Origin of the sequence: Chryseosolibacter histidinae (genome assembly GCF_018598225.1) — a bacterium.
Lineage (GTDB): Bacteria > Bacteroidota > Bacteroidia > Cytophagales > Cyclobacteriaceae > Chryseosolibacter > Chryseosolibacter histidini.
Map to the genome: position 1 here is coordinate 1 of NZ_JAHESF010000036.1, position 57671 is coordinate 57671.

At 50.4% G+C, this 57671-nt stretch carries 47 protein-coding genes and 1 pseudogene (1 of these 48 running past the window's edge); 32 read left to right on the plus strand and 16 right to left on the minus strand.

The features are described 5' to 3' along the window. The 4 genes from KK083_RS24960 to KK083_RS24975 form a co-directional block, all read right to left on the minus strand. The coding region (locus tag KK083_RS24960) for a DNA polymerase III subunit (protein WP_369074977.1) at positions 1 to 705 on the minus strand (705 nt) is incomplete at its 3' end. Continuing rightward, positions 702 to 1496 carry a hypothetical protein gene (locus tag KK083_RS24965; protein ID WP_254168548.1) on the minus strand — a complete coding sequence of 265 codons (795 nt, stop codon included), beginning with the start codon at positions 1494 to 1496 and terminating at the stop codon, positions 702 to 704. The genes KK083_RS24965 and KK083_RS24960, both read right to left, overlap by 4 nt. Positions 1497 to 1508: 12 nt before the next feature. Continuing rightward, complete coding sequence (locus KK083_RS24970) at positions 1509 to 2687, minus strand: GlmU family protein (protein WP_254168649.1); 1179 nt, start codon at positions 2685 to 2687, stop codon at positions 1509 to 1511. 231 nt (positions 2688 to 2918) lie between these two features. Beyond that, positions 2919 to 3167 (minus strand): type B 50S ribosomal protein L31, encoded by a 249-nt coding sequence (locus tag KK083_RS24975; RefSeq protein ID WP_254168550.1) that lies wholly within the window; start codon positions 3165 to 3167, stop codon positions 2919 to 2921. Positions 3168 to 3463: 296 nt separating this feature from the next. Here KK083_RS24975 and KK083_RS24980 point away from each other — a divergent pair, with 296 nt between their 5' ends. The 4 genes from KK083_RS24980 to KK083_RS24995 all read left to right on the plus strand — a co-directional run bounded on the left by KK083_RS24980 (position 3464) and on the right by KK083_RS24995 (position 8948). Next, a complete protein-coding gene (locus tag KK083_RS24980; protein WP_254168551.1) occupies positions 3464 to 5128 on the plus strand; it encodes a hypothetical protein in 1665 nt (554 codons plus the stop codon). Positions 5129 to 5135: 7 nt separating this feature from the next. Next, positions 5136 to 6968: an ABC transporter ATP-binding protein gene (locus KK083_RS24985; RefSeq protein WP_254168553.1), complete on the plus strand. Its 1833-nt coding sequence runs from the start codon at positions 5136 to 5138 to the stop codon at positions 6966 to 6968. Positions 6969 to 7042: 74 nt separating this feature from the next. Next, positions 7043 to 7375, plus strand: coding sequence for a hypothetical protein (locus tag KK083_RS24990; protein ID WP_254168555.1), 333 nt, complete (start codon positions 7043 to 7045; stop codon positions 7373 to 7375). Positions 7376 to 7409: 34 nt separating this feature from the next. Then, complete coding sequence (locus KK083_RS24995) at positions 7410 to 8948, plus strand: YifB family Mg chelatase-like AAA ATPase (RefSeq protein ID WP_254168557.1); 1539 nt, start codon at positions 7410 to 7412, stop codon at positions 8946 to 8948. On the opposite strand, the gene KK083_RS25000 is transcribed toward KK083_RS24995, so the two are convergent. Together KK083_RS25000 and KK083_RS25005 are read right to left on the minus strand one after the other, a co-directional pair. Continuing rightward, positions 8949 to 10589, minus strand: coding sequence for a Na+/H+ antiporter (locus tag KK083_RS25000; RefSeq protein WP_254168559.1), 1641 nt, complete (start codon positions 10587 to 10589; stop codon positions 8949 to 8951). Positions 10590 to 10613: 24 nt separating this feature from the next. Next, positions 10614 to 10949: an MmcQ/YjbR family DNA-binding protein gene (locus KK083_RS25005; protein ID WP_254168560.1), complete on the minus strand. Its 336-nt coding sequence runs from the start codon at positions 10947 to 10949 to the stop codon at positions 10614 to 10616. Positions 10950 to 11055: 106 nt separating this feature from the next. Here KK083_RS25005 and KK083_RS25010 point away from each other — a divergent pair, with 106 nt between their 5' ends. Both KK083_RS25010 and KK083_RS25015 read left to right on the plus strand, forming a co-directional pair. Continuing rightward, positions 11056 to 11487, plus strand: coding sequence for a response regulator transcription factor (locus KK083_RS25010; RefSeq protein ID WP_254168562.1), 432 nt, complete (start codon positions 11056 to 11058; stop codon positions 11485 to 11487). 169 nt (positions 11488 to 11656) lie between these two features. After that, on the plus strand, positions 11657 to 12190 hold the full coding sequence (locus tag KK083_RS25015) for a DUF4199 domain-containing protein (RefSeq protein ID WP_254168563.1): 534 nt from the start codon (positions 11657 to 11659) through the stop codon (positions 12188 to 12190). 153 nt (positions 12191 to 12343) lie between these two features. Here the strand turns inward: KK083_RS25015 and KK083_RS25020 are convergent, their stop codons facing one another. Next, positions 12344 to 14116, minus strand: a complete 1773-nt coding sequence (locus KK083_RS25020) for a hypothetical protein (protein ID WP_254168565.1) — start codon at positions 14114 to 14116, stop codon at positions 12344 to 12346. A 407-nt stretch (positions 14117 to 14523) separates the two neighbouring features. On the opposite strand from KK083_RS25020, the gene KK083_RS25025 reads away from it, so the two are divergent. Then, positions 14524 to 16923, plus strand: a complete 2400-nt coding sequence (locus KK083_RS25025) for an ABC transporter permease (RefSeq protein ID WP_254168567.1) — start codon at positions 14524 to 14526, stop codon at positions 16921 to 16923. A gap of 270 nt (positions 16924 to 17193) precedes the next feature. Here the strand turns inward: KK083_RS25025 and KK083_RS25030 are convergent, their stop codons facing one another. Next, a complete protein-coding gene (locus tag KK083_RS25030) occupies positions 17194 to 19149 on the minus strand; it encodes a PAS domain-containing protein (RefSeq protein ID WP_254168569.1) in 1956 nt (651 codons plus the stop codon). A 77-nt stretch (positions 19150 to 19226) separates the two neighbouring features. Next, positions 19227 to 20018, minus strand: coding sequence for a TrmH family RNA methyltransferase (locus KK083_RS25035; RefSeq protein WP_254168571.1), 792 nt, complete (start codon positions 20016 to 20018; stop codon positions 19227 to 19229). A gap of 214 nt (positions 20019 to 20232) precedes the next feature. Between KK083_RS25035 and KK083_RS25040 the strand changes: the two genes are divergently transcribed. The 6 genes from KK083_RS25040 to KK083_RS25065 all read left to right on the plus strand — a co-directional run bounded on the left by KK083_RS25040 (position 20233) and on the right by KK083_RS25065 (position 28885). Further along, positions 20233 to 21132, plus strand: a complete 900-nt coding sequence (locus KK083_RS25040) for a class I SAM-dependent methyltransferase (RefSeq protein ID WP_254168572.1) — start codon at positions 20233 to 20235, stop codon at positions 21130 to 21132. Positions 21133 to 21370: 238 nt separating this feature from the next. Beyond that, the gene (gene typA / locus KK083_RS25045; RefSeq protein ID WP_254168574.1) at positions 21371 to 23182 is read left to right on the plus strand and encodes a translational GTPase TypA; all 1812 of its coding nucleotides are present in this window, start codon (positions 21371 to 21373) and stop codon (positions 23180 to 23182) included. Positions 23183 to 23429: 247 nt separating this feature from the next. After that, positions 23430 to 24071: a hypothetical protein gene (locus KK083_RS25050; protein ID WP_254168576.1), complete on the plus strand. Its 642-nt coding sequence runs from the start codon at positions 23430 to 23432 to the stop codon at positions 24069 to 24071. A gap of 32 nt (positions 24072 to 24103) precedes the next feature. Continuing rightward, positions 24104 to 24808: a hypothetical protein gene (locus tag KK083_RS25055; RefSeq protein WP_254168578.1), complete on the plus strand. Its 705-nt coding sequence runs from the start codon at positions 24104 to 24106 to the stop codon at positions 24806 to 24808. Then, positions 24798 to 25790: a vWA domain-containing protein gene (locus KK083_RS25060; RefSeq protein WP_254168580.1), complete on the plus strand. Its 993-nt coding sequence runs from the start codon at positions 24798 to 24800 to the stop codon at positions 25788 to 25790. The genes KK083_RS25055 and KK083_RS25060 overlap by 11 nt, the downstream gene beginning before the upstream one ends. Further along, positions 25790 to 28885, plus strand: coding sequence for a caspase family protein (locus KK083_RS25065; RefSeq protein WP_254168582.1), 3096 nt, complete (start codon positions 25790 to 25792; stop codon positions 28883 to 28885). The genes KK083_RS25060 and KK083_RS25065 overlap by 1 nt, the downstream gene beginning before the upstream one ends. Before the next feature lie 84 nt (positions 28886 to 28969). On the opposite strand, the gene KK083_RS25070 is transcribed toward KK083_RS25065, so the two are convergent. Then, positions 28970 to 32407 carry a methylmalonyl-CoA mutase family protein gene (locus KK083_RS25070; protein ID WP_254168584.1) on the minus strand — a complete coding sequence of 1146 codons (3438 nt, stop codon included), beginning with the start codon at positions 32405 to 32407 and terminating at the stop codon, positions 28970 to 28972. Positions 32408 to 32712: 305 nt separating this feature from the next. Between KK083_RS25070 and KK083_RS25075 the strand changes: the two genes are divergently transcribed. The 7 genes and pseudogenes from KK083_RS25075 (at position 32713) to KK083_RS25105 (ending at position 39974) form a co-directional block, all read left to right on the plus strand. Next, positions 32713 to 34071, plus strand: coding sequence for a neutral/alkaline non-lysosomal ceramidase N-terminal domain-containing protein (locus KK083_RS25075; RefSeq protein WP_254168586.1), 1359 nt, complete (start codon positions 32713 to 32715; stop codon positions 34069 to 34071). Positions 34072 to 34381: 310 nt separating this feature from the next. Beyond that, positions 34382 to 35806, plus strand: a complete 1425-nt coding sequence (locus tag KK083_RS25080; protein ID WP_254168588.1) for a carboxylesterase family protein — start codon at positions 34382 to 34384, stop codon at positions 35804 to 35806. Between the two features lie 308 nt (positions 35807 to 36114). Beyond that, positions 36115 to 36924 carry a helix-turn-helix domain-containing protein gene (locus tag KK083_RS25085; RefSeq protein WP_254168590.1) on the plus strand — a complete coding sequence of 270 codons (810 nt, stop codon included), beginning with the start codon at positions 36115 to 36117 and terminating at the stop codon, positions 36922 to 36924. 78 nt (positions 36925 to 37002) lie between these two features. After that, entirely contained in the window at positions 37003 to 37389 is a 387-nt protein-coding gene (locus tag KK083_RS25090) for a VOC family protein (protein ID WP_254168592.1), read from the plus strand. Between the two features lie 520 nt (positions 37390 to 37909). Further along, a pseudogene (locus KK083_RS25095) lies at positions 37910 to 38290 on the plus strand (helix-turn-helix domain-containing protein); the annotation flags it as partial. Positions 38291 to 38694: 404 nt separating this feature from the next. Further along, positions 38695 to 39396, plus strand: a complete 702-nt coding sequence (locus KK083_RS25100) for a DUF1444 family protein (protein ID WP_254168596.1) — start codon at positions 38695 to 38697, stop codon at positions 39394 to 39396. Positions 39397 to 39452: 56 nt separating this feature from the next. Further along, the gene (locus tag KK083_RS25105) at positions 39453 to 39974 is read left to right on the plus strand and encodes a hypothetical protein (protein WP_254168598.1); all 522 of its coding nucleotides are present in this window, start codon (positions 39453 to 39455) and stop codon (positions 39972 to 39974) included. A 109-nt stretch (positions 39975 to 40083) separates the two neighbouring features. On the opposite strand, the gene KK083_RS25110 is transcribed toward KK083_RS25105, so the two are convergent. Then, the gene (locus tag KK083_RS25110; protein ID WP_254168600.1) at positions 40084 to 42483 is read right to left on the minus strand and encodes an ABC transporter permease; all 2400 of its coding nucleotides are present in this window, start codon (positions 42481 to 42483) and stop codon (positions 40084 to 40086) included. Positions 42484 to 42782: 299 nt separating this feature from the next. Here KK083_RS25110 and KK083_RS25115 point away from each other — a divergent pair, with 299 nt between their 5' ends. The 5 genes from KK083_RS25115 (at position 42783) to KK083_RS25135 (ending at position 49403) form a co-directional block, all read left to right on the plus strand. Beyond that, positions 42783 to 44159, plus strand: coding sequence for a glycosyl hydrolase (locus tag KK083_RS25115; protein ID WP_254168602.1), 1377 nt, complete (start codon positions 42783 to 42785; stop codon positions 44157 to 44159). A gap of 158 nt (positions 44160 to 44317) precedes the next feature. Next, positions 44318 to 45769 carry an oxidoreductase gene (locus KK083_RS25120; protein WP_254168604.1) on the plus strand — a complete coding sequence of 484 codons (1452 nt, stop codon included), beginning with the start codon at positions 44318 to 44320 and terminating at the stop codon, positions 45767 to 45769. A 1-nt stretch (position 45770) separates the two neighbouring features. Continuing rightward, on the plus strand, positions 45771 to 46544 hold the full coding sequence (locus KK083_RS25125) for a 3-ketoacyl-ACP reductase (RefSeq protein WP_254168606.1): 774 nt from the start codon (positions 45771 to 45773) through the stop codon (positions 46542 to 46544). Positions 46545 to 46791: 247 nt separating this feature from the next. Next, positions 46792 to 47262, plus strand: coding sequence for a (2Fe-2S)-binding protein (locus KK083_RS25130; protein ID WP_254168608.1), 471 nt, complete (start codon positions 46792 to 46794; stop codon positions 47260 to 47262). Next, on the plus strand, positions 47259 to 49403 hold the full coding sequence (locus KK083_RS25135) for a xanthine dehydrogenase family protein molybdopterin-binding subunit (protein WP_254168610.1): 2145 nt from the start codon (positions 47259 to 47261) through the stop codon (positions 49401 to 49403). The genes KK083_RS25130 and KK083_RS25135 overlap by 4 nt, the downstream gene beginning before the upstream one ends. A gap of 3 nt (positions 49404 to 49406) precedes the next feature. On the opposite strand, the gene KK083_RS25140 is transcribed toward KK083_RS25135, so the two are convergent. The 3 genes from KK083_RS25140 to KK083_RS25145 form a co-directional block, all read right to left on the minus strand. Beyond that, on the minus strand, positions 49407 to 49802 hold the full coding sequence (locus KK083_RS25140) for a hypothetical protein (protein ID WP_254168611.1): 396 nt from the start codon (positions 49800 to 49802) through the stop codon (positions 49407 to 49409). A 76-nt stretch (positions 49803 to 49878) separates the two neighbouring features. Beyond that, the gene (locus KK083_RS32790; RefSeq protein WP_369074978.1) at positions 49879 to 50217 is read right to left on the minus strand and encodes a SemiSWEET family sugar transporter; all 339 of its coding nucleotides are present in this window, start codon (positions 50215 to 50217) and stop codon (positions 49879 to 49881) included. 69 nt (positions 50218 to 50286) lie between these two features. Further along, the gene (locus tag KK083_RS25145) at positions 50287 to 50493 is read right to left on the minus strand and encodes a hypothetical protein (RefSeq protein WP_254168613.1); all 207 of its coding nucleotides are present in this window, start codon (positions 50491 to 50493) and stop codon (positions 50287 to 50289) included. 488 nt (positions 50494 to 50981) lie between these two features. Here KK083_RS25145 and KK083_RS25150 point away from each other — a divergent pair, with 488 nt between their 5' ends. The 5 genes from KK083_RS25150 (at position 50982) to KK083_RS25170 (ending at position 54789) form a co-directional block, all read left to right on the plus strand. Continuing rightward, complete coding sequence (locus tag KK083_RS25150) at positions 50982 to 52319, plus strand: AGE family epimerase/isomerase (protein ID WP_254168615.1); 1338 nt, start codon at positions 50982 to 50984, stop codon at positions 52317 to 52319. 244 nt (positions 52320 to 52563) lie between these two features. Then, positions 52564 to 53106, plus strand: coding sequence for a PIG-L deacetylase family protein (locus KK083_RS25155; protein ID WP_254168617.1), 543 nt, complete (start codon positions 52564 to 52566; stop codon positions 53104 to 53106). 69 nt (positions 53107 to 53175) lie between these two features. Then, on the plus strand, positions 53176 to 53448 hold the full coding sequence (locus KK083_RS25160) for a hypothetical protein (protein WP_254168619.1): 273 nt from the start codon (positions 53176 to 53178) through the stop codon (positions 53446 to 53448). Further along, positions 53445 to 54047, plus strand: a complete 603-nt coding sequence (locus KK083_RS25165; RefSeq protein ID WP_254168621.1) for a hypothetical protein — start codon at positions 53445 to 53447, stop codon at positions 54045 to 54047. The genes KK083_RS25160 and KK083_RS25165 overlap by 4 nt, the downstream gene beginning before the upstream one ends. Positions 54048 to 54195: 148 nt before the next feature. Further along, positions 54196 to 54789, plus strand: a complete 594-nt coding sequence (locus KK083_RS25170) for a porin family protein (RefSeq protein WP_254168623.1) — start codon at positions 54196 to 54198, stop codon at positions 54787 to 54789. Positions 54790 to 55121: 332 nt separating this feature from the next. Here KK083_RS25170 and KK083_RS25175 read toward each other — a convergent pair whose 3' ends face one another. Next, a complete protein-coding gene (locus KK083_RS25175) occupies positions 55122 to 55343 on the minus strand; it encodes a hypothetical protein (RefSeq protein ID WP_254168625.1) in 222 nt (73 codons plus the stop codon). 87 nt (positions 55344 to 55430) lie between these two features. On the opposite strand from KK083_RS25175, the gene KK083_RS25180 reads away from it, so the two are divergent. Next, entirely contained in the window at positions 55431 to 55904 is a 474-nt protein-coding gene (locus KK083_RS25180; RefSeq protein WP_254168627.1) for a hypothetical protein, read from the plus strand. A 145-nt stretch (positions 55905 to 56049) separates the two neighbouring features. Here KK083_RS25180 and KK083_RS25185 read toward each other — a convergent pair whose 3' ends face one another. Then, positions 56050 to 56328, minus strand: a complete 279-nt coding sequence (locus tag KK083_RS25185; RefSeq protein ID WP_254168628.1) for a hypothetical protein — start codon at positions 56326 to 56328, stop codon at positions 56050 to 56052. A 179-nt stretch (positions 56329 to 56507) separates the two neighbouring features. Between KK083_RS25185 and ligD the strand changes: the two genes are divergently transcribed. After that, positions 56508 to 57671, plus strand: partial view of a DNA ligase D gene (gene ligD / locus KK083_RS25190; protein WP_254168630.1) — the start only. It continues 1596 nt past the right edge of the window; 1164 of the gene's 2760 nt are visible here — the first part of the coding sequence; the start codon lies at positions 56508 to 56510; its stop codon lies beyond the right edge, outside the window.

Below are 57671 nucleotides of genomic sequence, written 5' to 3' on the forward strand. Positions count from 1 at the left end.
CGGCACTATCCTGCGCGCACGGTTCGAGTCTACCGCGCGATTGTGCGTTACCCAGGCCTCCACGGCTGCGTCGTGCCGCAGCGGCACCGTATCGCTCTGCGTGCGCGAGATGATGGTGGGCAGCAGCTTATCGGCCGCGTTGGTGACCAGGATAAAAAAAGTATGGGGTGCCGGCTCCTCCAGAATTTTGAGGATGCCATTCGCAGCAGAAGGGTGCATCAGCTCGGGTTGCCAGATGATCATCACCTTGTTCCTGCTTTCAAAAGGTTTGAGCGAAAGGGTTTTGATGATCTCGCGGCTTTCTTCTCTCGAAATGAGCGCGAGTTTGTCTTCGCCGCCGTAGAAGTTTGTCCAGTCGTCAAGTCCGCCGAAAGGCTGCTCTAACAAAAACGATCGCCACGATTTCAGAATATCGGCTTTGAAACGTTCTTCATCTTTATCGCCCTTCACGTTGCTCAGCGGAAATACGAAGTGTGTGTCAGGGTGAACGAACTTGGCATTCTTCGAGCAGGCGGAGCAGGTTCCGCACGCGTCGTCACCTTTGTTCTCGCAGTGCAGGTACGTGGCGTAGGCCAGGGCCATCGGCAGGTTCAGGGCTCCCTTGGCGCCTGCAAAAAGTTGCGCGTGGGCGCTGTGGTTGCTTTTAACCGCATCGATAAGAAGTGTTTTAACTTCTGCCAGGCCGGGTATATCCGAAAATCTCATTTCACAATAATGCTTTCAATCTTATTCAATGTTTCGTGCAATGACGAAAGCTCCGTTAGTTTACTTTCCTTTATCGCGTACAACGCTAAGAATTCTTTTCGGTGTTCTTCGGGTTCCTTCTCACGCCGCTGGAATTTGATAAGGATCCTGTTTTTATCCAGAAAATAGTAATGCGTGACATCTACGTTTGTAGTGATCTTTTTCAGGTTGGCCCCGTTAAGGTCAGACAGGTAAAGATCCCGATTGTCGGCTCCGTCAATGGCTCCGTCTTTATTTGAATCTTCAAAGGCGATCAGATAAGTGATGTGCCGTTGCAGCGTATCCTTTGCTTGCGATTGATAGGGAAGTGCGTCCTCATTGCCAGGGTACTGGAATGAATCGATGAATCCTTTCTTGTCAAGCAGGATGGTTTGAGGCTCCATTTGCCTGTTGAGGAATACGACATTGATAACGTTGCTATATTCTTGTGTGCTGCTGTAGTACGATCCGCTACCAAGGCTTAGGTCAAGCTTGCTGCTGCTCTGCCTGGGGTTCTCGTAGGTTCTGATTGAAACGGGAAGCAGGAAATGGTCGGTGTACATAATAGAGCGAGGCTGTTCATAGGTCAATCCCTGCAATATCAGGCCTTTTGCTTTTGCTTCCTCTAGCGCTTCGCCTACAATGACTTCCGGCGGCGATACATAACTAAAGCTGCTGATGTATGAAGCCAGCAAGGCAACACCACTGCCAAGTAAAAGAAGAAGGATCAGAATACCGTTAACGGACCAGACTACTTTGAGGAATTTATTCATTTCCATGGATACTTAATTCTTTTCCCAGGTTCTGTGCTGTGACGTCATTTCAAAAACTTTTGCCAGGATGTTCTTCTCCGTTTCATCCAGCGCCACATTCCTTCGCTCCATGGCGCGGAAGGCAGTTTCAAATGCTTTGTCTGGCCTGTACGTTGTAAATCCACCGGCGCCGCCCCAGGCAAAAGACGGAACGTAGTTGGCTGGAAATCCTTCGCCATAAACATTCGCCGATACATCCACCACCGTGCCCGTGTTGAACATGGTGTTGATGCCGCATTTACTGTGGTCGCCCATCATCAGGCCGCAGAATTGTAGCCCGGTGCTCTCGAACTTGCCGGCGAGGTGATTCCATAATTTCACCGGCTCGTAGTTGTTCTTCAGGTTCGAGGTGTTAGTGTCGGCCCCAAGGTTGCACCATTCACCCAATACTGAGCAGCCCAGGAAACCATCGTGCGCCTTGTTGCTGTATCCGAATATGACAGAAGCGCTTACTTCACCGCCTACTTTCGAATAAGGACCCACAGTAATATCGCCCCGCATCTTCGCGCCCATGTTCAGGTGAGAGCCTTCGCACAACGCGAACGCCCCCCGGATCATGGCGCCTTCCTGGATGATGCTGTTCTTGCCTAAGTATACAGGACCGTTCTCAGCATTGATGATGGCGGCCCGGATGCTTACGCCCTCTTCTACAAACAAATTCTCTTCTCCGTAAACTATGGTGTGTTTATCCTGGATGCCCGCAGACCGCCGTCCGCCTGTCACGAGCGGGAAATCGAGCCTAAGCTGTCGCCCATTCTCGTAAAAGATCTTCCACGTTTTATCGATCACCGTTACGTCATCCCCATATTCAATGGTATTGTTGCCGCTCATTTCCTGCTCCGGGCGGTTGGCCGCAATCAGCAACGTACCCTTGATCAGGTAATATCCGGGCTGCAACGACTTCACGTGGTCGGCCAGCTTTTGATCCGGGCACACAGCGCCATTCACCAGCAGGTTCTGGTCCGTTGACTTCACCGGGAATTTCTTTTGAAGATATTCCTCCGTTTTAAAAGAGGCGGTAGTACCCAGCCGCTTTTCCCATTTTTCGGCGATGGTAAGCATACCTACCCTGACCTTGGCGGTAGGGCGTGTGAAAGTAAATGGCAGGAGGTTGAGACGGATAATCGGATCGTCGAAGAGGATAAGATTCATTTTCAAATATAACCAGGATTAAGAGGATTTACAGGATGGACAGGATAAAGGCCAAACCACGATTTAGAGGATTGAAGGATTTAGAGGATAAATTCAGTATCAGGATAACGGCCGGTACCAGAAGTAGGTAGTCGCGGCAAAATCCTGTAAATCCTGCTAATCCCAAAAATCCTGGTCAATAAAAAAGGTCTTCAGAACGAAGACCTTTCACAGTGCTTATTTGAAGAAGTATTAAGCTTTCTTTTGGTATTTGTTTTTGAACTTCTCCACGCGGCCTGCTGTATCCACAAACAGTTTTTTACCTGTGAAGAAAGGGTGCGAAGCTGAGCTAACCTCAACTTTGATCACCGGGTACTCTTTGCCGTCTTCCCACTTAATGGTCTCTTTGGGAGACTGGGTAGAACGGGTTATAAACTTATGGTCGCTGGAAGTATCCCAGAAAACCACGTCTTTGTATTCAGGATGAATGCCTTTTTTCATATCAGAATCACTTTTTTCCTTAAAAGGGACTGCAAAGATAGGAGCGGACGATCAAAAAACAAGCTTCAACCCTAAACATTTTACCAGCCTTCTTTAGCGTAAGCCTATCGAAGTCTCAAAATGGGACCATGGACAAGCCTGGAACCAGCTTCAATATACTGAAAATTGAAAAATGGCCTGACCAAAAGCATTTTTAAACCTCCAAATCTTACGGTGAAGGAATTGCCCGTGATTAATTAGCGATATTGCGGCGTGTTTTGCTGCAGCTTTAACTACCCGAATCCATAACCAGGCAAATGAAACTGTTGTTCTTTCTTCTGTTATTGATCCCTTCCCTCATTTTTGCCCAAAGCAACTACGCTCCCCTCAATGAGGATTATTATCACTGGATAGACCGTTACGAGGTAAAGTCGGGCCAGATCATCCCGGAAATCTTCACGTCAGTGAAACCGTACCGGAGATCGGCCATTGTAGCCTTCATCGATACTGCCGCCAGTTACGAAGTTTTTCAGTCGGCTGCGGATGAGTTTAACCGTACGTACCTTCAAAATGACAATTGGGAGTGGTCCCGGGCAGCGAGCAGTGACAGCCGGCGGCCTGTGCTCAGGCATTTCTATAAAAAGAAGTCCGATTTCTTTCACGTCGATACCGAAGACTTTGACCTGCACATCAACCCGGTGCTCTATGTTGGCGCGGGCAATGACTCTCGCCGCAATGAAAGGTTGTTTGTGAATACCCGCGGCATTGAGGTGCGGGGTATGGTCGATAAAAAAGTGGGCTTCTACACTTACCTCACCGACAACCAGGCGCTGCTGCCATCATACGTTTCAGACTGGATGACGATCAATCCCGTAGTGCCGCATGAAGGCTTCTGGAAGAGCAACACCAATGGCGACGGTGTGGACTTTCTGCAGGCAAGGGGCTACATCACCTTCGAAGCCACACGCCATATCAATTTACAGTTAGGGCACGACCGCCTTTTCATCGGCAATGGTTATCGCTCGCTGATCTTCTCCGACTTTGCGCCGCCGGCATTTTTTCTGAAAGGCAACGTGAAGGTCTGGAAGCTGAACTACCTTTTTATGGTGAACCAGATGATAGCAGATAATAAGAATGTCAACAACAGCTATCCCAACAAGTTCAACGCGCTGCATCACCTGAGCATCAACATCGGAAAGAAGCTGAACCTCGGTATCTTCGAGTCGGTTGTGTTCAGTGCCGACGACTCCACCAGCGCCGATCACTTCAGGATGGAGTACCTCAATCCTATTATTTTTTACCGCGCCATCGAGCAGCAGAACGGCAGCACTGACAATGCGTTATTGGGATTTGACTTCAAGTGGAACGCGGTGAAAAAATTATCGTTCTATGGGCAGTTCGTGCTCGATGAGTTTGTGATCTCTCACATCCGCGCGCGCGACGGCTGGTGGGCCAACAAGTATGGCATCCAGGCAGGCGGCAAATACATAGACGCCTTCGGCGTCGCCAACCTCGATCTGCAGGGAGAGTTCAACATCGTGCGGCCTTATACGTATTCACATTTCACCAACTACGGCAGTTATTCCAGCTACCGGCAGCCGATAGCGCATCCGCTGGGTGCCAATTTCAAAGAGATCACGGGAATTTTGCGTTATCAGCCACTGCCCCGGCTCAACATCACCGGCAAACTTTCCATGATCGAGGCCGGTCGCGATGTGGTCGGCGTCAACTGGGGAGGCGACATCCTGAAAAACAACCAGTCACGGCAACAGGAGCTCAACAATTCAACAGGGCAGGGCATTTCCAACGATATCCTGTTCGGAAGCTTCACGGCCTCATGGCAATTCAAGCACAATCTTTTTGTGGATGCCTCCGTTACCATCAGGCAAAGTGAAAGCCCTGAGCCCATTTACAATAACAATACATCTGTAAGTTCATTAGCTTTGCGCTGGAATATTCCGCAACGGCTTTACGAGTTTTGATTTCTGAATGAAAGTTTATCTCCGCATTTTACGTTACGCACCCAACCTGGCGGGCCGTATGATCCAGTTTCTGATCTATTCAGTGCTGGGTATTATTTTTAGCGTTGCCAACATCGCACTGGTGATCCCCATGCTCAACATGTTGTTCGGCTACACCCAGAACAAAGCGCCGCAGGTGGCTGCTGCCATGCCCAGGTTTTCGCTTTCGCTGGATTTTGTGCTGGATGTCTTCGACTATTATTTTATGAAGGTAATCCGTGAGCATGGTCCCATGAATGCCCTGCTGTTCATCTGCGTTTCCATTATCATCAGTGTGGTGCTCACCAACCTGTTCCGGTACATGGAACGTATGGTTGCTTCGCGTCTCAAGGTTGATATTGTGAAGAATATCCGCATGCATATTTTCAGAAATGTATCGGAGCTGCACATCGGCTACTTCAACAACCAACGCAAGGGCGATCTGATCTCACGTTTTACAAACGACGTGGTTGAAGTGGAGAATGCCGTGGTCAACAGCCTGAAATTTGTGATGAAGGAACCGATCACCATCATTGTTTACTTTGGTGTGCTCTTCTTCATCTCTGTGAAGCTTACACTCTTTACGCTGCTATTGCTGCCCATTACCGGTGGCATACTGGCCGAGATCATCAAACGACTCAAGCGCAAGGCCAAACAAAGCCAGGAGTCGCAGGGAAGGATCGTGAATATTCTCGATGAGACGTTCTCAGGCATGCGGGTGATCCTGGCGTTCAATGCCCGGCCTTTCATCCTGAAGAAGATCGATGATGAGACCAGCTATCACCGTCGTACCAATCTTTCCATTGCCCGCAAGAACGAACTTGCATCACCTGTTTCAGAGACCCTTGGTGTGATCATCGTTTCCGGAATTATCTTTTTCGGAGGATCGCTCGTGTTGGGTGAGAACTCGACACTTACACCCGGTGAGTTCCTGGGTTTCCTCGGCATCTTTGCGCAGATCATTCAACCCGCCAAGAACTTCTCCAACGGTGTTACCTCTGTTCAGAAGGGAACGGTATCGGCACAACGCATTTTCGATGTGATCGACACCACACCGGTGATCCGTAACAAGCCCGACGCCAAGCCGCTTCCGGAGTTCAATCACGGCATTGAATTCAGGAACGTGAGCTTTGCCTATGATAAAGACCACGTGCTGCGCAACATCAACCTGAAGATCGAAAAAGGGAAGACCATTGCACTGGTAGGCCCTTCGGGTGGAGGAAAGTCGACACTGGCAGACCTCATTCCCCGCTTCTACGATCCCGCAGAGGGTGAAGTAACGCTGGACGGTGTTCCGCTGCCCGATTACGATATTGAATCGCTGCGAAAGCAGATGGGCGTAGTAACGCAGGAATCGATTCTGTTCAACGACACCATTTTTAATAACATCGCTTTCGGTATGGAGAACGTGAACGAAGAGGATGTGATCAGGGCCGCGAAAGTAGCCAACGCGCACGACTTCATCATGCAGACCCCGCAAGGCTATCAGACCCTGATCGGTGAGCGTGGCTCGAAGCTGTCAGGAGGCCAACGCCAGCGCCTCAGCATCGCCAGGGCCGTGTTGAAAAATCCGCCGATCCTGATCCTGGACGAAGCTACTTCGGCACTGGATTCAGAATCCGAAAGACTGGTGCAGGATGCGCTCAATAACCTGATGAAGAACAGAACGTCTATCGTCATCGCGCACCGCCTGAGCACCATCCAGCATGCGGATGAGATCATTGTGATCCAGAACGGTCAGATCATTGAACGCGGCCGGCACGATGCGCTGATTTTACAAAGCGGATTGTATCGGAAACTGAATGAAATCCAGAAAGTCTAGGCTATGCGGGCGTTTTGGAGTGTTTTTATTTTAATTACCTTTAGCAGCCGGTTATGCCGGATAATTTTAATTCCATGAAAAAAAACAGGCTTATCTTCTACGCGGTATTTGGCGCTTTTCACTTGTTCCTCGTAGTCTTCACCATCTTCATTGAATCCAACAAGAATGATTTTTCATTTCTGACACAAATGCTGAAGTGGATGTCGGTGATGAAATACGGTGCCTTTTTAGGCCTGGTGCTGCTGATCGCCGATCTCGTCTGGGCGCTGAAAATCAACCGCGACGAAAAGAAAGAAAAGGCTGTGCTGGCGCAGGAGAACAACACCCTGAAAGCGAAACTTTTCGATCTGCAGGAAGCCGCCAAACAAGCTTCACGTCCCTCCAATCCTAATATCAAATCATCTTAGCCACATGTAAATTTTCTAAAAGTACCCTCTCTCCATGCTTGCAAAAACTTTCGGTAGCGCCGTTCACGGGGTGAACGCGAAGACCATATCCATTGAAGTGGATGTCGCTCAGGGACTCAAGTTCTTCATGAGCGGCTTACCCGACAGTGCCGTCAAAGAAAGCCAGCACCGCGTTGGCTCCGCCCTGAAAAGCAGCGGCTTCTTCATGCCTCGTAAAAGAACGGTGGTGAACCTGGCGCCCGCCGACATCCGCAAAGAAGGATCCGCCTATGACCTCCCCATCGCCTTGTGTGTACTGCAGGCTTCCGGGCAGATCAATTCCGGAAAGCTCGATCAATACCTCATCATGGGGGAGCTTTCGCTGGATGGAAATCTCCGGCCGATCAAAGGCGCGCTTCCCATCGCCATCCAGGCACGCCAGGAAGGCTTCAAGGGATTTATCCTTCCCGCAGACAATGCCCGCGAAGCCGCCGTGGTGAAAGACCTCCCTGTACTGCCCGTCTCGAATTTAAAAGAAGCTGTAGATTTTCTGGAGGAGGCTTCCGTGATCGATCCCGTATGCGTTGATGCCCACGAGATGTTTGCCACGCGGCAGAATGATTACGACAGCGATTTTAAAGATGTTCAGGGCCAGGAGAACATCAAACGTGCACTGGAGATCGCGGCGGCGGGAGGTCACAATGTGATCATGATCGGCCCACCCGGCGCAGGCAAGACCATGCTGGCCAAACGTCTTTCCACCATCCTGCCACCCCTCACGCTGAACGAAGCGCTGGAGACCACCAAGATCCATTCGGTGGCCGGAAAGCTGATAAGAGATACGGCGCTGCTTACCACACGTCCTTTTCGCTCGCCACATCATACCATGTCTAATGTTGCCCTGGTCGGCGGCGGCAGCAATCCGCAGCCCGGTGAGATCTCGCTGTCGCACAACGGTGTGTTGTTCCTTGACGAGCTTCCGGAATTCAAACGTTCTGTGCTGGAGGTGATGCGTCAGCCCATGGAAGAGCGAAGGGTGACGATCTCACGCGCCAGGTTTTCCATCGACTATCCTTCCAACTTCATGCTCGTAGCCAGCATGAACCCGTGTCCCTGCGGATACTATAATCACCCTGAGAAAGAATGCGTCTGCGCCCCAGGCGTGGTGCAGCGTTACCTGAGCAAGATCAGTGGGCCACTGCTGGATCGTATAGACCTGCATGTGGAAGTTGTTCCCGTAAGCTTCGACGAAATGACCGCCAACAGAAAAGTGGAGACCAGCGAACAGATCCGTGAGCGTGTGGTGAAAGCGCGCGGCATCCAGTCGCACCGTTTTCAGGATCATGAGAGCGTCTACTGCAACGCCATGATGCCTTCCAACATGGTGAAGCAGCTCTGCGCCGTCGATGATGCTGGCAAGGCATTGCTGAAAACTGCCATGGAGCGACTGGGACTCTCCGCGCGGGCCTATGACCGGATCCTGAAAGTATCACGAACAGTGGCTGACCTTGCAGAGTCTGAACACATCAGAGCGGAGCATTTAGCGGAAGCGATCCAGTACAGGAGTCTCGATAGAGACGGATGGGCGGGGTGACTACTCAAACGCCTCAAACTTATGCTTCACCTTCTCTTCCTCTAAGTCAAGCTGGTTTTCGTGTTTGCGGATGATCTCATCTTCGAAACCTTCCTGGGTGCGGAATTTCATGAGCTCGCGGCGCTGCACCTTGATCAGCTCGGCGAAAACTTTCCGGAACTCGTCAACGGTTTCTTTTTCAGTTTCGGGTTCGGCCGTGCCGGAGTGGTTGGCGATGAGTCCTGATTCATTTTCATAACGCGTTTTGAGGTTTGCCACCAGCGCGTTGTCGACTGATTCGCCCGGATATTTTTTGATGAGCTTTTCGAGCGCAACTTTCAGCAGCTGAAGCTGGATCTGCTCGTCCTGTTTTTTGGCGGGCAGCACATGATCGGGATCCTGGTATTTGATCCAGCGGATGATGAGCGGGAACGACAACCCCTGCACTACCAGTGTGATGAAGATGACCACGAAGGTGATGAACAGGATCAGGTTCCGGTGCGGGAACGGATCGCCGTTGCTCATCAGTAAGGGAATAGAAAGCGCCGCGGCAAGCGACACCACCCCGCGCATGCCGGCCCACCCAATGATCAGCGGGCCTTGCCAGCCTGGTCTGTCGTCGGCTACCGTAATGAAGCGGCTGATGAATACCGTGAACATCGAAGCGAACAAGGCGAAACCTATACGGGTGATGATGATGGCTACCGCGATGATGAGGCTGTAACCGATAGCTTCCCCCAGGGAATAACCTTCCAATCCTTCCATGATGGTAGGCAGCTCAAGACCGATGAGCATGAACACAAGTCCATTCAGCACAAAAGTGGTGGTTGACCACATGCTGACGCTCTGCAGCCTGCTGGAGTGGCTGAACAGCTCGTGGCTGCGGTAGGAGATGAACAACCCTCCGCTTACCACGGCCATCACGCCGGAAACATGAAAATGTTCCGCAGTGAGATACATCAGGTAGGGGGCGGTAAACGACAATGCGGTATCGATGCTCGGTGTTGTGGGAAGCCAGCGTAATACGGCATACAGCACCAGCGCAATGACCAACCCTACTACAATACCCATAAAAGTCACCAGCGAAAAGTCGACGATGGCCTGGTGCCAAACAAAAGTTCCGGCAATGACCGCGACCAGCGCAAACCGGAACACGATCAAGCTCGATGCGTCGTTGATGAGGCTTTCACCTTCAAGGATCGCCACTACCCGTCTTGGAACCTTGATGCCTTTCAGTACGGAGGTAGCGGCCACCGCATCCGGCGGAGAGATGATACCTCCCAGCAAAAAGCCGAGCGAGAGTGTAAAGCCGGGAATAAGCGAGCTTGAAACAAACGCCACTACCACAGAGGTAACGATCACCAATCCAAAAGCCAGCACGCTGATCACCCTGCGCCATCGCCAGAAATCTTTCCAGGAAGTATTCCAGGCGGCGTCATATAAGAGTGGCGGCAGAAAAATGAGAAAGATCAATTCCGGGTTGATCTTGATGTTAGGGATGCCCGGGATAAAGCTGATGAGCAGGCCGCCCAGCACCAGGAAGATCGGGTAGGAGATGCGCAGTTTTTGGCCCAGCATCACCAGCAGCGAGACGGTGATGATCAGCGCGATACAAAGGAACAGGTAGCTGTGGATAGTAGGCGTATTGAGGGCGGATTCCATCGGCCAAAAATAATATTTTTAAGATCACTTCTTCTTTTTCCTGGCCCCCGACTGCAAGGCATCCTTGTAAGCCGTGTCAAGGGCATCGTGCATAAATCGCTTGGGGATCTTTTTCAATTCAAAAGTTGTCCAGCCCTGAAGACCCCATTTGTTGGGCACAGGATAAACAATTTTTTTATCGTATTCGCAGAACACAGACTGGTCTACCGCTGAGAGCTTCAGGTTGGCCGTGCCACTTTCTTCGTGCAGGGTAGCGAAGATCCTTTTGCCCGTGATCTTAAAGGCTGCCCTGTCGAAGTGAGGATTTTCTTCCGTGGCAGGGAATGACAGCGCCAGAGTCCTGAATTCTGTGATGGTCATAAACGATGATTGACACTCAATATAAAAATAACACGGAATTTATTCCATCGTGCTCATGAAGTGATCCAAATGCCGGAGAGTCTATATCTTTGGAGCCTATAAATCGATGAAGCGTACAATCCTTATATATGGAGCGGTGCTTGCCGTGCTCGTGTTCCTGTTAAAGTTTGTGGAGTACCGGTATATTGTCCGGGACCTTTCGCTTGAATTTTACATCGGGCTTGTCGCGATACTGTTCACTGTCATCGGCGTGTGGGCGGGACTGAAGATCACCCGGAAAAAGACCATCATGGTAATGCAGCCCGCGGCAGACTTCAAAGTAAACGAAGACCAGCTCCGGCAGCTGGGCATCAGCCGGCGGGAGTATGAAGTGCTGGAGCTGATGGCGCGTGGCCTGACCAACCAGGAAATTGGCGACCGGCTGTTTGTCTCTCTCAACACGGTAAAGACCCATTCATCCAATCTCTTTGTCAAGCTCGATGTCAGGCGGCGCACCCAGGCCATCCAAAAGGCCAAAGAGCTCCACCTCCTCCCTTAACTTTTGCATTTCATTCCTGTTAATCCTTAAATCTTATTAAATCCTGGTCAGACTTTTACATTTCAATCCTGTAAATCCTTAAATCTTGTTAAACCTGGTCAGAATCACACTTTCGGGTGAGGGTAGAACGGTGGAGAAAGCGCTGTTTTGACGGAAAAAATAAAACGTTATGAAAAAAGTAATCATCACCTACGGTCTCATCGGCGGCGTTATTGTATCGGCCATTATGTTAGGCAGCCATCCCCTGTTAGACAAGGGGATCATCAACTACGACAATGGTATGATCATCGGCTATGGTTCGATGGTCATTGCGCTATCCATGGTCTTTTTCGGAGTAAAAAGCTACCGCGATCAGCATTCGGGCGGAGCCATTTCTTTCTGGCAGGGCGTGAAGATCGGCATGCTGATCACCCTGCTGGCCTCGGTCATGTATGCGCTTACCTGGGAAGTATATTACAACACGGCGGCCAGCGATTTTACCGAAAAATACACCCGGTATCATGTCGATAAAATGGTCAGCGAGGGCGCCAGCCAGGCGGAGATCGATGAAACGCGTGCGGAAATGGAGAGCTTCAACGAACTGTATGATGAAAGTTTATTGATCCGCTTCGGCGTCACCCTCATGGAGATCCTGCCCGTAGGTGTGGTCATTACCTTCCTTAGTGCGGCGTTGTTGAGGAAGAGAGAAGTGCTACCGGCTTAAAATAAGTAGGCAGTAGACAAAGGGCAATAGGCAATGGGCAGGCTCCATACCTCACGTGGCTGTTTCAATTTGAATAGTAAATGACCTGGAATCATTCTCGGTCCTTGGCCTACTGTTCTCCGATCCATCGGTCCCGATAGCTATCGGGATTGCCTACTGCCTACTATTCACCACGCTGCTGTGGACTGTGGACCGTGGACTTTTTCCACCTCCCATGCAATAATCAATTTTCAAAATCTGCATCGCGCTGTCACATGGCAACTCGCTAAGTCGGCCAACCTTCACAAAACTCACCCTGTTAGCTTCCAGCTTCTTTTCATTGGGTGTGAAAATGTCGAAGTAGACGAAGACCGGCGTAGTGCTCCTTCTCAGCGTTTCAAAAACCTGGTTGGCAGACCGGGTGCTGGAATACACTGAATAAAAGTAGACCCCGGCTATGAGCGCCGTGTTGGCAATGAGCAGCAACACGGCTGTTTTGCTGATGAAGCGCAGTATGTTCTTGGTTTGCGCGAAGAGCAGAAAGACAAATACGATCACCGGCAGAAGCCAGAGCTGGGGTATGAACCTTGCCCACCATGAGGCCGGGTTGATGGCCACAGCACCTGCCACGCTGGCGACGAGGGCCAGCAGATAGATTCGATTTATACCTTTTAGCTGGATGAAGATGATCACCAGCAACACGAGGGTTACACAGAATATTCCGCTCCACAACGGCCCGAGGGCATTCAGGCGGATGCCTTCGCTTTGGAAGATCTTGAGCTCCTGCGCGGTGAATGTAAAGGGTACTTTGTAGGCTACGGCGCGATCGCTTGTTTCGCCAAAGTTGTCGCAACGCGAAAAATTACTGATCAGAAATTTCCCGAAGGTGTTATGTGCCTTCAGTGGTTTGGGCGTCATGTGAACAATGGCGTCAACCTTGTTCTCACCTGCCAGCGGATAAAAGGGATGGCCCGCACGAATCGTGTTTGTTACATAAGGATTAAAACCGGCAATAAACACAGCAATCAATCCTGAGACAGCGGCTGCTGCTACAAAATGCCCAAGCATCTTGAACTGCTTCAGATAAAGCACGAGGCCAAGAAACACCAGGCAGATCCAGGCATGGTAGATCAGTCCCGTGAATTTGAGGTTGATGAGAATGACGGAAGTAAAAAAAATGGAGATGTATGTAGGCCATCGCTCTTCCCGGCCGTCTCTGCGCATCAGCATGATCAGCTGGCACATCAGGATCAGGATCAGTGAGCCCAGCGCGCCATCGAGGTAATAGCTGAAGAGCTGGTTTATGGCTATCGGGTTAAAAGTGGCTGCAGCGGCTACCAGCAGGTTCCACCCCATGCCCAGCAGGTTTAGCCTGGTGAGCAGCCAGAACAATGAGCAGAAGGCAGACAATAACATCAGCACGTTGAACACTTTGCCGGATTCGATATTGCCGGTGAGGGTCATCATTACTGCGGAGAATGTTTCCAGCGCTTTGCCATAATGGTTGATCCACAGGTTGAGCACTATTTCGCGGTTGAAGTATTTGCTGTTCTGAGCCTCGTAGGGGAGCTGCTCGTAGAAGGGATTCCAGCCCCGCGACAGCTCAACGATGCCTATCTGGTGATAAGCCATGCCGTCCCAGCTTTTGTCATAGACCGCACCCATGGCCAGGGTCAAACCTGCGATGATAAGCACACTGGCGATGTTATAAACGGCCAGCCTGACCGCGCCAAGCCCGTGGAAAGTTTTGAACTCCCAGAAGAGCAATGGTATCACGGTGAACGATGCAATGAGCATCACCATGCTGTTGTTGTGGATCTCCAGGTTTGCCAGGAAGAATAATCCCGCTACAATGAGGACCATACCGGTGAAATAAAGGATGGCTTTGGAAAAGAACAGGATAAAGCATAAACGTGGGGAGATGGGTGATGAGCTCTTTGAGATCATAGGTGGTTTGGGTCAGTTTTTTGGTGTCATTGAACTTTCACAGGAAAAGCTCAGCGGGATGAAGTACAGGCGAAAAAAATCATCCCATAGCCTGTTGGCTGTTTACAGAGGATAAATTTCCACGAAGCAACAAGGCTTCCTCCAAACGCCCGGCCCCGGACACCGGAAACTAAAAAACGAACAATTCTTTAAGCCCGAACCCCAGTTATTAAACTTCCGGCAATTGGTACGGGAATTGCCAACCGTTTTGCAATTAGATTTTACGGGGTTCAACCATCAAAGACTCTTCATAGGTTTAGGTTTAGGTGGTTGAACCCTGCTTTTTTTGTGGCTACGACCATCATAAATGACGGGTACCATAAAACTTTATCTGCACACCAGGCATCATGCTGTAAACCAACATCCCTATGCTGAAAAACCTGTTGAAGATCGCCCTCCGCAATATCCTGAAGGATAAAACCTACAGTGCCATCAATATCCTCGGGCTCACCATCGGTATCACCTGCAGCATGTTCCTGCTTATGTATATCCTCGATGAGCTGAGCTACGATCGCTACCACAAAAATGCGGATAACATCTACCGGATCGTCTCCAACATTAAGGAGCCCGATAACGCCTTCACCTGGGCTGTTGCGCAAATTCCGCTGGGAGAAGAGCTGCGCGACAATTACCCTGAAGTCGAAAATGTGGTCCGCTTTTTCGGTACGGGGCGCACCCAGTATAAAAATGGCGACAAACAGTTTTACGAAGAAGATCTCTACCTGGTAGACTCCACAGTGTTCGATGTCTTCACCTATACGTTCATCGATGGCGATGCCGCTACGGCGCTGGACAACCCGTTTTCAATGGTGGTAACGGAGAAGATGGCAAAAAAATATTTCGGTGACATGCAGTCTGTTGTAGGGCAATCGTTGCAAAACCTGCAGGGCGAAGAGTTCAAGATCACCGGCCTGATCAAAGACGTTCCGCCCAATTCACACTTCAGGTTCGATGGGCTCATCTCGCGCAACACACGGCCGCAGTTTCAGGGCAGCTGGGGAAATTTTGGTGTATCCACCTACGTTCAGCTACCGGCTGGGTACGATCTCTCCAAAATGTATGCAAGCTTCGACAAGATCATCAAGGAGAAGGTCAATCCCATCTTCGAACAATACAACATCAAGATCCAGTATGAGCTTCAACGCATGACTGACATTCACCTCTATTCCAAAATACAGGATGAAGCCGAAGAGGGCGGAGACATCTCCTACATCTATGTTTTCGGAGCCATCGCCGTGTTCATGCTCATCATCGCCTGCATCAACTACATGAACCTTGCCACAGCACGTTCGGCCAACCGGGCCAAAGAAGTAGGAGTAAGAAAAGTGATGGGATCGCAGCGTTTACAGCTTGTTGCACAATTCATCACAGAATCGGTGGTGCTGGCACTGATCGCGTTGGTCACCAGCCTCGTGCTGATCTATGCGCTGCTGCCGGGTTTCAATAGCCTGGCCAACAAAGAGCTTCCGTTCACTTACATTCTGCAGTTACCCGTGTTGTTAAGCCTCGTGGGCATCATGCTGTTCGTTGGTGTGGTGGGTGGAAGTTATCCGGCGTTCTATCTCTCTGGCTTTAATCCGGTGAGCGTACTGAAGGGCAAGCTCGCGGCTAGAGGAGGTACCGTTGTGTTCCGGAAGATCCTGGTGGTTTTCCAGTTCGCCATTTCGGTCTTTATGCTCATCTCTACCCTTATCGTTTTTGATCAGCTTCAGTACCTCAGAAACAAGGACCTTGGTTTCGACAAGGAGCGTGTTGTTCGACTGAACCTCAGCGGAAAAGATATTCAGCAGAAAGGGCCGGTGCTGGCAGAGCGCCTGAAGCAATCGCCTGAAGTTGCGGGTGTAGGCATGGCCTCCAGCTCACCCGGACAAGGCATCGGCAAGTTGCTTTTTAAGGTTGAAGATAATGAGGGCAAAATGACCGACCGTGGTGTAGACCTGTTCAACGCAGATTTTGATTTTGTAAAGTCGATGGGCATGGAGATCGTGCAGGGACGTGACTTCTCACGCGATATTGTTTCTGACACCACCTTTGCCGTGCTGGTGAACGAGGCCATGGTTAAAAGAATGGCCTGGAGCAATCCACTCGGGAAAAAATTTGTGCTGGAGGGCGCAGGACCCAACAACACAAACATCGAAAAGCGGGTGGTGGGTGTGCTCAAGGATTATCACCAGAACTCATTGTATTCAGTGATCGAACCGCTCATGATCGTGCTCGACAAAAATGGCAGGCTGATGTTTGTAAGAACAGCAGAGGGCGACGTGAAAAAATCGCTGGCGGCAATTGAGAAAGCGTGGAAGGAGATCTTCCCTAACAACCCCTTCGAGTATAGTTTCCTCGATCAGGATTTCAACTCACAGTATAAAGCAGACGAAAAGCGAAGCCAGATCTTCACCATCTTTTCAGGCCTCACGGTTACCATCGCGTGCCTTGGCCTGCTGGGACTTGCTGCATTCACCACGGAGCAGCGCACTAAAGAGATCGGCGTTCGTAAAGTGATCGGTGCCAGCGTACGGGGACTGGTGGTGCTGGTGTCAAAAGAATTTTTCCTGCTGGTGGGCATCGGTATGGTGCTGGCATTTCCGGCAGCGTGGTTTGTCACCGACGACTGGTTGCAAAATTTTGCATACCGCATCCAGCTCAGCGGCGAATGGCTCACCTTCCTGGCATCAGCGTTGCTCGCATTTGTGATCACCCTGGCCACCGTCGGCTACCATGTGATCCGCGCAGCATCTGCTAATCCGGTGAAGTCATTGAGAGACGAATAATGCAGTTTACGTGGAATGCAGTTTCACGCAAAGACCGCAGAGGTTTTTTGTTTTTCGCCGTCATCCTGAATGGCGATTTGAGCGTTGGCATGTGCGAATGAAGGATCCCCATTTGAACAACGTGCTTACGAAAGTGTCACACGCTCGAATTAAGTACGCAGCAAGCGATCCGGGAATCCTTTGCTCACACAAGCCAACACAATTGCATTTGTAGGATGATGTGTTCGATAGAGTCTTTGCGCTTCTTAGCGTCTTTGCGTGAACCTGTATTTACCCGAACTGGATAATAAACGTAGTGCCTTTGCCAACCTGGCTTTCGGCGGTGATAGAGCCACCCATGGATTCTATCTGTGTTTTGATGAGGAACAGTCCTACGCCGCGGGCTTCGTCGTGGTTGTGAAAGGTGCGGTGCAGGCCGAACAGCTTGTCCCCGAATTTTTTCAGGTCTATACCCTGGCCGTTGTCTGTTACACGAAGCTCCACTGCCTCGTTGCGTACATTGGTCTCGAAGTGGATCTTGGCTTTGCGGTTAGGAGCTCTGTACTTGATGGCATTGCTGAGCAGGTTCTGGAAGATACTCTCCAGGTATGCCTTCGGATACCGGATGCTGTGTGCCCGTTCGAAGTTGTGGGTTACACTGGCTTCTGCCAGGATCATCTCACCTTCCAGTGATTGTCTTACTTTGTCCAGCAGATCCTTGAAATGAACTTCCACACGCTCAACATCGGTTTGGGTTTTCACCTTGAGTGTATCCATCAGGTCGTTCATGGTTCCACCCAGGTTTTTAGCCACATTCTTGAGCTTGTCGAAGATCAGTCTGTATTCGCGGATGTCGCTGTTCTCATCCAGCAGGTTGATAAGTGCCTGGATATTTCCTACCGGCGATCGCAGGTTGTGTGAAATGATGTGCGCGAACTCGTCGAGCTGGCGGTTGCGTTCCTGCAGCTTGACAGCAATGGCTTCGATATTCTTTTTGGAGTTCAGCAGCTCTTCTTCTGATTTTTTACGCTCCGTGATGTCGATGGCCGAAGCATAAACTACCTGGTGATTCTGGTCGCAGGCGGAGCTCCACAGCAGCCACCGGTATGAGCCGTCCCTGCAGCGGTAACGGTTCTCGAACGTGAACATGTTGTCTCCGTTCTTGATGGCGGCAAAGGCCTCGTGCGTTGCTTCGATATCTTCGTGGTGAACAAAATCGAAAAACGGTCGTGACAGCAGCTCGATCTCGCTCCAGCCTGTGATGGTGGTCCATGAAAGGCTTACGCGTTTAAAGTAGCCGTCGAAACCGCAGATCACGTTGAGGTTTACGGCGTTGTTGAATACACGGAGGTTCTCTTCAACGATCTTGTGAAGTTTCTCCTCGGCGGTCTTTTGCGCGGTGATGTCGCTGAGAAAACCCTCTAGCATGCTCAGCTTTCCGTCAACAAAAACACCGATACCGACTTCGTCTACCCAGCGCCATTCACCTGAACGGTGGCGCAGCCTGTACCGCAGGTGGAACCGCTTTCTATCCTGTACCGCCTTGTTCACCCGGGAGTTGATCATTTCCGCATCCTCGGGATGAAAGAGGTGTGAGAAGCTGACCTTGCCCGTGAGAAAATCGTTCGCAGGATAACCTGTGATGCGTTCGATATGATCGTTGATGTAGATGACGGAATAGTTCTTGTCGTGGTGGCAGAGGTAGATGGCTCCGGGAATATTTTCCGCCAGCACGCGGAATTTTTCTTCACTTTCCCGGACGCGGTCATCGAAGACCTTCATGTAGCTGAGGTCTGTGATGATGCCCACATAACCGGTGATCACATCCTGGTCATCGCGCAAAGCGGAAACCGAAAGCAACGCCGGAAAACGACTGCCATCCTTGCGGATGAAGGTCCAGTCTTCGCGGTTGGGCGTTTTTTGGATGCGTGCCTTGATGGTAAATACATCGAATACAGGCTCGATCACCATGTTGAGCGCTTCCGATAACAGTTGCGCACGTTTGATCACCTCATCGAGGTCGTGGAAGATCAGGGAGCTGGTTTTGCCGATCACTTCTTCGCCGGAGTATCCCAGCAGGTGTTCTGCAGCCCTGTTGAAACTTGAAATGATCCCCTCCGGCGTAACCGAAAGAATAGCCAGCTCAGTAGTACTGAGAATAGCCTCCTGAAGCCGGAAAGCTTCTGCTAAGGCATTGAGAAATTTTTCGTCCTGGATATTTTTTTTGGATAATGAACGCTTCTCCATGGGGAAGGACCAAGTTCAACACACTAAGGTAAGAAAAATTTATACAGACTTCTCATTGTTTACAGAAATCAAAATTTTTATTTGAATCCCCGCTGGCGCCGGGCTTCAAACACCACAACTGCTGCGGCAGTGGAAACGTTCATTGAATCGATAACTCCCTGCATGGGAATAATGATATTGGCGTCAGAGGCCCGTACCCAGGTATCGGAAAGGCCCGTGGATTCAGTGCCCATAACGATCGCGGCCGGCTTCCGGAAGTCGATCAGGTGATAGGGTTGGGACGCTTTCAGGTAGGTGCAGTAAATGCTGATGTTCCTTTTCCTGAGCCAGGCAATGGTGTCTTCTGAAGATGCAGACGCCGTACGGGTTGTGAAGATGCACCCGATGCTGGAGCGGATCACGTTGGGGTTGTAAAAATCGGTTTGCGTATCACAAATGATCACGGCATCAACCCCCGATGCATCTGCCGTTCTGAGTATAGCGCCCAGGTTCCCCGGCTTTTCAACAGACTCCAAGATCAGCAGCAGCGGATTGGCAGAGAGCGTTACTTCCTCCAGCCTGTGCGTTTTCTGCTCCGCCACCGCCAGCACACCACCGGAATTCTCCCTTACGGCGATTTTGTCGAATACTTCTTTTGATACCGGAACGAGCAGCTTGTCTGATGTGCCCAGCGCTTCGAGCTCCTGTCGCGAGATCAGCTCCTCGCAAAAGAAAAGGTTGCCTATTTTATAACCAGCCTGCAGTGCCATGCCGATCTCCTTTTTGCCTTCGATCACAAACAGGCATTGCTTTCTCCGCTCCCGTGGTTTTTCAAGCGCTAGCAGGTTTTTGATCTTCGGATTCTGGGTGCTGGTAATAGTGAAATGCATCTTTCAGTGCCGCGATAAACATGCCGGCAGGTGCCGGAACCGTGCGCTAAGGTGCAAATTTTTGAGTTAAGCATCATTAAAATCTGCACATTTGCACTGCCTGTCCGGGCCTGTTTGCAAAGTCTTGTTGGTGTTCTTCACCAACCAGGCTTTGCGAACATCAACAAGGGCTCCCGGTAACAGACCGACAGGCGAATTGACCAACAGACCATTCATGAAACTTGTATATCCTTCGTCCTGGAAAGACTATGAGCTCATTGACTCAGGCGATTTTGAGAAGCTCGAGCGATTCGGAAAATTTATTCTCGTGCGCCCCGAGCCACAGGCCATCTGGAGAAGAGTGCTGGACGACGACCAGTGGAAACAAATGGCGCACGCCAAGTTTGTGCGCGAGCAGACAGACAAATTCAGGTTCACTGACGATGTAAAAGGCGGCTGGTCAAAAGACCGCAGCATGCCTGAAACGTGGCAGGTGCAATACCAGTACAACAACCTTAGCCTTACCCTGCGGCTGGCGCTTACCGGCTTCGGACACGTGGGCATCTTCCCTGAGCAGGGCAACAATTGGAACTTCATCTATGATACCATCACGGGCTGGCGTGGCGCACAACCACAACCCAGGGTGCTCAACCTCTTTGCCTACACCGGCGCAGCATCGGTGGTGGCGCGGGCAGCAGGCGCTGAGGTGGTTCACTGTGACGCCTCACGGCCCGGGCTCAACTGGGCCAACCAGAACATGCAGCTCAACAACCTCGACAATATCCGGTGGGTGTACGAAGACGCTTTCAAGTTTGTAAAACGTGAAGTGAAACGGGGCAACAAATACAACGGCATTATCATGGACCCGCCACCCTATGGAAGAGGCCCGGAAGGAGAGAAGTGGACCTTACAGGAGCAGCTCGACGAGCTCATATATATGAGCAGCCAGCTGCTGGAGAAGAAGAACTGCTTTTTTATCCTGAGCATGTATGCCATAGGCCTTTCGGCAGTGGTGGGCATGAATGTGGCGAAAACGTATTTCGATCTGAAGAATGCCGAGTTCGGCGAGTTCTATCTGAAGTCTAAAAACAACCGCGACCTGCCCATGGGAACATTTCTCCGGTTTTCTGCCTGAGGAAGAGATCGCCCAATAAACAGGCTTACTATCATTCCTGGACCGAACAACCTGCCGGCCTGGATGAACATAATGTTATTTTATGTTGCCGTGCTTTTGCTACAACGTTTGAAATGCGGGAGAGCGGGTATCAGATTCTGATCGATTGTGGCAATTTTCGAAAGGGCTGGCTGCAAATCGCCAAATTAACCGTATCTTTGCGCCTCGATTATTGAAATTACGAGGATTTTGAGGATTTATGGACAATAACAAGATCAGGAACATCGCTATTATCGCTCACGTTGACCACGGTAAAACCACCCTGGTTGACAAACTGCTTATGGCCGGTAAACTTTTTAAAGACCATGAGAACCCCGGTGAGCTGATCATGGATAGCAACGACCTGGAACGCGAAAGGGGTATTACCATCCTGGCAAAGAACGTTTCCGTTCGGTATAAAGATTATAAGATCAACGTTATAGATACCCCTGGTCACAGCGACTTTGGTGGTGAAGTTGAGCGTGTGTTGAACATGGCCGACGGTTGTCTGCTGCTGGTGGATGCCTTTGAAGGTCCCATGCCGCAAACCCGCTTCGTGCTGCAGAAAGCGCTGCAATTGGGCCTGAAGCCTATTGTGGTGATCAATAAGGTTGACAAGAAGAACTGTACACCTGACGAAGTGCACGAGCAGGTATTCGACCTGATGTTTCAGCTCGATGCTACGGAAGACCAGCTCGACTTCCCGGCATTCTATGGCTCAGCCAAACAAGGATGGATGAGCACCGACTGGAAAAATCCTACAACAGACATTACACCGCTGCTGGATGGTATCATTCAGCATATCCCCGCACCCAAGATCGCCGAAGGTGCAACGCAGATGCTGATCACATCGCTGGAATACTCTTCTTATATCGGACGGGTAGCCATCGGCCGTGTGCACAGGGGCTCCATCAAAGCCGGACAGAACCTGGCGCTGGTGAAACGCGATTCCAAAGCAGTGGTGAAAGCAAAGCTCAAAGACCTCTATGTATTCGAGGGATTTGAAAAACAAAAACTTGAAGAAGTAAAAGCTGGCGAGATCTGCGCGCTGGTAGGACTCGAAGGTTTCGAGATCGGTGATACCGTTACCGATCCTGAGAAGCCCGAAGCGATGAAGTCCATCGCCATCGATGAGCCTACTATGAGCATGATGTTCACCATCAACAACTCGCCTTTCTATGGTAAAGAAGGTAAGTTCGTTACGTCACGCCACATCAAGGAAAGGCTCGACAAAGAGCTCGAGAAGAACCTGGCGTTGCGCGTAGGCGATACCGGTTCTGCCGATTCGTTTATGGTGTTTGGCCGTGGTGTACTGCACTTGTCAGTATTGATCGAGACCATGCGCCGGGAAGGATACGAGCTTCAGATCGGTCAGCCTCAGGTGATCTTTAAGGAAATTGACGGCGTGAAATCAGAGCCTATCGAAGAGCTCACCATCGACCTTCCGGAGACCGACGCCGGAAAGGCCATCGAAACCGTTTCACAGCGCAAAGGTGAGATGCTGAACATGGAACCCAAAGGAGATCGTATGATCCTGAAGTTCCACATCCCTTCACGCGGTATCATTGGTTTGAGAAACTACCTGCTGAATGTAACTGCCGGTGAAGCGATCGTAACACACCGCTTCAAGGAATATCAGCCTTACAAAGGTGAGATACCCGGACGTATCAACGGTTCGCTCATTGTGATGGAACAGGGCGAAGCCATTGCCTACAGCTTGCACAACCTGCAGGATCGTGGTAAGTTCTTCATCGATCCAGGTGAGCCTGTATACGAAGGTCAGGTGATCGGCGAGCACAGCCGCAGCGGCGACCTGGTGATCAACGTTACCAAAACGAAGAAGCTCACCAACATGCGCGCTACCGGAGCTGACGAAAAGATGCGCATCGCTCCTCCGATCAAGTTTTCGCTCGAAGAAGCGCTGGAATACATCCAGTCTGACGAATACGTGGAAGTGACCCCCAAGTCGATCCGCCTCCGCAAGATCTACCTCAACGAGAACGACAGGAAGCGGTTTTCAAAGAACAACTGATATCTCTATAACATGAGTATACAAAGAGCCGGGTAACACCGGCTTTTTTGTTTTTGAAGAGTCCATGGTCCATAGTCGATAGTCCATGGCCCGGATAGTGTTTAATCGAGTACGCTACCCACTTTGACTTAGTACTCCTCACTGATTCATGTGGTGCTCTGCCATGGACTATGGACCATCGACTATGGACTTATTCTCAGAATTTTTTCTTAACTTACATAAGCAGTCTTTTTAACCATCCCCCCACATGGAGAAAAAGTGCCGTCAAAGGTTGGCTTACTTCGGCGTTCAGCGATCTCCCATCTGCTACCTTATTTTCTTTTTTTCGATTTGCATCACATCTTTATCGGCACAGCAAAAAACGCACGACGGCCAGACTTACACCTTATATAAGCCGGGTCACTTCAAACCCGGGCATGGACTGGTATATTCCATATTTGTGTCACCAGTGCTCACCGTCGACCCGATGGGTTTTGGCGGCAAAAGCACCTATGCCCTTGGCGGAGGCGCAAGGATCAACCTGTGGGAATCAAAATCACCCGACAATCTCTTGCAGGGCCTGAAAATAAAAGGACTGTACACGGCATTCGGCTACGAGTATTATCCCCAGCAATACGATAAGCTTTACGCGAGTCTGTGGCTGCGCATCAAAACCTTTATGCCCATCGCCGCAAGGGTAGACAAGGTGCTCGACATCGGTGAAACGGTTACGGGCTCATCATTGCGCGTCTGCTTCGGATTCGAAGTGAAAAGCGTGACCGTCTTCTTGTGTGGCGTCACCGGCTTCAGCCTGCATCATCCTGACAACATTGAAACACACTATGCGAACTCCGGTGCCGTGATGGTGATCGTCCCTGTTTACAACCATTCAACCCGAAAGAACCAATGACGTATGCTCAGCGATCTTTTTTAGGTTTTTGCTTGCTGTTACTGTCCTCACATGCAAACGCGCAGAAGCTCAATGTGGGCATCACGTTCCAGTACCACGTGCTCAAACAGGTGAAGGTTGACAGTGACATCATCAAAGGAGCCTATTCCTACAGTCAGTACTATGTGAAAGACAATCGCTGGAAGTTTTTTTCAGCGGGGCAGTCCATCGTGATTGGTACTGTGCTGCAGCTGGACTACAAACGCTTCTATGCAACCATCGAACCTTCTTACAATCTCAATACTTACAATTATGTTGTAGAATATCCAGTGGAGCCGGACAGGAATGAGCGGATCAACTTTCAGCCATTGCTTTTCCAGGTCGATGTGCCGTTCTACCTCGGATTTCAGTTCAAGTCATCCACCTTTGTGCGATACTCTTTCTTCGCGGGCGGTGTTGCTGTCATTCCCTACTTCATCAGCTACCAGCTCCGCTCACGGCTCGCGGATAATCCGCAGTACGATTATTTCCACTCGGGTGATATGCGGAATATCTTGTACGACACCGAACCCTATTTCAATACGTTGCTCGGCTTCGGCCTCCACTTCGCAAGCCTGGGCAAGATCGACCTGCGTTACCAGCATCGCATTGGGTCGCCAGGCGATGTGTATGCTGTCACCTTCAATACGGTGGGTGCTGCCGTCACGTATTATCTGCCATTGGATCTGAAAAGGAAAAAGATCTACTATGAAGACTAAAGCGCTCATCGCCTTGCTGCTGTTGATGTTTGCCAGCGCGTGTGAAGTGATCTTTGACAGCGACATGCGTTACCTGCCGGTGCGCGATCCCACGGCAGTGGTGCTGAAGAACCGGCTGGTAAGTTATACCAGCACCGAGCTGGTGTATGAGACTGATGTGTTGTTGCTGGAGATCTACGACGGATGGGACAATACATTCCTGGAAAAAGAGGATTTTGTGTTTGGCGGAAGTTTCAAAACCACAGTGCTTGATTTTCAGCGCGTGTCTTCCGGCAACACCGGTGCTTCGTCTTCATTGTTGCTCCTGGATGCCAGTGGATCTTACAAGACAACAGATCCTTACAACGCAAGGTCGCAGGCCATCAACAAGTTCTTTCACGATCATTCGCCACCCGAGGACTTTTTATTGGGTGCATTTTCAAAGAACGGATCGCTGACAGGCGATGGTGTTGAATTCTACAGTGAGCACTTCAGCTCCGATCATGAGCAGCCTACCCGGTATCTGTTCGATCTTGCCAAACGTACGGGAGGCAGCAGCTCGCTTTATGATGCGTTGTATAAAAGCATTGATAAGTTCGATGCCGGGAATCATCGCAAGGAGCTGGTCTCGCTCGTGCATGCCCCTGATAACGCAAGCAGTGTTCCGTGGCCGGATGTTGTACAAAAAGCAAAGGCAAACGGCGTACGCATGCACATGATCGGCCTGGGAAGTGAGGTGTCGCTTTCATCGTTGGCCGCCATCGCCCAGGAGACAGGTGGTTTCTTTGCCGCTTGCCGCGATGAAAAGGAAATGGTATGTGTGTTCAATCAGCTCCACCGGTTATTGAATAGCAACATGGAGGCCTATCGCATCCGGGTGAAAGTAGAGCCACCCGCCGGCACGATCGCGTCGGGCCTGGAGTGGATGCAGGCAATCTACATCACTGACCCACAGTTCGCTTACGAGTATAATCCGGCCTATGTTTATCTAAAGATACCGTGATGAGAACCCCGTTATTTTTTGTACTCATGCTGCTATGCCTGCGCTCGTATGCGCAGCAGATCGAAGTTGCTGCACAGAAGGGACATTCCGGCGACATCATTGCATGCTCGTTCAATCATGACGGAAGACTGTTGGCCAGCGCAGGTGCCGATAACCTGATCAAGCTGTGGCATATCCCCACCGGCAAAGAAATGGCCAGCTTCATCAGCGCTTCAACAACACCGGTGAAAGCGCTTCAATTCAGTAGTGAAGATGATTTCCTGCTGGTGAAATACGCCGATGGCAGTGTGCACTCCTGGGATATTGTAAGCTCCGGTCTTCGGTCATCTACGGAGCCGTCGCGTGTTGTTACCAAAGACCCGTTGAACTATTACACTCGTGACTCATTGTTCCAGGTCTTTGTTGACCGTTTCTACCTGCGCAAAAAAGACCGGCGCACCGGCAGGATCACGTTTTCAAAAGTGCCCGTAGATATTTCCAAAAACTTCAGGGCCGTGGCTGTGTCAGAAGAACATCGCACCATCGTGGCTGCGAATGAAGACGGCAAAGCTTATGTCTATGATCTCGACAAAGGCAGGAGCGTGACGGTGCTCGATGGCCATTACGCTGCCGTGAACAGTGTTTGTTTTGCGCCTGACGGAAAAATGTTTGCTACGGCCGGCGCAGACCGCTCGATCATTATCTGGAACACGCAGGGCTTTCAGCAGGTGCGGAGATTGTTTGGTCGCTCGTTCCGCTTCGAAGCGTTGGCTTTCAACCATGCCGGTACGCAGCTGGCAGTGGGCGATGAGCTGGGGCGTGGTAGGCTCATTGACCTCGAGTCGAGTCGTGTAAGGGTATCGGTTGCACCGTGGCATGAGCAGAAGGTGTCCGCCCTTGCCTTTGCTGCGAACGATAGTGTCATCTTCAGCGGTGGTTATGACAACAGGCTTGTGTCTTTTGACGTGCGCAGTGGAAAAATCATTCACAAAGAGGTATATAAGCATTATGTGAGTACCGGCGATCTCGTGTTGAAAAAATTGAAAGCTTACCGCGAGCCGTATGCATGGATCAATACTGTTGCCGTAAGCCCTGGCGGCACCTGGACTGCCTGCGGTGGTGGCTGGCGCGAATCGGAGGTACGGGAGCAACCCCAGGCATTGCAGGTGAGAAATTTAATAAATGGTGAGTCATATAAACTTTTAGCGCATCAGGGCGCCGTCAACGACATCTGCTTTTTGAATGACCTTCAGTTTCTCAGTGCCGGCGCGGATGGCCTGTTACAGTGGCATTACGATGCAGCTTTGCATCAATTCTATTTCAGAAAGAAACCAACGGTATTGGCAGGTATTGAAAAAATACTTCCAGGCAAAGGTGATACGGTGCTGCTTCAGCGTGGCAATGCCCTTGTGCTGTATGACCTGCGCAAAGAACAGATGCTCGATTCCATTCACGCACCCGCGGCCATCGCGTCTGTAAGTTTCGAAAGGAACACAGGCAGGCTGATCTATGCCGTGTTCAACAAACTCGTGTTCACAGACATTTCCGGCTGGCACAACGCGCGGCCTGTTAACAAAGAAGCGCATACGGACAAGATCACGGGCATCGCATTCAATGCTGCAAAAAGAATGATCGCCACCTCCAGCTGGGACGCCACCGTAAAACTCTGGAATGCCGACAGTGGAGAGCTGCTTGCCACCATCATTTCCATCGGCAGCGACGATCACCTCATCATCACACCGGATAATTATTACTATGGTACCCGAAACTCGCTGCGTGGCATCGGGTTCAAGTATGGAAAACAGTTTATCTCGCCGGAACAGTACGACCTGCGATTCAACCGCCCTGATATTGTGCTGGCGCGGCTGGGATTTGTGCCTAAGGAAGTGGTGCGTTCATTTCATCGCGCTTATCAGAAACGACTTCAGAAAATGAACTTCACAGAGCAGATGTTAGGTGAAGAGATCCATTTGCCGGAGACCAGGGCCAACACAGACAAGCTGCCGTTGCATACTGCGGAGGCGCAGGTGGCTTTTGATGTGGTTGCGTCCGATTCGAAATATGACCTTGACAGGATCAATGTGTTTGTTAACAACATTCCCCTTTATGGCATCCAGGGCATTGACCTGAGAGGGAAAGGCATGAAGCAGATCACGCAATCCGTGAGTGTTGCGCTGTCGGCAGGCAAGAACAAGATCCAGGTCTCGTGCCTGAATGAGAAGGGTGTAGAGTCGCTGCTGCAAACTTTTGAAATTGATCACAGACCAGCAAAAGTTACACGTCCCCGTTTGCACGTGGCGGTTGTTTCTGTATCAAATTACGCCAACGCTACCATGAATTTGAAATACGCCCGCAAAGACGGCCAGGACCTGGTGAACATGTTCAGGCGCTCGGGGTGGTTCGACAAGATCACCGTCGATACGTTATTCGATGCCCGTGCTACCCGCGACAACATCCTGAAGCTTCGTGAAAAATTCATGCAAACGGGTGTAGACGACCAGGTGATCTTTTTCGTCTCCGGTCACGGCCTGCTGGACGATAACCTCGACTTTTATTTCGCCACGCACAATGTGGATTTCAAGAACCCCGCTTCCGGTGGACTGCGTTACGAAGAGCTTGAAGGTTTGCTCGACGGCATTCCTGCACGAAAAAAACTATTGCTGATGGATGCCTGCCATTCGGGCGAAGTGGATAAGTCGCGCATTACCGTATCGCAGTCGTCAACGGTGCTGAGTAAAAACCAGAAAGGCACCATTACCGAATACACTTACCCCGCAGACATTCAGCAGGAGCACTATGAAATAGGCATCACCACTTCGTTCGAGCTTATGCAGGAGCTGTTCTCCAATCTCAGCAAAGGTTCAGGTGCGGTGGTGATCTCCGCGGCAGCCGGCAACAGCTTCGCCCTGGAGTCTGACGAGTGGCGCAACGGCGTGTTTACCTATGCGTTGATCAACGGCGTGAAAAGCCGCAGCGCCGACCAGAACAGAAACGGCGAGATCACCGTCAGCGAGCTGAAAGATTTCATCAGCGAAGAAGTACAGAAGCTCACCAACGGTGCCCAGAAACCTACCTCACGAAGAGAGAACCTGGAGTTCGATTTCAGGGTGTGGTGAAAATGTCCCGCAGATTTCGCAGATGAACGCAGATTAAATTCTGTATTATCTGCGCTAATCAGCGTGATCTGCGGGACATGCATTTTACATATTCCTCCTGTACTGTCCCCCCACTTCAAACAACGCCTTGGTGATCTGCCCCAGGGAGCAAACTTTAGTGGCTTCCATCAGCTCGGCGAAGATGTTCTTGTTCTGGACGGCGGCCTGCTGGATGCGTTCGAGCATTGCTCCGGCCTTGTCGCGCTGGAAGGTTTGAAGGTGACGCAGCATCTTGATCTGGTATTCCTTTTCTTCTGTGGTGGCGCGGATCACTTCTTGTGGTATGATCGTGGGCGATCCCTTCGAGCTCAGGAAAGTATTTACACCAATGATCGGGTATTCACCTGTGTGTTTTAGTGTTTCGTAGTAGAGGCTTTCTTCCTGGATTTTGCCACGCTGATACATCGTTTCCATGGCACCGAGCACGCCGCCACGTTCGGTGATGCGGTCAAACTCGGCAAGCACTGCTTCTTCTACGAGGTCTGTAAGCTCTTCGATGATGAACGATCCCTGCGTGGGGTTTTCATTCTTCGCCAGCCCAAGCTCTTTGTTGATGATCAGCTGAATGGCCATGGCCCGCCGCACCGATTCCTCTGTAGGCGTTGTGATGGCCTCATCGTAAGCGTTAGTGTGAAGCGAGTTGCAGTTGTCATAAATAGCATACAACGCCTGCAGTGTGGTGCGGATGTCGTTGAAGTCTATCTCCTGCGCGTGCAGTGAGCGGCCCGAAGTCTGGATGTGGTATTTCAGCATCTGGCTGCGGGCATTGGCGCCGTATTTATTCTTCATGGCCTTGGCCCACAATCTTCTCGCCACTCGTCCTATCACAGCATACTCAGGGTCTATTCCGTTGCTGAAGAAGAATGAAAGGTTCGGCGCAAAGTCGTTAATGTCCATGCCGCGGCTCAGGTAATATTCCACGTAAGTGAAGCCGTTGGCCAGTGTGAAGGCCAGCTGCGTGATGGGGTTGGCGCCCGCTTCGGCAATGTGATAACCCGAGATGGATACAGAATAGAAATTTCTAATGTCCTTGTCGATAAAGTACTGCTGCACATCACCCATCAGGCGCAGCGCGAATTCCGTGGAGAAGATGCAGGTGTTCTGAGCCTGGTCTTCTTTGAGAATGTCGGCCTGCACGGTGCCGCGTACTTGTGATAGTGTTTCAGTTTTGATCTTTTCATAAACATCCTTCGGCAGCACCTGGTCGCCGGTAACACCCAGAAGCATCAGGCCAAGGCCATCGTTACCTTTTGGCAAATTGCCCTGGTAGGAGGGATGCTCGCCTTCATGGTCTTTGTAGATCTCGGCGATCTTTTTCTTTACTTCCGCTTCGAGGCCGTTCTTCTTGATGTAGAGCTCGCATTGCTGATCGATGGCCGCGTTCATGAAGTATCCCAGCAGCATGGGCGCAGGGCCGTTGATGGTCATGGATACAGAAGTTTTCGGGTCGGCCAGGTTGAAGCCGCTGTACAACTTCTTGGCATCGTCGAGGCAGCAGATGCTCACACCCGAGTTGCCGATCTTGCCATAGATATCCGGGCGATAATCAGGATCGTTGCCGTATAACGTTACCGAATCGAAAGCGGTAGACAATCGTTTGGCCGGCATGGCCAGGCTCACATAATGGAAACGCCTGTTGGTTCTTTCAGGACCACCTTCACCCGCAAACATACGGGTAGGGTCTTCGCCTTCACGTTTAAAGGGATAGATTCCTGCCGTGTATGGGAACTCGCCGGGCACATTCTCTTGCAGACTCCACTGCAGCAGGTCACCCCACGCTTCGTATTTCGGAAGCGCTACTTTGGGTATCTGGAGGTGCGAGAGTGACTCCGTATGTGTTTTGATGCCGATCTCCTTATCGCGTACCTTGAATTTGAATAATGGTTCCTTGTATTTCTTTACTGTCAACACCCATTCTTCTATCAGCTTCCAGTTTTTCGGGTCGAGGTTGAGCTTCACTTTTTCGTATTGTTCTTGCAGGCCTTTGATAAGCCGGTCCTTGTCTTCAATCGAAGAGGCTTTCAATGAAGCGATCGATTTTTCTAGGGCATAAAGCTGCTGCGCTATCTCTTTCTGCTCGGTTGTCCAGGTGTCATATTTTCTGTTGTTCTCCGAGATCTCGCTCAGGTAGCGGGTGCGGTGTGGAGGGATCACAAAAATTTTCTCCGACATCTCGCGCGTGATCTCGAAGGTCGAGCGCAGGTTGGCGCCAGTCTTCTCTGCAACTTTGTCGATCACCTGCTTGTAGAGCTGGTTGGTGCCGGGGTCGTTGAACTGCGAGGCAATGGTTCCAAATACCGGCATATCTTCAACCTTGCTGGTCCAGAGCTGGTGGTTGCGCTGAAATTGTTTTTTTACATCACGCAGGGCATCGAGGGCGCCTCGCTTGTCGAACTTGTTCAGCGCTATCACGTCGGCAAAGTCGAGCATGTCGATCTTTTCCAGTTGCGTGGCGGCGCCATATTCCGGGGTCATCACATACAGCGATACGTTGCTGTGGTCCAGGATCTCGGTGTCGCTCTGTCCGATGCCCGAGGTTTCCAGTATGATGAGGTCGAAGCCTGCAGCCTTCAGGATCATCACCGCTTCTTTCACATAGGCCGACAGCGCCAGGTTGCTTTGTCTGGTGGCCAGTGAACGCATGTACACCCTGGGATTGTTAATGGCATTCATCCGGATGCGGTCACCCAGCAATGCGCCACCCGTTTTGCGTTTGGAAGGATCAACGGAGATGATGCCGATCTTTTTGTCTTTGAAGTCAATGAGAAAACGTCTCACCATCTCATCCACAATAGAAGATTTTCCTGCGCCACCTGTACCTGTAATACCCAGCACAGGTGTTTGAGAGGCTTCCGCTTTTTTCTTTACAGCTTCGAAGATCTTTTGATGTTTGTCGTAATAGTTCTCTGCTGCGGAGATCAGCTGTGCAATGGCCAGGGGATTGTCAGTGGTCAGCGCATTGATGTCAGCAATCACTTCTTCGCCGGTAGGCACATCACTTTTTTCTACCAGGTCGTTGATCATACCCTGCAGACCCAAGGCCCTGCCATCGTCAGGCGAGTAAATGCGGGTGATGCCGTAGTCCATCAGCTCTCTGATCTCTTCAGGCAATATCACACCGCCACCGCCGCCAAAGATCTTGATGTGGCCTGCGCCTTTCTCCTGCAGCAGGTCATACATATATTTAAAGTACTCGTTATGCCCGCCCTGGTAGCTGGTCATGGCAATGGCTTGCGCATCTTCCTGGATGGCCGTGTTCACCACCTCTTCCACGCTGCGGTCATGCCCCAGGTGTATCACCTCGCAGCCGGTAGCCTGGATGATCCTTCGCATGATGTTGATCGCTGCATCGTGCCCATCAAAAAGGCTGGCGGCCGTCACGATCCGCACCTTGTTTTTCGGCTTATAGGGTGCCGGAGCCTTATGCCCACTCAGGTCAGGCTGTTTTTCCTTCTTTTCTGCGCTAACGGTCTGTGTACTCATATTTTGATCTTAAAAACCCATCCATTTTATGGACGAAAGCCCAAAATTACTCATCCGAAACCGATTAAGCTAACACTTATTAGGATGAATGTGTCCATCGCTCCCATTACCATTCCCTTCCCACTCCTGCGCGCAAGTCCACAGTCCACGGTCCACAGTCCACTGCCGTGCAGCGTGGTGCAACTAATCGTACTTCGTATCCCGACAACCCTCCCGACGTACCTCGTACTTCGTACCCCGTACCTTTACACTTCTCCCTTCGCCCGCCGTAGCTTTAGCGAAGGAGGGTTCTTATCTTGCTCCCCATGTTCCTTAAAAAACTCGCCCGCTTTATTCTCATCACCCTCGTGGCATTGATTGCAACGCTTGTCATCTTCCTCGCTTTCTCGCTCGCGCCTGTTGACCGCACTCCGGCCCAGGAAGAGGAATATTATCGTGTAATGAAGCAGGACCTTGATTCACTTCGTAATGTGGTGATACCAAAAGCCACTGAAGGTTTTTCAGTAGGTTATGCCAAAGTGAACCTGACCCCTTCGTCGCCGGTGCCGCTGGCGGGTTACGGAAACCGGAGGGGCAAGCCGTTCACCGAAGTGCATGATTCCATTTATGTACGCGCCATGGTCATCGGCAATGGCGCACAGCGCGTAGCCGTTGTCAGCGCTGACCTGCTGCTGATCCCGCCCGCGGTAAATGAACAATTGAAGAACAGACTCGCCGTGGTAGGTTTCAGTCCCGATCAGGTTTACCTCGGTGCCACGCATACGCACAACAGCATCGGCAGCTGGGGCAAGGGAGCAGCGCGTTTTATCTATGGACCTTACCAGGATGAGATTGTCAATTTTATCACCGATAAGATCGTGGCCTGTGTTGAGAAGGCATCAGAAAATATAGTGGCGGCATCGTTACGCACAGGGGCAATACCCGTAGCCCAGGCGGTGAGCAATCGCCTGCTGAAGGGCGGTCCAGAAGATTCATTGCTCCGGGTGATGGAAGTACGCCGCAACGATAGCAGCAAACTTCTGCTCATGAGCTACACAGCACACGCCACATGCCTGTACTCGAAAGACCTCGCGCTCTCCCGCGATTACCCCGGCCCGCTGGTAGATACCCTCGAAGCGCAGGGTTACGACTTCGCTATGTTCATGGCCGGCGCGGTGGGAAGTCACAAGTGTACACCACCCGAGTACGGATGGAATTGTATGGACTGGATGGCCGGTGAGCTGTCGCAGGCATTTCTGTCGCAGCGCCATCAGCTGAAAGCGGTACACGATTCAACCCTTTTCATGCTGCGTGTACCCTTGCTGTTGAGCGATCCGCAAGTGAAGATCACACCCGATTGGAAGATCCGCCCGTGGTTATTCCGCGCTGCCCTCGGAGAATATCCTGTGTCGCTCACCGCCCTTCGCATCGGCGACATCATGATGCTGGGCACACCCTGCGATTTTTCCGGTGAGTTCAACTTTGCGCTGGACCCCATCGCCTCCAAAAGAGGTTTACAGATCATGGTGACAAGTTTCAACGGAGGTTATATTGGTTATGTCACGCCCGGCAAATACTATGACCGTAAATATTTCGAAACGCAGCTGATGAACTGGTACGCTCCGGGTACGGGAGAGTATATGGAAGAGTGTATGGAGCAATTGGTGGAGATTGTCGATAAATAAGAATGGAATGATGGCGTTGCCTCGTGCCTCGGCCGGGCTATCCGCTGCAAGGGAATCACGTGCGGGACGCGAGGGGCTCACACCCCACGCTAATGTATTCCGCCCTTCCAGGGCTGCGCTTGGTTTATGATCCAGTACATAATCGTAGCTCCTCGCCCCAACTAGTGCGGAAGTTTCTTCCGGCGCTTTTTAAAAATCTATTTCGTAGTATGACCTCTCCGGGAACTTAGTTCCCCGACCGTTTTCACGTAAATTCACTACCTTCATCTCGTCTGAGATCATCTTGACCCCACTCAAAAAAAAAGGCCCCATGAACCGGAACTTCTATCGCTTAAGCATCTTCGTTACCGCGCTCTACATTGCCATCACTTTTTTTCAGGCCATCATTCAATCGCGGCAAGGCCTGAAAATGTTATACCTCAAGGCATTTGTGCCGTGGTTCTTTCTAGCGGTCATTATGAATTTTGCTGGCTCGGTCATTCTTGCGCGCTATTACCAGCACAAAAAATACAAAGCTGCTTTTTCAACGGTGGTGGCTGTAGCCATCATATCCATTTTTTATTTTATCGTTGCATATCATGTAGTCACTGGCAATGCGCTGGCCGCCCATTATACTGCAGCCTACCAGTTGATGCTGCTCGCGGCCATGGCCCATGCGATAGTTCTTGTATTTTCAAAGGCCAGGGAAAGAATCTGGTTAAAAGCAGCCGGTATGTTCGGGCTTATTCTCGCAGTGACCCAACTTTCATTTTTTTGGGCCATTATGAGCTCGCAATCGTTTCAGCTTAGGCATACGTTGGGAGAAGTGCAACAATGGGTAGCGGTGGTGGGTAGTTTGGGCCTGGTGCTATACATCAAGAATTTCCGGGACGAACTCAATGCCATGGAAACGGAAAAAAGCGAGGTTACCCCGTACCTGCTTTCCAACACGGTAACGGTCTTCACCATGATGGTGGTTTTTGCAGCAACCCTTTTTCTTAGCTTCAATCTGGCAACCGATAAGCGCAAGGCCAGGCTGGCGCAGAACAGGCCTGCCTCTCCCGAAGCCGAGCGGTTAGCGCTACGGTTTGAAGCCAGGGTCTATGTAAATGCCCAGGGCGATACATTACCTTACCGGCTGATGAAGCCATTGAATTATGATCCCCTGCAAAAATATCCGCTCATGGTGTGCCTGCATCACGGTGGAGCACATGGAACAGATAATGTCATCCAGGTCGAAGGCGGCGGCTATGCGCAGGTATTGTCAGACGACGCATACAGAGCAAAGTATCCCGCATTTATATTTGTTCCGCAATGCCCGGTAGGCTCCTCGTGGGGTGGTATAACCCAGCTTCCGGAAATAATGCCGTTGGTAATTGAAGCCATGGCAACGCTGGAGAAAGAATTTTCCATCGATGAAAAACGGCGTTATGTTGCGGGCATTTCCGGTGGTGGTTTCGGATCATGGCATTTTATCGCAAAGCACCCTGAGATGTTTGCCGCGGCCATACCTATCTGCGGTGGTGCTGATCCTTCACTTGCCAAAAATGTTGTTAACGTGCCGGTGTGGGCATTTCACGGTGACCAGGATCAAAATGTGCCGGTAGGGTTTTCACGTGATATGATCAATGCAATGAGGGATGCCGGCGGCAATCCAAAATACACGGAATTTCCAGGCGAAGGTCATAACATATGGGAAAGCGTCATCCAAACACCAGGTGTACTGGACTGGCTTTTTGAGCAGAAGCGTAAGTAACAGAGCCATCAAATACGGCGCCTCAACTAGCGCGGAAGTTCCCTAGCGCGGGAGTTTCTTCCGGCGCTTTTAAAAACTACTCGGCAGCATGACCTCTCCGGGAACTTAGTTTCCCCACACGCCGCTTCTACATGTAAAGCATGCATTTTTCTTATATTTATTGACTCCGCAACTAGCGCGGAAGTTTCTTCCGGGCGCTTAAAAAAAACTAATTCGTAGCATAACCTCGCCGGGGAACTTAGTTCCCTCACACAAAGCTTCTACCTGCGCGTGTGTTTTTCTTATATTTATTGACCCATAGCAATGCCATGAAATACTTCACCATCAAACCACCCGAACACCTCGCAGCCTATGTGCGATTTTTCTGGGTGCTTGAAGGTGAAGCGTCTTTTGCGCAGCCCTACATCCACCGTTCTATGGCCGACGGTTGTGCCGAGCTCATTTTTCACTACACAGGAATTTTTGACGAGCTGGTAGATGAACGCTCTACTGAAAGATCTTTTTCATCAGGACTTGCCGGACAGTCGCAGCAATTCAGGCGGTTCCTCATCAAACAAAACTTCGGCATCTTTGGCGTCTACTTGTACCCGTTTGCTGTTTCACAACTTTTTTCTGTCCCGGGGGTGGAAGCAAAAAACCAGATGATCGACCTGAAGACATTACTGGGAACTGGCGCAAACGAGCTCGAAGAAAAAATGATGCTGGCCATCGACAACAAGCTGCGCATAAAAATTATAACTGAGTTCCTGACGCGGAGATTGTTCAGGGTAAAGAAACAACCGCCCGGAGTTTTTGAAGCGATCAAATACATCATTCAGACCAACGGAACCACGCGGGTTGAAGATCTTGCAAACCAGAACTTTCAATCTACAAGACAGTTCGAAAGAAACTTCAAGCAGTTCTCAGGCTTCAGTCCGAAGTTGTTCTCGAGAATCATTCGTTTTCAAACGGCGCTGGGTGAATACAATAACAAAGGTAAATCGCTGACCGAGATTGCCTACGCATGCGGGTATTACGATCAGTCACATTTCATACAGGATTTTAAAGAATTCTCTGGTCTCAACCCTAAAGCCTATTTTTCAGGAAAGACCGAAGGCACCGAATGGCGCGACAGTTAAAGATGTCGGGTTTTTCCAATTTTCTGATTTCGTCGCATTACACTTTTGTGCATCGTTAACATTTAACTCCAAAGAAAGATGAAACTGCCAAAAGCACATCAAGTAGTAATGCCGTATCTCATGCTCAACGGTGCATTGAAATTTATCGACTTTGTAAAAACCGTGTTCAATGCCGAGCTCACCACCAACATGCACAGGCTGCGTGAAGATGGCGCAACTGTAATGCACTCGGAAGTGACTATCGGCGGAAGCACCATCATGTTCTCCGATGCCTCAGCGCAATGGCCCGAGCAGACCGCTAACCTGTTTGTATATGTTGAGAGTGCCGACGACACCTATAAAAAAGCGATCGCTTCCGGCGCCATCACCACCATGGAGCTGAGCAACCAGAGCTACGGACGCACCTGTGGTGTAACCGATCCGTTTGGAAATGTGTGGTGGATCACGTCGATCAACAAAGCATAGTGACACAACACAAATGCCTGGGCGTTGCCTCGTGCCTCGGCCGGGCTATCCGCTGCAAGTCCTCCCCCGCGCACAACCCCCGCGGTCCGGGCTTTCCGCTGCTATCCCTAACGCTGGGGGCTTCGATTTGCGACGAACCACCCTTTGAGGGTTTAAAACCCTCAAAGGGTTGAGATGCGTAGGGTGGACCTTGGAACTGTACACCTTTTTTAAAATTTTCATTTTTGGTGTACAAACTATTGCGAAATCCCCGGTCTCATTTGGGGAATAATACCGGTATTAATGCTTCATAATACTGACAATACAGCTACGATACAGCTACCATATACCTACTGGCAGAAAAATCAGGTGTGCCGTAAATTTGTCAGCGGCAAAACGAGGCCGTTTTCGCATATTTTATTTCAGGGCAAGACCGCTTCTCAACTCCAGAAAGGAGAATTGCCAAATTAGATAATCAACCCTTTGAGGGGTTCTAAACCCTCAAAGGGTTGTTGAGAACTCCGACACAAAACGCTTCCGCGGGATGATGGGCATCAAACAGGAAGCCCTCGCCGAGCTGCTGGGTGAAGGCTGGTCGCAGAAGAAGATCTCAACCATAGAAACACGCGAAGTGATAGAACCCGAGCTGCTCGAAGAGCTTGCCCACGCCCTCAAAGTACCCGCCGAAGCCATTAAGAACTTTGATGAGGATAAGGCGATCTATAATATTCAGAATAACTACGAAGGCTCGAATAACCAGGGAGCCAATAACGGAATCAATCACTATCAGTGTACCTTCAATCCCCTCGATGAAATCAAACGGCTGAATGATGAGAACCGGAAGTTGTATGAGGCGCTGCTGAAAGAGAAGGATGAGAAGATAGCGTTGATGCAAAGGATGTTGGAGGGGAAGGGCGCTTAGTTTTCTTTATTCGAAGTCATCTCCACGAGGTTCCGTCACTCAGAGCGGGCATGTGTGTCGGGTTGTGGGTAGCGAAGAATCCCCGGCTAACGGAGTGCATAACAAGATAACAGGCTTTCAAATAACTTACGCAGTAATCCCCCCAACCAGCGCGGAAGTTTCTTCCGGCGCTTTCTAAAAACTAATTCGATAGCAGATCCTCTCCGGGAACTTAGTTCCCAAACTCACTGCAATGCCATTTCCTACACTTTCACAATCTCACCAGAATTTCTATATTGATTCGCATTCAAGTAAAGTAATACTCCTTTGTGACTAAGGCCCCGATCTCCATGAACCCAACAGCCTCTTTGGTGCACTTAGTCTGTCAAACCGCATCCCACAAAAAAAAATAACAATTAGATAAAATGAGTTTCCTCAGCAAGCTATTTGGTAAAAGCCAGCCTGACAATAAAGGCCTGGATACCTCCATGGAAGAAGTTAAAAAAAGCAGGGAAGGTTACGTCAATGTCGGGCAGAGCATTTTTCCTGTCATTAAATCCGAAGACGATCCCAGGATCAAGTTGTCGATGGCTAACAATCCCGTCATGACAGAGAAAATTTCGGATGGAATTGTTTTGTGTTATTTACTCGATATGGGCAATAACTACGAGATGATCTCGAAGAAGCACCTGACGGAATTTGGGTTGACCATTGAAGACATCAAGAAAGTTGCTATCCGTAACCTGGTTAACAAGGTCAACGCCAACTGCAAGATCCAGGTGATGGACTTTTCTGAACAGAACCCCGCGATCAAACCCTTCTATAGTATCCAGATGGATAATAACCTCAATCCGTCCATGATGCTGCTGGATGAGTTCTGGGAGACCAATGCGAAGAACATCGTAAAATCAGATACCATTGCCGTGTCCATACCTGCCAAGAACATCATCTTCTTTTCAGACATGAAGCTGATGGAAAGTTTCAGAACCATGCGGCCCGTTGCCAGTCAGATGTACGACGCGTCGGTTCCTGACGGGATCCAGCTCACCAAGAATACCTACATCAGGAAGAACGGCAAATGGATCCTGTTCCTGGATACCCCTGAGCAGATGGAAGAGCTGTGGTAGCATCGCAATCCTAAACCCTCAAAGGGTTTGGTGCATTATCAAGTATATTTGACGTGATGAAGAAAAGTTTAGTCGTTCCATATTTTCCGGTCGTACTGGTGTTTCTTTCACCATGCCTCCTGATCTTTGGCGTTTACCTGATCTTTAGCGCAATTATATTATGGGGATTCGTTGTGATCCTGGCGGGAAGCATTTTTTTGACAACCAGGTATGTCACCGAAATAAACCTGCGCAATAAAACTATTAAGGAGTACTTCGCTTTTTTGGGTTTTGCTTTTGGAGTTAAAGTAAGGCGATTTAAAATGATCGACAGGATTGTCATCACCAAGGACCGTAGTGAATATGTTTCGCGGCGCGGCCCCGCCACGCTTCCTGGCGGTATACCACACAGATATGGATTGTGGGATTTTACGGCTAACCTGGTTTATGATGAAAATATTGAGTTGGAATTGATGACAAACAGAAATAAAAGAAAGCTTATAAGGGGCGTAAAAGAATTGGCTCTTTTTTTAAGAATCAAAATAGAGGATCAATCCGTGACACAACCTTACATACTAGATCCTGTTGATGTGCTCTAGTAAACAGTTAAACCCTCCAACTAGCGCGGAAGTTTCTTCCGGCGCTTCTAAAAAAACTGGTTCGGTAGCAAAGCCTCCACCGGGAACTTAGTTCCCTAACCACCTTCCATCATTCGTACCGCAACGCCTTCACCGGGTTCGCCCGCGCAGATCTCAGTGTATGATAACTGATCGTCACCAACGCTATGATCAACGCCACAACACCACCCAGTAAAAAGAGTAGCGGATTGATCTCCACCCGGTAAGCAAAGCTCTCCAGCCATTGCGTTAGCAGCAAATAAGTCAAGGGACTCGCCAACACAAATGACACCACAATCAGCATTGTAAAATTCTTCGACAGCAACACCGTGATCTGTGTCTCGCTTGCACCCAGCACTTTGCGGATGCCGATCTCTTTCGTTTTGCGTTCGGTGGTGATGGCGGCGAGGCCGAACAATCCCATACAGGAGATGAGAATCGCCAGGGCTGCCATGATCGTTACCACGGAGCTCATTTGCTGGTCGGAGCGATACAATACTTCAAAATGTTCGTCAAGGAACGAATGATTGAAGGGAAAACTGGTTACCTGTTGTTCCCAGATCTTCTTCACGTCAGCTACGGCTTCCTGAACGTTGGCGCCGTCGATCTTTACCGAAAGCTCGTCGTAGCCCCAATCGGGGTGCACTACCATGCTCAGCGTGTTGATCTTGTGGTGAAGCGAGTTGAAATTGAAGTCTTCCGTTACGCCAATGATGGTGCCGAGTGAATCGTTGTGATACCATGCATGACCTGCGCGTGTGCCTACGGTCTCTTTCATACCCAGTTCTTTGGCAAGCGATTCGTTAATGACGAAAGCGAAGCCATTATCGGTAACGTTGTCTTTCGAAAAACCACGGCCCTCCTTCACTTTGATGCCATACACTTTCAGGTAATCGTAATCAACATTCACGTTGCTGGGGGTGATGTTCATCACACCGGTGTCAGCCTTTACCTTGAAGCCCCACTGGTGAAAATTATTTCCGAGGCGCTGGCCCGAGGCGGTGACACCGAGCACATGCCTGCTTTTTAGCAATTCATTCTTTAGCGTTTCAAACTTTTGGTTGGCTTCCTGGTTCATATCTACCAGCAACATCTGATCTTTGTCGAAGCCGATGTCTTTGTTCTTCATGTATGAAAGCTGCTGCACCACAATGAACGTGCTCACGATCATGGCCAGCGCCAGCCCGAACTGCACCACCACGAGGCTGCTCCGGAAGATGGACCTTCCTTCGCCCTTACCGCCTCCTTTCAGTACACGCGCCATGTTAAAGGATGTCATATACAACGAAGGATAGATCCCCGTAAGGAAACCAAGGCCTGCTGTGATCAGCAGCATGAGGCCGATGTTAGCCGGAGCGGAGAATAACCCCATCATCGAAAGCTGGCGACCGATCAGTCCGTTGAGCAACGGAACGAAGAGCAGGTCCAGCACAACGGCCAGCACCAGCGCAAACAACGCCAGCAGTGTTGACTCGAAGATGAACTGTATGAACAGCTGCAGTTTTTTAGCACCCACAGATTTCCTTACGCCGATCTCCTTCCAGCGATGGGAGGCGCGGGCGGTGGTCAGGTTCATAAAGTTCACGGCCGCGATCAGCAGGATGAAGATTCCTACAACAGTAAACACGTCCAGATACTTACCGTTGAACTTGCGGTAGTTGTTGTAATCATGTTCTATATCGGTGGAGGCAAGGTGAACCTCGTCGAGGCGCTGCAGGAACAACACGTAACGTTTGTTGATCTCGGGGTCATCCATATGCCGGCGCAGGAAGGCGGGAAACTTCTCTTCCAGAGCCTTGATGTTGACGTTGGGCTGAAGTACAAAATAGGTGTTGAGAAAATTCGATCCCCAGCGGTCGTTGAAGTCCGGCCTTTCGCGGATGCGGCTGGCCATCGACCTCAGAATGTCGAACTGCAGGTGGGAGGTTTCCGGAACATTTTTCAAGATGCCCGTGATCTTGTGGTCCTGGCCTTCGAGCCTCAGCGTATTGTTCATGGCTTCGTTCGTATCCTTGAAGAACTTCAGCGCGGTTTCTTCTGTGATGGCGATGCAGTAGGGCTCATCCAGCAGCGTATTGCGGTCTCCCTGGAGAAGGGCAAAGTCAAAAACGTCGAGAAAGGTGCTGTCGACCGTGGCTACGTTGTCGATCAGGAAGCGGTCTTCATTTTTTTCAACAAGCTGCTTGCTGCCGTTCCAGAAGCGTGTATACGTCTCCACCTCAGGAAATTCCGCTTTGATGTTTGGGCCCATGCCCGGCATGGAGAGCGCAACCTTCTGAAGGTTGGTGCCCGTGAAATTCTGCACTTCATCCAGCCGGTAGATGTTCTGACTCTTACTATGGAAGGCGTCAAAGCTCCGTTCATCGGCAATGAACAGGTAGATGGCCATGCAGCACGCCAGCCCGATGGCAAGGCTGAAGATGTTGATGAAGGCGTACAGCGGACTTTGCCGGATATTGCGCCACGCGATGGAGAAATAGTTTTTGATCATAGGAGAGACGTTGATTGAGGGAATACTTACTATCGAACCGATGGTTACCCTAATTTACATAATATTAGCCTCCGTATTGTTTCCCGCAGATTCCGCAGATTATCGCAGAAGCCTTGGCGTTAAAAATCTGCGCAAATCTGCGAGATCAGCGGGAACAAATGCTGCTTCGTATTAGGGGACACTGCTCCATTTAGAGTCTATTGAAAAAATAACTTGGATATGCCGGAAATTTCCGGTTTTTTAATGATTCGTTGAATCAAAACCAACCTTGGAACGAAGCTAAATCCATACAGAAATACATGAAGATAGACGCTCAGGTTACACCGGAATCGCTCCGGCAGCAGATTGATCAGTTCTGGAAGGTATCAGGACAAAAAATACTGGCCATAGAGAAAAATTTTGATACGAAGCAGGGCGCCCCTGTCTTCACCGTCAACGGCAGGTACACCACCCGGGGATGGACGGAATGGACCCAAGGGTTTCAGTATGGATCGGCCATCCTTCAGTTCGATGCCACGGGCGATACGCAGTTCCTGGAGATCGGCCGGAAGAACACCGTTGAAAAAATGGCGCCGCATATCACCCACGAAGGCGTTCACGACCATGGATTCAACAACGCAAGCACCTATGGCAACCTGCTGAGGCTGATCCGTGAAGGCAAAGTGCAGGCCGATGAATGGGAAAAGAATTTTTACGAGCTCGCCCTGAAGAGCAGTGGCGCCGTGCAGGCCATGCGCTGGACCCCGATCAAAGACGGTGGCTATATCTATTCATTCAACGGCCCGCATTCATTGTTTGTCGATACCGTTCGGTCGTGCCGCATCGTTATGCTGAGTCATGCGCTCGGTCACATGTTGGGTGGCGAGAACGATGTGAAGATCAGCCTGCTGGAGCGTGCTGTGAAACACCTGATAGCCACCGCGCGCTATTCCGTGTTCTATGGCGAGGGCCGCGACCATTACGACATCTCCGGCAGAACAGCCCACGAATGTATCTTCAATATCAACGATGGCAACTACCGCTGTCCCAATTCACAGCAGGGTTTCAGTGGCTTCACCACCTGGACCCGTGGACTCGCCTGGGCCATGTGCGGTTTTGCCGAAGAGCTCGAGTTCCTCGAAACCATCAGCGCTGATGAGCTGAAGCCCCTGATCGGCAAAGACGAGCTGGTAAAAATATTGCTGAAGGCTGCCAGGGCAACGTCAGACTTTTACATCAGGAACACGGCCACCGATGGCATACCTTACTGGGATACCGGTGCCCCGGGATTGGTGAACCTCGGCGACTACCTCAACAAGACTTCAGATCCCTACAACGAACATGAGCCGGTCGATAGCTCCGCCGCTGCCATCGCCGCGCAAGGATTGCTCCGCCTCGGAAATTATTTACAGAAGAAGAACGACGCCAGTGCAGCCCAATATACCCAGGCCGGCCTGAACGTGGCCAAGACCCTCCTAACCGAACCGTATTTATCAACCCGGACAGACCATGAAGGTTTGCTCCTCCATTCTGTCTATCATCGTCCGAACGGCTGGGACAACATCCCCAAAGGCCGCAAAGTACCCTGCGACGAATCAAGCATGTGGGGGGATTACCATGTGCGGGAATTGATGTTGTATATTTTGCGATTGATTAAGAAGGAGAAGTATTATACGTTCTTTAATTGTTCGAGGTAAAAAAGAAGCCAGAAGTCAGGAGCCAGGAGTCAGAAGAGTAGGAGTAATCTCGAGAGAGACTGCTACGGAAAAATAGAATTGGAATGAGGTACGCTACAAATATACTTTGCGTCCTTTGCGCTCTCTTGGCGCCCTTTGCGTGAAATGCATTTTAACCCATGAGCACCAAACATAAACCTAAATACAAACGTGTTGCCCAGCTGAAAACGGCGGGTGATCTGAAGGCCTATCTTCAATCGCTGAATGTAGACCTGCCCCTGGATGAAACGCTTATGGCACCGGAGCAATCACCGTTTCATAAAACATTTAAGCTTAACTCGGGCAGAGTTGTCGGGAACCGTTTCAGCATCCTGCCGATGGAAGGCTGGGATGGCACTGCTGACGGCCGGCCCACTGACTTTACAAAAAGGCGATGGAAAAATTTTGCCATCAGCGGTGCAAAATTATTGTGGGGATGTGAAGCAGTGGCCGTGGCCCATGAAGGACGGGCGAATCCCAACCAGTTGCTCATTCATAAGAACAACCTCGACGAATACAAGAAGCTCCTTGACCTTCTTTATGTCAATCACCAGGAGCGGTTCGGCAAAACCGACGATCTCGTGATAGGCCTTCAGCTGACTCACTCGGGCCGGTTCTGCAAGCCCAACGACAAGAAGAAAATGGAGCCGATGATCCTGTACAAGCATCCGTTTCTGAATAAAAAATTCGGACTGGGTGACGACTATCCCGTCATGACAGACGAGTACATCGACAGGCTCATCGAAAGTTTTATCAACGCCTCGGTGATGGCGCAGCAGGCGGGTTATCACTTTGTGGATATCAAACACTGCCATGGATATCTGGGTCACGAGTTCCTGAGCGCCCGCACACGCGAGGGCAGATACGGTGGCAGCTTCGAGAACCGTACGCGTTTTCTTACTTCCATCGTCGATGGTATTAAGAGCGCAGCACCGGGCCTCGAGATCTCGGTACGGCTAAGCGCTTTCGATTGGGTGCCTTTCAAAAAAGGTGACGATAGCATGGGGGTGCCGGAACAATCCAACGGTACCGCTTACAATTATGGTTTTGGCTGCGATAGCTCAGGCACGCATCACGACCTGAGTGAGACCTTCAGGTTCCTGAAGCTTCTCGAATCGCTGGGCATTCAGCTTGTCTGCATCACAGCAGGAAGCCCTTATTACAATCCACACATTCAGCGGCCTGCACTGTTCCCGCCCTCTGACGGATATCAGCCGCCCGAAGATCCGTTTGCAGGTGTGGCGCGACAGCTCCAGGTAACCGCTGAGATCAAAAAGGCATTCCCCGGCCTGGCCATTGTGGGCTCGGCTTACTCATATTTGCAGGAGTGGCTTCCTTACGTTGGGCAAAATGTGCTCAATAATGATATGGCGGATTTTGTTGGTCTTGGCCGCATGGTGTTATCTTACCCCGAGATGCCGGATGATATTCTGCAGGGGCGCACATTGAAACGTGATCAGATCTGCCGCACTTTCTCTGACTGTACCACGGCGCCGAGGAATGGCATGCTGTCGGGATGTTTTCCGCTGGACGACTTTTATAAAGCCCTTCCCGAAGCAGCGCAGTTGAAAGAAATTAAAGCCGAAAAATAATATGAAGAAGGCCGCACTCATCACCGGGGGAAGCAGGGGCATCGGTTACGGCATTGCCGAAGCGCTGGCGAAAGAAGGTTTTAACCTTGCCATCAATGGCGTGAGAGAGGAGAAAGAAGCAACCGCGGCGCTCGACAATCTTAGACAACGGTACAACGCAGAGGTTATCTACTGCCAGGGAAATATCGGTGAGGCCGAAGATCGTACGCGGATCGTTGAAAAAGCTTACGCTCATTTTAGAACGATCAATGTGCTCGTCAACAATGCGGGCATTGCTCCGAAGGTTCGGAACGACATTCTCGCGCTCACCGAAGACGCGTATGACTATCTCATGAACATCAACCTGAAAGGAACGTTCTTCCTCACGCAGGAGGTGGCCAGGCGCATGCGTGCAACCAAACAGGCCGATCCGCATGCCGAAGCGTGTATCATCAGCATTACGTCCATTTCGGCTGAGGTAGCTTCGATCAACCGCGCTGAATATTGCCTGTCGAAAGCAGGCTTGGGTATGATGACCAAGCTGTTTGCTACCGCACTGGGTGAGGTCAATATCCCCGTGTATGAAGTGAGGCCGGGCATCATCGAGACCGACATGACCTCGGGTGTTAAAGAAAAATACGACAAACTTATCGGCGAAGGCCTTACCCTCGAAAAACGGTGGGGGAGACCCGAAGACATCGGCCGGATCGTAGCCGCCCTCGCCCGCGGTGACATACCCTATGCCACTGGCCAGGTGATCTCACCGGATGGTGGAATGGGGGTGCGCAGGCTTTGAACGGTTGCCAGTTACCGGTTGCCAGGTGGCCGGTTGGGGCGCCCCAAGTGTGCCAGGAGTTGTGTTAATATTCTCTTATCCGAGACTAATTCATTAATTAGCTTCGATAGTACGCCCGTTGTCCCGTCACCTTCCTGAACTGGCAACCGGAAACTGGCAACCGGTAACCATTTTTCCGTGTTTTTCATTCGGGGATTCGTTACCTTCCCTGCGTCTATTGATGTAGTCTAATTAAACCATCATCGTCATGGCACAATACAATCTCCAGGTCAATGGAAAAAAAGTTCAGGTGGAGGTATCTCCGGATACGCCCCTGTTGTGGGTATTGCGTGATACCCTCGGAATGACAGGAACGAAGTTCGGATGTGGCATTGCGCAGTGTGGTGCCTGTACCGTTCATCTCAACGATAATGCGGTGCGGTCATGCAGCCTCCCCGTGTCATCGGTGGGAAATAACAAGATCACCACCATCGAAGGCTTGTCTGAGAAAGGAGACCATCCCGTACAGCTTGCCTGGGATGAAGCTGACGTTCCCCAGTGTGGCTATTGCCAGGCTGGCCAGATCATGTCTGCAGCCGCGTTGCTGAAACGCAAACCTCAGCCTACCGACCAGGATATCGATACAGCCATGGCAGGCAACATCTGCCGTTGTGGAACCTATAAACGCATCCGTACTGCCATCCATGCAGCGGCGGCAAAGAAAGGAGGTAAATCATGAGCGCTTCAATCGTTTCAAGAAGATCATTCCTCAAGGTCAGCACACTGGCTGGCGGAGGACTTATGCTGGCCTTCAACGGCCTTGACAAAGTGCTGGCAGGTACAGTAGCAGAAGATGTGTTGTTTGCGCCAAATGCTTATATCAAGATCGCTTCCAATGGCATTGTCACATTGATGGCGACCAACCCGGAGATCGGCCAGGGCGTTAAGACTTCGCTGCCGATGCTGGTGGCCGAAGAGCTCGATGTAGATTGGCAAAAGGTAGTGATCGAACAAGCTCCGCTGGACACCGTGAAGTTCAGCCGGCAGTCGGCGGGCGGCAGTGGCTCGGTCAGAAGTAGTTGGGAACCGTTCCGCAAAGCAGGAGCCGCCGCCAGAAAAATGCTGGTGGATGCAGCAGCCCAGACGTGGAATGTAAGTCCCGATGAATGCGTCACCGAAAACGGTTGGGTGATCCATAAGCCCTCCGGTAAAAAGCTTGAGTATGGCGCGCTCGCCTCGAAGGCATCCGGCATGACAGTTCCCACAGAAGTAACACTCAAGGATCCGAAAGACTACAAGCTCATCGGCAAACGCATCCCCAACGTAGACAATAAAAAGATCGCCACAGGCAAGCAGCCTTTCGGCATTGATACAAAGAGAGAAGGCATGCTGTATGTGATGGTGGCACGTCCCGCGGCGTTTGGCAAAAAGCTGAAGTCGTTCGATGATACAGCAGCCAGGGCGTTGCCGGGTGTGAAGAACGTTGTCAGCTTCGATAACAAGATCGCGGTGCTGGCCACCTCCACTTGGGAAGCGAAGAAAGGTCGCGATGCGTTGAAGATCGAATGGGAAGATGAAGTTGCCCTCGAAAGCACGGCTGAGCACCAGGAAAATCTGAAGAAGCTTACCCAGCAAAAGCATGAGATACCCAAACGTACCGATGGCGATGCAGAGCAGGCGCTGGCAGGTGCAAAGAAAGTGCTGGAGAGCGTTTTCGAAGCGCCCTTCCTGCCGCACGCACCCCTGGAACCGATGAACTTTTTTGCTGACGTACGCGACGACAAGGTGGAGCTGTATGGTTCTACCCAGGTGCCGGCGCGGGTCAGGGCAGAAGTGGCAAAAGCATTGAACATTGGTGAAGATAAGATCAGTGTGGGTGTGTCGCGCATCGGTGGAGGCTTTGGTCGGCGCCTTCAGGCCGATTACGCCATCGAAGCCGCGAAGATCTCACAACTTGCAAAATCGCCCGTGCAGGTGATGTGGACCCGTGAAGATGATATGCAGGGTGGATATTACCGTCCTGCGGGCATGTACCGATATCGCGCGGCCATTGATCAGAACAATGAGCTTTCCGCATGGTATCTCGTGGCGTCGTCAGTGAACCAGGACAACGCATCGCGACAGGATAATTTCCCCGCCGGTGCCATTCCTAACTTCAGGGTTGACAGTCACAGGCTGAACTCTGCTATATCAACAGGGCCGTGGCGTGCGCCCAATCATAACTTCCTCGCATTCTCCGAAGAAAGCTTCTTGGACGAGATCGCCACCGAGCTGAAGAAAGATACCGTGGCGTTCAGGCTCGAGCTGCTGGATCGCGCCAAGAGCAATCCTGCCGGCAAGCTTACTTATGATGTAGACCGTTATAAAGCTGTGATCAAACTGGCTGCAGAAATGGGCAAGTGGGGCACACCAGCAGGCAAAGGTATCTTTAAAGGTTTTGCTTCACACTTTTCATTCGGGAGTTATGCTGCCCAGGTGGCGGAGATCTCCATCACGGGTGGAAAGCTGAAAGTGCACAAGATCTATTGTGCCATCGATTGTGGAAGGGTGATCAACCTCAGCGGTGCAGAAACGCAGGTGGAAGGAGGTATCATCGATGGCCTGGGCCACGCATTATACGGTGAGCTGCTCTTCGAAAAAGGAGCTACCGTTCAGAAGAACTTCAATACTTACAAGCTGATCCGCATGCCCGATGCTCCGGCCATTGAAGTGAGGTTTATCGACAGCAATGAAAATCCGCAAGGTCTTGGAGAGCCAGGACTTCCACCGGTAGCTGCTGCTGTGAACAACGCTATTTTCAATGCTACGGGTCAACGCATCAGAAGACTGCCCTTGTCACTGGCAACGCTGCTCAGCGATCAGGTAGACAGGAACAGGTAAGTTCTAGTAGATCGTGTTCCGGGTACGTGGGAGACCTTCGAAATTCCGTGAAAGGAATTCGTGGTATTTTCTTACGTATCCGGCCCATGCAAAATATCCGCGGGTTTTCAGATAATTCACGTCATGCTCGTTGTCATACGCTTCGATCTCGAACGGATTGTAGCGGTAGGCAACGTAATGTCCGTGACCCTTGGCGCGTGATACAATGTAGAAGTAAGCATACAACAGCCAATGGAAAATGAAAAGCATCTCTACCTGTTGTAAAAAATGGATCTTCTCGTGGCGCACCAGGCGCGTTTCGTCTTTCGTCAGCTTCGAGATCCAGATGAAAATGAAGAATGATAATCCCGTATAATAATTGAATATCCTTTTACGGGTATAGATCTTTAACGGTAACATGACTTATCTAACAAGGTTTGTATCTCTCTCAGTTCAATCTTTATACCAAATTGTTGTTCATGGTCACCCGGCCGGCCTAACTCCTGTACCTTTTTCGCTTATATTTTATTCCTAAGATGATCATCGCGGTGTTTACCAGCAGCGAAAAGGCATTGGTTGCAATGATCGGGATGTCACTACGTAGAAACCCGTACCAGACCCAGAGACCAAGACCGCAAAACAAAATGATCAGGAAAAAAAGTGAGATGTCCTCCGCCTTTTTATTACGCACAAGCCTGATCAGTTGCGGGAGCAATGACGCAGCGGTAAAAATTCCAGCAATAACACCAACCCATTCTGTTGTACTATGATCCTGGTTCAAAAGGCTCGCATATAAACGCAATAGCTGCTTAAAAAATGATGCCAGAGCCGACAAAAATTACCAGGACAGTACAAGTTGAGGTTATCGGTAAACCTTAGGTATAGAAAATATCTCGAGAAAAAATTACCGTCCGAACTTGCGCGCGTTTGCCCTTCTTATTCTTTCTTTCATCCATTTATTAATGTCGATTGAAAGACCTGTAGCCGTACAGGCGGCAAGGAAGATAAAGAAAGGTCCGTAAGAATGGTTGCGCATCATGCCATTGATTCCGGCATACAACATCACCCCCACTAAAACGATGGCGAGGCCCAGAACAGTGAAGTTTTTCATAGGGAACAAAAATTTGAGTAGAACAATGAATCGGTTTTCAAAAATACTACTTGATCACCTGCCTTCGCCACATAGGTTTATTTTAAAACATACGTTGTAAGCGGTAATCCCAATCGATCTGTTTCACGTTACCGGCAGGCGACCGTATGCCATATACCGGTGCTCTCCGCAAGGCTTCTTAACTCATTTGGCCGGATGTAGATTTTACTACGGAAAAAATTTATGATCAAATATTGACGAATTATGCATTTACTTACAAACAAAAACAGTAAGCGCTGCTTCGTGCTCACTGGGTGGGCTTCAAGTTTAAAGTTTAAAGTTTAAAGTTGATGGAGTGATCACCTTGACTGGGACGTTCCTGCATCGGAGCTTACCCGTGACGACTACACCGGTCGAACCGGCAACTTGCAACCGGCAACTGGCAACCAGTGTTCGAAGCGGGCATATCCCGGTAAACTTGCTTATATTGAATGAGTAAACCTCAACTCATGCGCCTGATACGCCCCGCCGTTATACTGATCCTATTGTCGTCTTGTAAGGCTGTTCCGGAGGCCACCGAACGGCTTGCCCTGGCGGATGCCATGGAGCATTCGGCAAAGAACGAGCTGTTGAACAAATGGTATCCGGCAGTGATCGACCAGGAGTACGGCGGTTACATCACTACTTTCGATGCAACGTTCAAGCCAACCGGGCCGCAGGATAAGATGATCGTGACCCAGGCGAGGCATGTGTGGACAAGCTCAAAAGCATTTACTGACTATCCGGGCACGGAAGACTACCGGCGAAGCGCAGCGCATGGACTGAAGTTTCTCAAAGAGGTGATGTGGGACCAAACGTATGGAGGTTTTTACACGCTGGTCGACCGTACGGGAAAAGTGAAGGATGAACAAAAAACGGCATACGGAAATGCATTTGGTATCTATGCGCTGTCGGCTTATTACCTGGCCTTCCAGGATACATCGGCGCTGGCGCTGGCGAAGGAAACCTTTCGCTGGCTTGAGAAGCACAGCCACGATGCGAAGCTGAAAGGTTATTTTCAGCACCTGAACAGGGATGGCACCATCGTGAAGCGCGATGACACCACACCTTCTGCCGCAGAGCTGGGATACAAAGATCAGAACAGCTCCATTCACCTGCTGGAGGCTTTTACAGAGCTTTACCAGGCGTGGCCTGACCCGCTGGTGAAAGAACGGCTCCTGGAAATGCTCACGCTGATCAGGGATACGATCACCACAGAAAAAGGATACCTCGTACTTTTCTTTCAGCCCGATTGGACCCCGGTAACATTCAGGGATTCGTCAGAAGCTACTGTGCTGCGGCACCGGGGCCTCGATCATGTCTCTTTCGGGCACGATGTGGAAACCGCCTTTCTCATGCTGGAAGCGTCTCACGTTGCGGGTTTGGAAAATGATACCGCCACACTCACGGTTGCTAAACGAATGGTCGATCATGCTTTGCAGAATGGATGGGATCAAACGGCAGGAGGGTTCTATGACGAAGGCTACTACTTCAGGGATAAGCCGGGCATCACCATTATAAAGGATACAAAGAACTGGTGGGCGCAAGCCGAAGGACTGAATACGTTGCTGATGATGGCCGACCTGTTCCCAAACGATGAGCGGAAGTATTTTGAAAAGTTCACGATGCTCTGGCGCTACGTCGATAACAACCTGATCGATCACGAGAATGGGGAGTGGTACCAGGGCGGGCTTGACAAAGAGCCGGAGCAAAAAAAAGCACTGAAAGGCCACATCTGGAAAGCTTCCTATCACCAGTACAGGGCGCTTTCAAATTGCGTGAAACGACTGAGGAGCAGTAGGCAATAGGCAATGTGTAGTAGGCAAAGTCAATGGTCGATGGTTCATAGTCCATGGCCGGGTAGTACTGTCTTCCGAAAGTATGTAATGATCCAACGATCCAATGAAAATTAACATCGCATTGCCATGGACTGTGGACCATGGACCATCGATTGATGCTGCCATAGACTATGGACTATGGACTATGGACTATGGACCATGGACCATCGACTGATACATGTATGTATTGTGAAACCATGACACCTAATAACCTATGATCCGAAGAACCCTTATTCACGCGCTGATCTGTTTCGCCGTATTTTCCGGAGCTCAGCTCTCAGCGCAAACTTCGCCCGTGCGCATCATCATGATCGGTGCCCACCCCGATGATTGTGATCAGAAAGGAGGCGGTACAGCGATCTTGCTGGCTTCCATGGGCTATGCTGTAAAATTTGTGTCGGTCACCAATGGAGACGCCGGCCACCAGTCAGAGGGTGGTGGCATGCTGGCGAAACGAAGACTGGCCGAAGCCAAAGAAGCGGGAAAACGGTTCGGTGTTGAGTACGATGTGCTTGCCAACCACGACGGTGAATTGCTGCCCACACTTGACGTTCGTCTTCAGATCATCCGCAAGATCAGGGAATGGAACGCGGATGTTGTGATAGCGCCCAGGCCCAATGATTATCATCCCGATCATCGCTATACAGGCGTTCTGGTACAAGATGCTGCCTACATGGTGGCCGTGCCCAATGTGGCTGCCGATACACCGCCCCTGAAAAAGAACCCGGTGTTCCTCTACTTCCAGGACTTCTTTTAACGCCCCAATCCTTTCAGGCCTGACATTGCCATTGACATCAGCGCCGTGTTCGATAAAAAGATCCACGCGATGGATGCACATGAGTCGCAGTTTTATGAATGGCTTCCCTGGATCGGCGGCTATCTCGATAAAGTGCCGGCGGATAAAGTGGAACGTAAGAAGTGGCTTGCTACCAACCGCGCCGTGAGAATCACACCGGAAGTGCGGGCAAAGCTCGAAGCTGCTTACGGAAAGGAGAGAGCCGCGCAGGTGCAACATGCCGAAGCGTTCGAGATCTGTGAATACGGTGTGCAGCCCGGCGAAAAAGACATTCAACGATTGTTCCCCATGCTCAAAAAATGATGATGCTCTTTTTCAATACGGTCAGGAGATGGCCCCGCACCTGGCTGTGGCTTGCGATCGTATTGATGGTGCTCACAGGGTTTCTCGTAAGCTGGTCAGGACGTTGCCTGAAAACTACCTCAGCTCCCTTTGCCATCGTTTCCCTTGAGCTCGCATGGGACCAACGCGATGCCGATACGATCAGGAATGAATGGCAGCGCGCTTCCTGCAGCCATGGGAATATCATATCGGATCCAACAGTCGCCGCGCCCGGTGACATTTCTGTCATTCACACGGCCCAAAAGAACATCCTGGATGACCTGTGGTTTTTAATGGCCTATACGCTGTTCTTCATCGTGTGTGTGGTGAGGATCGACCCGTTCAAGCTCCCGGATCAGCCCGTGACCAGGACAACATTTGTGTTTGTTCAGCTCGCACTGGTGGCGGGCCTGCTCGATGCCATCGAAAACTTTTTTATGTGGAGGTTTATCTCGGGAGAAGATATCCCCAGTGATGCTTTTGCATTTCCGGCAACGGTTAAATTCCTTCTCGTCATTACACTGACCGGTTATATTCTATTATATCTGTTGAGGAGGCTCAGATCGCTGGTGAAAAGCTAGAAGAGCACTACTACAAAAATCATTCCCGCCAAAACAACGAGTTACCGATACTGCCGTTGAACGGTTTTTACAGTCTTTACAGCTGGTATAGTTTTGTTGCCTGATGAGACCGGTATCCGTTTAAGAATTAAAACAAATCAAACGATCTATGAAACTATTGTTTAAGGTGGTAATGATCTGCACACTGGTTATGGGCGCTGAGCTGGCATCGGCACAGGCAGCCTTCGGTCTCAAGGGCGGTGTTAACCTCACTTCGCTGAAGCTCGATGACCCCGATGCATCATACGATTCACGCACGGGATTTCACGCCGGGATCTTCATGCGGGGCAGGGTAGACAAGGTAGCCATCCAGCCCGAAGTTTTATTATTTACCCAACGCGGCGAAGGTACTTTCTCGCTGGGAAAAGTGGAGGAAAGTTTTACCTACCTGAGCATTCCCGTGATCTTGAAGTTCTACCCGATCGGCGGACTGAATATTCAGGCTGGACCACAATTCGGGTTCTTGCTCGACGGTGAAAGAAAGTACCAGAACGCCTTCGGTAGCATCAAAGAAGATATCAAAGACTCCTACAAGAGCAGCGACGTCTCCATTTCCCTGGGCGGCGGTTATGATTTCGGCTTCGGACTGGGCCTCGACGTACGTTATAACATCGGGGTAAAAGACATCAACGATGAAGTGAATGGCGACCCTGCCAAAAGCAGGATCTTCCTCATCTCACTCGGATGGAATTTTTTGCAGTAGCTTATATCTGTATTTTTTGCTGGACCTCCTGTGTGTATGCACGGGAGGTTTTTTTATTGATGGCCGTTCCCGCCCCGTTCCGTTATTCTGAACGAAGCATGTGTGGCCGGCTGTGGGCGTGAAGAATCCCCTGATGACGGAGCGCACTTTATGAAACATGCGCTCGAATCAGGTACGCGGTAAGTTTCCGGGGATCCTTCGCTCCCACGGGCCATCACACCAGCACCGCTCTGGAGGACGGTCTCCGAAGAAGGCTATGGACAATGCCCGTCAATCAGGGCGACCCGTTGTCAACTGCCCCGGCGAATGCCGGTTGTCAATTGTCAACTGATTCAATAATGTGCTTCAATCCCAAACACCTCACTGAAATACGTTTCCAGCGAAGCGGTTTTGATCTTGGGAAAACCGGGTTCTTCTACCGTTACCCAGAATTGTTCTGCTTCCCGTGCGCGGGTAATGATATACGTTTTATCGTTTGTATAGGCTTTGACCGATCGCGCCCCTTCGCTGAAGTGGGTTTTGGTCTCTTCCAGTAGATTTAGCCACGGTTCCATAAGCAAAGATAATCATTGCTGCGCCAGCGAGCGATGGTGTGGAACGCAAAAGATTGAGTTGCAGTCAAAAAGCGTTTAATTTGGCACATGAAAGCTGCTTCACTGAACGAGATCAGGAAAGACCTTCAGGCTGCCGATGAGGATACGGTGCGGAAGATTTGCATACGCCTGGCCCGGTATAAAAAAGAGAACACCGAGTTGCTCACCTACCTGCTCTATGAGGCGGACAATGAGCAGGCTTATATCGAGAATGTGAAGGAAGATATCACGGAGCTGTTCACAACGCTGCCCAAAGGCGGCAATACCTATTTTATCAAAAAAACGCTGCGCAAGATCCTGAGGTTCGCCGACAGGCAGATCAGATATTCAGGAATAAAACAGACCGAGCTTGAGATACGCATCTTTTTTTGCACCAAAGTGAAGGAGGCACGTGTCCCGCTGCAACCCGGAACGGTACTGTACAACCTTTATCAGCAGCAGCTGAAGAAGATCAATGCTATTTTTGAAAAGTTGCCCGAAGACCTTCAGGCGGATTATGAACGTGAGGTGAAGGTACTTTAAGAGTCCACAGACGACGGCCCACTTTCCACGGCAGGTTAGTAGGCAGTTGACAAATAGCAGTTGACAAAGGTCGGTTACTTGAATCCGAGTACTTTCTCTATTATTTGATAGTTGTCAATTGTATGTTTGTCAATTGTCAACTGATTCAAGCCTTCTGCTTGTCTTTATTCTTGTTTTTATTTTTATTCTTATTCTTATTCTTCTCTTTGCTCATCTTCTCCGGCTTGTTCTTCTCCTTGTCCATCTTCTCCGGCTTATTCTTTTCCTTGTCCATTTTATCCTTGTCCTTGTCTTTCTGTTTCTCCTGATTGAAGGCAAGCTGTTCTCTGGCCACGGCAGGTTCATTACTTTGAGCAACCGTATTGAAGGCGATCCCCGCAACCAGTATTCCGGTGATGAGGAGTATGATCTGTAAAGTTTTCATAAAATCCCGATTTTTGACAGTATTACCCCCATTCCTGGAAAAGGTTACAAAAAATCAGTCCACAGACGATGGTCCACCGTCCACGGCAGGAAGAGTCAACCTCGACAATAGACGATACTGCCGTGGTCTGTCGACCGTGGACTCTAAATCCCTGGCATTAAATTATTTCATAGGAAGGCATGGGACTGACAGAATACAAACGAAAACGATCCTTCAAAAAGACGCCGGAGCCGGCAGGGGGGAAGTCTTCAAAAAAGCAGCAATTGCACTTTGTGGTCCAGAAACATGCTGCCTCGCGACTGCATTATGATTTTCGCCTCGAAATGGAGGGGGTGCTGAAAAGCTGGGCGGTACCGAAAGGACCATCGCTGAATCCGGCAGACAAGCGGCTGGCCATGATGGTGGAAGATCACCCTTATGATTATAAAGATTTCGAGGGCACCATTCCCCCGGGCAACTATGGCGCCGGCACCGTGATCATCTGGGATGAAGGCACCTATGAACCACTGGAAGCCACCGGTACCAGGGCGGAGCAGGAAAAGATCCTGCTGAAACAGCTTGAGGCAGGCTCGCTGAAATTCAGGATGAACGGCGAAAAGCTGAAAGGTGAGTTTGCCCTGGTGCGCATGAAAGGAAAAGATGCCAACGCATGGCTGCTCATCAAACACCGCGATGCCTTTGCCGGTGATGAAGATGTTACTTTACAGGATAAGTCCGTTGTTTCCGGTAAGACCATCGAAGAGCTGGCGGAAGACGATGAGGCGAAGACGTGGAAAAGTAATCGCACCTCCACCCGCGCCGCTAAAAAAACAACACCCCAAAAAACAGCAAAGAAAGCGACGGCGAAAAAATCCGCCCGCAAAACCATCACGCCCTCTACTGCAAGATCCTCTCCTAAAAAAGATCCTGGCACCGCCGTAAAAGATGTGCTGGCATCCATCAGCAAAAAGAAAAAATCTGCCATGCCGAAAGACGTGATGCCGATGCTGGCTACGTTGGTAGATAAACCTTTTGACCAGGAGGGATGGCTCTATGAAGTGAAGTGGGATGGTTTTCGCGCCATCAGTTATCTGCAAAAAGGCGATGCGGAGATCAGGTCACGGAACAACAAAGACATGAGCGCCAAATTTTACCCCGTGCTCGATGCTCTGAAGCAGTGGCCCGTAAATGCAGTGGTAGATGGTGAGATCATTGTGGTAAATGAAAAAGGTATTCCTGATTTCAATGCGCTGCAGGAATGGCGCAGCGAGGCCGATGGACAGCTCATCTATTACATGTTCGATATCCTCTGGCTCGACGGTTATGACCTGATGAAAGTGCCACTCGCCGAGCGAAAGGAGACC

What these genes read in the sequence shown, in the direction of transcription:
- KK083_RS24965 (WP_254168548.1), bottom strand. Translation starts at nt 1,496, where the DNA reads ATGAATAAATTCCTCAAAGTAGTCTGGTCCGTTAACGGTATTCTGATC.
- KK083_RS24970 (WP_254168649.1), bottom strand. Translation starts at nt 2,687, where the DNA reads ATGAATCTTATCCTCTTCGACGATCCGATTATCCGTCTCAACCTCCTG.
- KK083_RS24975 (WP_254168550.1), bottom strand. Translation starts at nt 3,167, where the DNA reads ATGAAAAAAGGCATTCATCCTGAATACAAAGACGTGGTTTTCTGGGAT.
- KK083_RS24980 (WP_254168551.1), top strand. Translation starts at nt 3,464, where the DNA reads ATGAAACTGTTGTTCTTTCTTCTGTTATTGATCCCTTCCCTCATTTTT.
- KK083_RS24985 (WP_254168553.1), top strand. Translation starts at nt 5,136, where the DNA reads ATGAAAGTTTATCTCCGCATTTTACGTTACGCACCCAACCTGGCGGGC.
- KK083_RS24990 (WP_254168555.1), top strand. Translation starts at nt 7,043, where the DNA reads ATGAAAAAAAACAGGCTTATCTTCTACGCGGTATTTGGCGCTTTTCAC.
- KK083_RS24995 (WP_254168557.1), top strand. Translation starts at nt 7,410, where the DNA reads ATGCTTGCAAAAACTTTCGGTAGCGCCGTTCACGGGGTGAACGCGAAG.
- KK083_RS25000 (WP_254168559.1), bottom strand. Translation starts at nt 10,589, where the DNA reads ATGGAATCCGCCCTCAATACGCCTACTATCCACAGCTACCTGTTCCTT.
- KK083_RS25005 (WP_254168560.1), bottom strand. Translation starts at nt 10,949, where the DNA reads ATGACCATCACAGAATTCAGGACTCTGGCGCTGTCATTCCCTGCCACG.
- KK083_RS25010 (WP_254168562.1), top strand. Translation starts at nt 11,056, where the DNA reads ATGAAGCGTACAATCCTTATATATGGAGCGGTGCTTGCCGTGCTCGTG.
- KK083_RS25015 (WP_254168563.1), top strand. Translation starts at nt 11,657, where the DNA reads ATGAAAAAAGTAATCATCACCTACGGTCTCATCGGCGGCGTTATTGTA.
- KK083_RS25020 (WP_254168565.1), bottom strand. Translation starts at nt 14,116, where the DNA reads ATGATCTCAAAGAGCTCATCACCCATCTCCCCACGTTTATGCTTTATC.
- KK083_RS25025 (WP_254168567.1), top strand. Translation starts at nt 14,524, where the DNA reads ATGCTGAAAAACCTGTTGAAGATCGCCCTCCGCAATATCCTGAAGGAT.
- KK083_RS25030 (WP_254168569.1), bottom strand. Translation starts at nt 19,149, where the DNA reads ATGGAGAAGCGTTCATTATCCAAAAAAAATATCCAGGACGAAAAATTT.
- KK083_RS25035 (WP_254168571.1), bottom strand. Translation starts at nt 20,018, where the DNA reads ATGCATTTCACTATTACCAGCACCCAGAATCCGAAGATCAAAAACCTG.
- KK083_RS25040 (WP_254168572.1), top strand. Translation starts at nt 20,233, where the DNA reads ATGAAACTTGTATATCCTTCGTCCTGGAAAGACTATGAGCTCATTGAC.
- typA (WP_254168574.1), top strand. Translation starts at nt 21,371, where the DNA reads ATGGACAATAACAAGATCAGGAACATCGCTATTATCGCTCACGTTGAC.
- KK083_RS25050 (WP_254168576.1), top strand. Translation starts at nt 23,430, where the DNA reads ATGGAGAAAAAGTGCCGTCAAAGGTTGGCTTACTTCGGCGTTCAGCGA.
- KK083_RS25060 (WP_254168580.1), top strand. Translation starts at nt 24,798, where the DNA reads ATGAAGACTAAAGCGCTCATCGCCTTGCTGCTGTTGATGTTTGCCAGC.
- KK083_RS25065 (WP_254168582.1), top strand. Translation starts at nt 25,790, where the DNA reads ATGAGAACCCCGTTATTTTTTGTACTCATGCTGCTATGCCTGCGCTCG.
- KK083_RS25070 (WP_254168584.1), bottom strand. Translation starts at nt 32,407, where the DNA reads ATGAGTACACAGACCGTTAGCGCAGAAAAGAAGGAAAAACAGCCTGAC.
- KK083_RS25075 (WP_254168586.1), top strand. Translation starts at nt 32,713, where the DNA reads ATGTTCCTTAAAAAACTCGCCCGCTTTATTCTCATCACCCTCGTGGCA.
- KK083_RS25080 (WP_254168588.1), top strand. Translation starts at nt 34,382, where the DNA reads ATGAACCGGAACTTCTATCGCTTAAGCATCTTCGTTACCGCGCTCTAC.
- KK083_RS25085 (WP_254168590.1), top strand. Translation starts at nt 36,115, where the DNA reads ATGAAATACTTCACCATCAAACCACCCGAACACCTCGCAGCCTATGTG.
- KK083_RS25090 (WP_254168592.1), top strand. Translation starts at nt 37,003, where the DNA reads ATGAAACTGCCAAAAGCACATCAAGTAGTAATGCCGTATCTCATGCTC.
- KK083_RS25100 (WP_254168596.1), top strand. Translation starts at nt 38,695, where the DNA reads ATGAGTTTCCTCAGCAAGCTATTTGGTAAAAGCCAGCCTGACAATAAA.
- KK083_RS25105 (WP_254168598.1), top strand. Translation starts at nt 39,453, where the DNA reads ATGAAGAAAAGTTTAGTCGTTCCATATTTTCCGGTCGTACTGGTGTTT.
- KK083_RS25110 (WP_254168600.1), bottom strand. Translation starts at nt 42,483, where the DNA reads ATGATCAAAAACTATTTCTCCATCGCGTGGCGCAATATCCGGCAAAGT.
- KK083_RS25115 (WP_254168602.1), top strand. Translation starts at nt 42,783, where the DNA reads ATGAAGATAGACGCTCAGGTTACACCGGAATCGCTCCGGCAGCAGATT.
- KK083_RS25120 (WP_254168604.1), top strand. Translation starts at nt 44,318, where the DNA reads ATGAGCACCAAACATAAACCTAAATACAAACGTGTTGCCCAGCTGAAA.
- KK083_RS25125 (WP_254168606.1), top strand. Translation starts at nt 45,771, where the DNA reads ATGAAGAAGGCCGCACTCATCACCGGGGGAAGCAGGGGCATCGGTTAC.
- KK083_RS25130 (WP_254168608.1), top strand. Translation starts at nt 46,792, where the DNA reads ATGGCACAATACAATCTCCAGGTCAATGGAAAAAAAGTTCAGGTGGAG.
- KK083_RS25135 (WP_254168610.1), top strand. Translation starts at nt 47,259, where the DNA reads ATGAGCGCTTCAATCGTTTCAAGAAGATCATTCCTCAAGGTCAGCACA.
- KK083_RS25140 (WP_254168611.1), bottom strand. Translation starts at nt 49,802, where the DNA reads ATGTTACCGTTAAAGATCTATACCCGTAAAAGGATATTCAATTATTAT.
- KK083_RS25145 (WP_254168613.1), bottom strand. Translation starts at nt 50,493, where the DNA reads ATGAAAAACTTCACTGTTCTGGGCCTCGCCATCGTTTTAGTGGGGGTG.
- KK083_RS25150 (WP_254168615.1), top strand. Translation starts at nt 50,982, where the DNA reads ATGCGCCTGATACGCCCCGCCGTTATACTGATCCTATTGTCGTCTTGT.
- KK083_RS25155 (WP_254168617.1), top strand. Translation starts at nt 52,564, where the DNA reads ATGATCCGAAGAACCCTTATTCACGCGCTGATCTGTTTCGCCGTATTT.
- KK083_RS25160 (WP_254168619.1), top strand. Translation starts at nt 53,176, where the DNA reads ATGGATGCACATGAGTCGCAGTTTTATGAATGGCTTCCCTGGATCGGC.
- KK083_RS25165 (WP_254168621.1), top strand. Translation starts at nt 53,445, where the DNA reads ATGATGATGCTCTTTTTCAATACGGTCAGGAGATGGCCCCGCACCTGG.
- KK083_RS25170 (WP_254168623.1), top strand. Translation starts at nt 54,196, where the DNA reads ATGAAACTATTGTTTAAGGTGGTAATGATCTGCACACTGGTTATGGGC.
- KK083_RS25175 (WP_254168625.1), bottom strand. Translation starts at nt 55,343, where the DNA reads ATGGAACCGTGGCTAAATCTACTGGAAGAGACCAAAACCCACTTCAGC.
- KK083_RS25180 (WP_254168627.1), top strand. Translation starts at nt 55,431, where the DNA reads ATGAAAGCTGCTTCACTGAACGAGATCAGGAAAGACCTTCAGGCTGCC.
- KK083_RS25185 (WP_254168628.1), bottom strand. Translation starts at nt 56,328, where the DNA reads ATGAAAACTTTACAGATCATACTCCTCATCACCGGAATACTGGTTGCG.